The sequence below is a fragment of the Shewanella acanthi genome (assembly GCF_019457475.1).
GTDB lineage: Bacteria > Pseudomonadota > Gammaproteobacteria > Enterobacterales > Shewanellaceae > Shewanella > Shewanella acanthi.
The window spans coordinates 3,921,662-3,979,332 of record NZ_CP080413.1 but is presented as its reverse complement, the minus strand read 5'-3'; the positions used below and the strand labels follow the sequence as shown (position 1 = coordinate 3,979,332).

Sequence of the window (57,671 nt, the reverse complement as noted above, 5' to 3'; positions counted from 1 at the left end):
CTTATCGACAGTTATTGGATCGTCACGGTTATGAAATTGAAGTCCATAAGCAGCTACAGGTTTCGGCCTCGGTGGCTATGCGCCGGATGACTGTCGTATCACCTTATCCCCACTGGCATTATTTCGATGCCTACGCACCGGGTAAGTTAAAGGCGGTGTACCGTGGCAATGGTATTCCACTGCCGTGGGGCAATATGCGCTTAGTGGAAGACCCCTGCCAGCATTGGGCGGTATTTAGGATGATAAGCGAGCCGACGGTCGGCACTTCGGCGCAAATTTCTATCCTTAATGTTGGTAACGAGCCGCGAATTTACTGCTGCGAGTCGATTAAGGTCGAAGATTCGGCGGGTAACCCCCATGTACTTTGTGCTGGCATCGACTTGAATCCGGCCATGGAGGCGCAGGGTAAGGATGCCTTAAGTATTGCCAACGATCTTAAGGCGGCTTGCGTGTCAGCGGGCGGCTCAGTCGCGATCCCTAAGCATGTGAAAAATGACTTAGTCAGTGTGGCTAAGATATTGAATATAAATTGGATTGAGCGAGGGATTAAAAACGATGCCCGGTTGATTTGCTCCCGCGGCGCCGTGTGCCCACGCCAGCCAAGCTGTTATAAATCGGGGAAATCACAATGTGATGCTGAGTAGTTGATGCATCGCTGCCGAGATTAAGTGCTTGCATGTAAGTAACCGTTGGCTATATGGATGTCGCTGTCAAGTCTACAGGCAGCGTCTCGCAGCGAGTCACAGGTAAGTAAGTGCTTAATTATTTCACTGAAGCTAACAAAAAGCCCCAAGGTTATACGCCTTGGGGCTTTTGTTTTCTAGCGTTCGATAAGCGGATTACAGCTGGTAGTTAAATTCGATTCTATGGTCGCCGTCCATAAAGTCGACGTTCTCGTTGAAGTTGGCGAAGTAACGAAGGTTCATCCGTGGATTGATTTGGTAACTCAGGGCTAGCTCATGGGTCAGGATATGACTGTTGCCAAAACCATAGTAGTTGTCGGTGTAAGTGTCTGAGCCTGCTATGGTTGTGAGCCAAAAGGGATTATAGTTAATCCAGATTTTGTCAGTAATGGTGAACTTACTGTACATGCCGATAAGGCCATAAACCCCCATGGTGGAATAACCGCTATCGATAGTGCCGTCGTCTTCGAGGGCATCCTTACCAATCGACACCCCAACACCCGCCAATGGATAAAGACTAAAACGGCCAAAGGCGGGCAGGGCTTGGATAAAGCTGTAGGATAGGTCGGCGCTATCTTGGGCGACTACATTCGGATTCATGTTGTAACTGAAATCAATTTGCGCAGCGCGGCCATTGGTCAGATTGGCGGTGAAGTTACGGAAGCGGAACGAATCGATGGAGTTAGAGGCGCCGTTTTCCCCACGCCACCCTAACGTTTCACCGAAAATTCCTTTCATTTCGAACACATTCATCCCTGCGGTGGTTGGCTCACCTGTATCGTAGGCCTGACCCATTTTTAAGTTAAGCCCCTTGTCAGTGACCCCAAAGCCCACTTGAGTGTAGATGGCTAAGGGATCCGACATATCCTTGGGTCCATCTTTGGCATTTTCGCTGGCCTGCGCAATAGCTGCCTCTTCAGCGAATACGGCGGAAAGGGGCAAAAGCGCAAGACTGGCGGCAATTAGGTAATGTGACTTCATAAAAACCTCATCGATTAATGAGTAGGCATTAACTCGGGTGGTGATTCCGGTTCTACAATCCATTAGCGGATGAATTGAGCATAACGCTTTGCAAGGGGTGTTAAATCCATCCTGGGTTGTATACATCAATCCACTGGCGGTATTTATATTCGCCAAGGCCTAGCTTTGCCTAAGTATGGACAGAATTTGGGGAGTGGCTAATCGGAGTGGAAAATAAAAAGGCCAGATAATTCTGGCCTTTAGATATGACTTGAGGATTGAAGCTTGCGCTTAGCGCATAGTCACAAACTCTTCGGCGCCCGTTGGATGAATAGCAACAACGGCATCGAAATCAGCCTTAGTTGCGCCCATCTTCATTGCCACACCGAAACCTTGGAGGATTTCATCCATACCAAAACCAATGCCATGAATACCCACGACTTTCTCGTCTTTGCCTGCGCAAACGAGTTTCATCTTACAGGCTTGGCGATGGCTAGTGACAGCCGTATACATTGAGGTGAAGGTTGAGGTGTAAATCTTCACATTGTCGTCGCCAAATTGCTCGCGGGCTTCTGGCTCAGTTAATCCCATAGTACCGATAGGTGGATGGCTGAAAACCACGGTTGGGATTTGGCTGTAGTCCATCTTAGCTTCGCTCATGCCATTGAACAGACGTTCAGACAATAAACGACCAGCCTTAACTGCAACAGGAGTCAGTTCAACGCCGCCCGCCATAATATCGCCTACGCAATAAATGCCCTTGTGGGTAGTATTTTGCTGCGCATCTGTGATGACATAACCTTTGCTGTCGAGCTTCACATCAGTGTTTTCTAAACCGATATTGCCAGTTGCGGGTGAGCGGCCAATGGCCCAAATCAGGCAATCAACCGTCACGCGCTCGCCGTTTTCGAGGTTAAGCGTCAGGCTGTCGTCGGCATTTTTCACTACAGATTGAGGAATGCTGTTGGTATGCAGCGTTGGGCCTTCGGTTTTCATCGCGTCGACTAGCGCATCGATAAGCATTGGATCGAAGTTACGCAGCGGCGCATGTTTACGGACAAATAAGTGGGTTTCGCTGCCTAGTGCATGCAGTACGCCTGCCACTTCAACCGCGATATAACCCGCGCCGACCACGGCAACGCGTTTTGGCTGTTCGCGCAGGGCAAAGAACCCGTCAGAGTCGATACCATATTCAGCACCTGGAATATCAGGAATGGTCGGTGCGCCGCCGGTGGCGATAAGAATATGATCGGCGGTGTAATGCTCGCCATTCACTTCGATGGTGTTGCCATCGACGAAGCGGCCATAACCATTGAGCAGAGTGACATTATTATTGGTAAAACCACGACCATAGGCTTCGTGGATGCGGCCGATATAGGCTTCACGGCTGGCGACTAAGGTGTTCCAGTCGAACTTGTTAATGCTCACGTCGAAACCATAATCTTTAGCGTATAGGTTCATGGCTTCAGCGATGTGCGCGCCGTACCACATTACTTTTTTGGGAACACAACCCACGTTCACACAAGTACCGCCAACCTGTTTAGCTTCAATGAGGAGTACCTTAGCACCGCGAATAGCCGCTCGGTTTGCGGAAGCGATACCACCACTGCCTGCGCCAAGGCAGATATAGTCATAATGTTGAGCCATGAATTTCTCCGTCTAACTCTAAGAATGGGGTGCTTTTCAGCAGAAGGCCATTGTAGGTTGGATTGAGGTCGCAAACCAGTCAATTACATCGATAGGGCTAATGGGATAATGACATGCAAAATAACACATTAGTTAGCGTCGATACTGGCAGCGGTAATAATCATCCCTTTCTGGCCCTTCGGCGCCGCATTTGAGGCAGCGCCATTCCTGCTGCCTGACATTAAGTTCGTCGCTTTGATATTGAGCGGCTGCGCTCGCCTTAGTGCTTATTTGTCCTTCTAGCTGATCCATTCTAGCGTCGAGCCAGCGACAACTTGGGTCGTTCGCTATATGCTCGCGACTGGCTAATTGCTGCTTGCGGCTAGGCTTTTTGGCTTTCTTCTTGGGCGATTTTGTTGAGGTGTTGTCTTTGGCTTTTTTCGTCGTGGCTTCAGGGGTATCGACGGTTAGGGAAGAATAATTCAGTGCACTGCGTTCTTCTGGCATGCCAATGGGATTGCCGTCGCTATCGAGCAGGGTGCCGAGTGGCAGTGCTTTCGCTTTGGACTGAGAATCTGTGGTTTGGGAGGCTGAGCGTTGAACGTTTGAGGATTGGGTCAGGGATTCAAGCTTTGGCTGATTCGCTAATGATTGAACGCTAAAAACGGCTAACCAAATAAAGGTGAATAATATGATTGCTAGGCGTTGCCGCCACAGATGTAAGGTTAACATTCCCTGTTCCTTATCCCATCGAACACTAATTGCTATCACGCCGCTCCAGCAGCCTATTGAGTCTAGTCAGCGCCGCCGCATTTAACAAACAGACTTTCAAACCAACTCGTTAGAAGCCCAAATTGATATTAATCCCTGCAAAGCTTTGATTTTGATTGCGCCTATCGCCATTGGCCTCGGCCTCGAGTTCGATATCCCGCAGGGCAACGCTATGGCTGATATGGCCTGTGAGGTTGATGCTGTCACTGAAGGCGTAGCTGGCTTCGAGGCCAAACTGCAAATGGTCACGACCATCATGCTCTTTGGTGCGGTATTTAAAATCAAACCCTTGGGAAATATATGGTGCAACACTTAGTTTTTCACTGAGTTCCCAATCGCTGTGTAGGCTTAACTCCACAAAGTAACCCGCCATTTCGGTGGAATAGACATAGCTGACCGAGGGCACGAGCCAAGGTGTTGTGGTATAAGCTAACTCTGCAAAAATCTCATTATCCCAACAGCGATAATCTCCTGTCACTTCAATACGTTGATATCCCACTGTGGTTTCTAGGTTTTCCGTTAGATTAAATCCAAATTCCAAGCCTAGATTCCACTCTGTGTAGTTTTGATTATCGCCGCGACCAACGAGTGCATAGGCCGTCAGATTGCCGAACTCCACTGCCGTGTTCATCCAATAAATGCCGCCATCGTCAAGATTATTGCGCCCCTGCGATACGTATTTACTGTCCCAGCCTAGCTCCCAGTCGATGGCCCAAGCAGCATCATTAAGCTGTTCCTGCTGCGAAGGCAGAGTGTTTGAGGCGCCTTCGGTTGGGGACAAGTTCTCACTTGCAGGTAATGCTTGATTGCAGAAGAGAAGGGCAAAAAGGCTTAAGCCGAGAACCGATGAATGAAGCGTGTTAGTTGCCATAGATGTTGTACTGTTGAGCCACTGCCTTACATGCTGAAATATTAAGCTATGCGCGATAAATCCTTAATGAGAATTACTTCGATTTGCGATCGGCGCGGCAACAATAACAGCGGCTTAATGTGATTGATTTGAATTGCGATCGGTTTCACTTTTTTCTCTACTGAATGCCAATAGGAAAGGTGTCGAAGAGTGCAATCGGTTTTCCCGCCTTGATAAATCGCCCTTGAGCCCTTATTTATTAGCTACACAGATTGAAGAGGAATCATTATGAGCAACCCTTTGCTAAACGGCGCAAAATTACCCCCTTTTTCCCAGATAAAACCTGAACATATTCAAGTTGCCGTTGAGCATGGTATTGCTCAGTGCCGCGCTAAAATCGACGAAGTGCTGCAAAACAAAGGCCCGTTTACGTGGGCAAATTTAGTGGCACCGCTAGAGCAAGTCGATGACGAGCTAAGCCAGATTTGGTCGCCTGTTTCCCATATGAATTCGGTGACGAGCACCGATGAATGGCGCGCGGCCCACGATGCCTGCTTACCTTTATTGTCTGAATACGGCACCTATGTAGGGCAACACGAAGGTTTGTATCAAGCCTATAAATCCCTTAGAGCATCGAGCGAGTACGACACATTAAGCCAAGCGCAACAGAAGGTTATCGATAACAGCCTGCGCGACTTTGAGCTGTCTGGCATCGGTCTTAATGCCGAGCAAAAAGTGCGTTATGGCGAAATCGTCAAACGCCTATCTGAGTTAACCAGTGGGTTCTCGAACCAGTTACTCGATGCGACTCAAGCGTGGACTAAGTTAATTACCGACGAAGCGGAACTTGCGGGTTTACCGGATTCTGCCAAGGCGGCAGCAAAAGCAATGGCACAGGCCCGTGAATTAGAAGGTTGGTTATTTACGCTTGATTTCCCATCCTATTTACCTGTGATGACCTACAGCGAAAACCGCAGCCTGCGTGAAGAATGCTACCGCGCGTTCGTGACTCGCGCGTCGGATCAAGGCCCAAATGCGGGTGAGTTCGATAACAGCCCTCTGATGGATGAAATCCTAGCCCTGCGCCACGAGCTGGCACAGTTACTTGGTTTCGACAGCTTTGCCGATAAATCGCTGGCGACCAAGATGGCTGAGACTCCCGCTCAAGTCATCTCCTTCTTAAACGAGTTAGCCCTGCGCTCCAAAGAGCAAGCTAAGGCTGAGCTTGCCGAACTCAAGGCCTTTGCGAAGGAGCATTTTGGCGTGAGCGAAATGGCGTCCTGGGACTTAAGTTTTTATGCCGAGAAGTTGCAGCAACATAAATATGAGATTTCACAGGAAATTCTGCGTCCGTACTTCCCTGAAGATAAAGTGCTTTCGGGTCTGTTCTACACAGTATCGCGCCTGTTTGGCCTCAAGATTGTTGAGCAAACCGAATTTGACCGTTGGCATAAAGACGTGCGTTTTTTCGATATTTTCGATGAAACTGGCGAGCACCGTGGCAGCTTCTATTTAGATCTCTATGCCCGCACGGGTAAACGTGGCGGCGCTTGGATGGATGATTGCCGTGTGCGCCGCCACACGCCTGATGGCTTACAAAAACCCGTTGCTTATCTCACCTGTAACTTCAATGGTCCTGTCGATGGCAAGCCCGCACTTTTTACACACGATGAAGTGACGACTCTATTCCACGAGTTTGGCCACGGTATCCACCATATGCTGACTCAAATTGATGTGGCTGGCGTGTCGGGTATCAATGGCGTGCCTTGGGATGCGGTGGAATTACCGAGTCAATTTATGGAAAACTGGTGCTGGCAAGAGGAGGCATTAGCCGAAATCTCCGGTCACTATGAAACCGGTGAACCACTGCCTAAGGCGCTGTTAGATAAGATATTAGCGGCGAAAAATTTCCAATCTGGCATGATGATGCTGCGCCAATTAGAGTTCTCACTGTTCGACTTTAGAATGCACCACGAGTATGACCCAGCATTGGGTGGCCGTATTCAAGAAACCTTGGATGAAGTGCGTCGTCAGGTAGCAGTGTTAACTCCGCCTGCCTTTAACCGGTTCCAACACGGTTTTGCCCATATCTTCGCGGGTGGCTATGCCGCGGGTTACTACAGTTATAAGTGGGCCGAAGTATTGTCTGCTGATGCGTTCTCACGCTTTGAAGAGGAAGGCATCTTTAATCCGGAAACTGGCCGTAGTTTCTTAAACAACATTCTAGAGATGGGCGGCAGCGCCGAACCTATGGAACTGTTTAAGCAATTTATGGGTCGTGAGCCGAGTATCGATGCCTTGCTGCGTCACTCGGGTATTGCTGCTTAAGCCCATACACGAGAGCAAATCATTAAACAATAAAGGGCGCCTTAGGCGCCTTTTTTGTGAGCCAGTTCTCGCTTGCCCTCTGGTCTGACCTTTGTTAGCCTGTTGCCCTCATTTTAAGGACGACTCGCTATGAATCTGTATTTCCGTTTGTTTTGGTTGTTATTTTGGCGTGCTCGCCACTGTCGCGATATCGGCTTTTTAGATACTAGCCGCATCGATTACCGCGTACTGCCCTTTGATTGCGATATCAATTTTCACCTCACAAACTCCCGTTATCCCGCCTTTATGGACTTGGCTCGCACCTATATGCTCGCCGAAATGGGATTGCTCAAGCGTTTCGTTAAACTCAAATGGATGCCGATTGTTAATGCCGCCGAGTTTACCTATATCCGCGATATTAAGCCGCTCAAAAAGTTTGAAATCGAAAGCAAAATTGTCGGTTGGGATGAAAAGTATTTCTACATAGAGCAGCGTTTTATCAGTGAGCGCGGCCTACACTGCATTGTCCATGTCCGCGGGGTGTTTGTATGTAAGGGTAAGCAAGTGCCGCTTGATGTATTAGTGAAAGAGGCGGGACATGTGGGGGAATCTCCCGAGTTGCCGCCAGAAGTCGAGAAGTGGAAGGCGTTTTTACAGTTAAAGAAAGAACGAAATATGTAATGACACACTTAAGTACAGCATCCCAGACTAGGGGATGCTCCTTATTCCTGTATCTTCTTCCATTTTAGAGAGCAGGACCTCTTCGAGTACCAACATCCATGCGCCACGGATTTGTGCCTGCTGCCAATAGCGTAGCAGCTGGTCCAAGTCCAGCAGTTTCATCTGCTCAAAACCGTAGTATAAACAAGGGATAAGCGCACAATCTGCTAGGGTAAAACTGTCACCACAGAGCCAGTAATTACGGCTTAAATGAGTATCTAAATGCTGAAATTGCGTTAGGATTTGCTTCTCAAGCTGCTTGATCTCAAACTCGTGTCCAACGGGAACCTGTTTTAGTTTTTCTAATTGAAATAAGGGATTATTGATCTCATTATCAATAACCCTGTCCAGCAGACGCACCTCTAGGTTGCGTTCGGGCAAACTTGGTAGTAGCTCCGTGCCTAAGTGAAATTGGGTATCTAAGTATTCGATAATAATGCTGGATTCGGGGATCAAGTTGCCATCATGGGTTTTGAGTAATGGTAATTTGGCTGGGGGGTAAAACTCTTGGAATGACGCCCGAGCCACAGGGTCACGCAGATCAACGATCCGCGGATAGAAATTGGCTTGTTTTTCGTAGAGGGCGAGTAATACCTTCTGCGAATATCGGGACAAAGGATGGTAAAAAAGCTCCATAACAGGGGATTTCAACCTCGGTCATTTCAATGATACGCCTTAACTTTAGACCCTATCGTGGCCCTTGATATCCCAATTTTAGTAAAGGGGGTAAGAAATACCGAAATCCCCACAACATCAGCATCCATGCGGTTTAAACTGTTATGGGTTCAGCGAAGTTCAGCAAATGTATCAGTGCTAAATCATAAAAACGAAAAGGTAAAAATATGAGTCAGTTAGAGAGCTTTTCATCCATTTATGAAAGGGCTAGCGAGCGCAAGGGTGGCGATAAGGGTCTTGAGGCATTACTGCCAGGGTGTTTAAGCGCTGCCGAAATTCGCAAATACGATGATGCCGAGCTGCTCTCGCTGATGAGTCGAAGAGTGTTTCAATGTGGCTTTGTATGGCGGGTTGTTGATAACAAATGGCCTGAATACGAAAAGGCGTTCTTTAACTTCGCGCCGCACAAGGTGTTGATGCTATCGCCTGAGCAAATTCAAGCGCGGGCGAGTGACACTAAGCTCATTCGTCACCTAAAGAAAACCCAAGCGATTTATGATAATGCCCTGATGATCCACGATATTGCGAGGGAGCATGGCAGTTTAGCCCAGTTAATTGCTGACTGGCCTACGAGCGATATTATTGGTCTTTGGAGTCTTCTCAAGAAACGCGGTGCGCGCTTGGGCGGCAATACTGGGCCTTATTTTCTGCGCGGTTTAGGCAAAGACACCTTTTTGCTTACCGATGATCTACAGGGTTACTTTAAGGCACATAAGTTGGTCGATAGTGGATTTACCTCCCAGAGCGCTTTGAAGCAAGTGCAGGCGGTGTTCAATCAGTGGCAGCAGGAGTCGGGCCGTTGCCTTGCTGATATTAGTCGAATTTTGGCCTGTAGTGTTGGCGATAATCGTCTGTAATTTTGCTATCAATTCTGAAGCAGTATTGCCGAAAACTGATCAGCATCGGTATCTTGCTGCTTCTTCATCGAATATTAATTCTCAATGGGTCGATCTGTCAGTCAATTTCATATTGCCTAGACTAAGCTCTGGAAGACTAAATAAAGGCTCGCATGGTGATTGTTGTTTGATGTTCCTTTTTACAAGAAGTCCATAATCTGCTTATTTCATTTCGACAGATGAAATAACGAAATTGTGATTTGTGGGAAGCTGAGTTTCATAAAATGGGGTGTAAAAGACGATTTCTGATTTGCCCTTAAATTTCCCAGAACATAAAATAGCCTGCTCAAAGGTTGTTGTTTTTGTTGAGAGTACCTATTGCCACGGATTGGTTCCAAATCCTTTCGCGTTGAGAGATGTTAGGTAATCAATCTGACTTTTACATTATCAGTTTAAGTCTTTAGGGTTCACATGACCTAGTTGAATATCGAATGACATTAAGGGAAATTGCCTTAGCGTTTTTCGGTGGTTTTGGCTTAGTAGCTTAAAAGTATATTTGGAATTACTTTTGGGTTTAGTCAATAAATTCGAGTCGTCATCCTGTTTATTTTTGCTCCTAGTGAACCTCTGCGATTTTAAATCGTTTGGCAATAGCACTAATTTGCAACATGAGAGATATAGATTAGGCTGATTAGTGGCTTGAATTTATCTTTCTTACGCAACCTTATCCATAATTAACATATTTCCAATTAACGTAACAATCCGGTGACGTTAGCAGCAACAGTTAATGTTAAATTTTCATTAGCTTACACTTTAGTCTATTAAGCTTGATTGTTGTTCGTATTGGCGTATGCGATAAATGACCGATTCGATTTAAGTTTTTTACGGCCGTACTGCCCAAATTAGGAGCATTACGGGGATGTTAATATTTAAAGGAGTTCTCATGCGGCAGACAATTAAACTTGCCTCAATTATTAGCGTGGCGTTGTGGATGACAGCGTGTAGCCCCGGTGAGGAAAAGTCCGCTTCGGCTGGAGCCGCAGCGGGTCCGCAGAGCATGGAAGTTGGCATCATTAATGTTGTTGCTAAACCTCAGGTTATCCAAGTGGAATTACCTGGTCGCAGCAAAGCTTATCTAGAAGCTGAGGTACGCCCACAGGTGAGCGGTATTGTGACTAAGCGTAGCTTTGTTGAAGGCGGTAACGTGAAAAAGGGCGATTCGCTCTATCAAATCGATTCTGCTACCTATAAGGCTGCTTTGGTGAGTGCAAATGCTGACTTAGCGAGAGCAAACGCGATCTTAGCGTCTGCTAAGGCAAAAGCTGCGCGTTATCAGCAACTGGTAACCACTAACGCTATCAGTAAACAGGATTTCGACGAAGCCGAAGCTGCTTATAAAGAGGCGTTGGCGAGTGTAACTGTAGCTGAAGCTGCGATTAACACTGCTAAAATCAATCTCGAATATACTGAAGTATTAGCGCCAATCTCCGGTCGTATCGGCAAATCGAGTGTTACAGCTGGTGCACTAGTCACAGCTAACCAAAGCCAAACATTGGCGACTATCCAACAGCTTGACCCTATCAATGTGGATATCGCCCAATCGAGTGCACAGTTATTGCGCCTCAAGGCCAGTTTGCAGCAAGGACAACTCAAGGCCGCAGAAAATGCTGATGTTCAACTAGTGTTAGAAGATGGCAGCATTTACAGCAAGACGGGTAAATTACAGTTTGCTGAAGTGAGCGTTGATGAAAACACAGGTTCAGTGATTTTGCGTGCTGAATTCCCTAACCCCGATGGCATTCTGCTACCTGGCATGTATGTTCGTGCGGTCTTAAATACGGGTACAGATCCTCAAGCGATTTTGGTTCCACAAAAGGCCATCAGCCGTAACGCTAAAGGACAAGCGGTAGCGATGGTGGTGAATGACCAAGGCTTAGTGGAAGCGAAAATCGTCACCACGGCAGAAGTGATTGACCATCAATGGCGTGTGACTTCAGGCCTGCAAGCTGGTGACAAGCTGATTGTGGAAGGACTACAGAAAATCCGTCCAGGAGCCCCCGTCACTCCAAAAGTAATTTCAGAAACCCCAGCACAATAGGGCAGAGCTATGGCACGTTTTTTTATTGATCGCCCCATCTTTGCGTGGGTGATCGCCTTAATTATTATGTTGGCGGGGGTGCTTTCTATTCGCACCCTGCCAGTATCACAATACCCGATGATTGCGCCGCCAACCGTGGTGATCAGTGCTAACTATCCGGGAGCATCGGCTAAGATCGTTGAAGACTCGGTTACCCAGGTCATTGAACAGCGCATGAAGGGGATTGACCACCTGCGTTATATCTCTTCAACCTCTGACAGCTTTGGTAACGCGTCTATTACGCTGACCTTTAACGCCGAAGCCGATCCGGATATCGCCCAGGTTCAGGTACAAAACAAGTTACAGGGTGCAATGACGTTATTGCCGCAAGAGGTTCAATCTCAAGGGGTTAACGTTAACAAATCGAGTTCGGGCTTCTTGATGGTCATCGGTTTCGTCTCGACCGACGGCAGCTTAGATAAGGGCGATATCGCTGATTATGTAGGCGCTAACGTTCAAGACCCCATGAGCCGTGTGCCGGGTGTGGGTGAGATCCAAGTATTCGGTGCTCAATATGCGATGCGTATATGGTTAGATCCGTTAAAGCTGACCCAATACAACTTAACCAGCATTGATGTCGTTACTGCGATTAAAGCGCAAAACGCGCAGGTCTCTGCCGGTCAGTTAGGTGGTACGCCTTCCATCCAAGGTCAGGAACTCAACGCGACAGTTTCGGCGCAGAGCCGTCTGCAAACACCGGAAGAATTCCGTAAGATTATCCTTAAATCTGATACGTCGGGTGCCAAGGTGCTACTGAGCGATGTGGCTCGTGTCGAACTGGGCTCCGAAAGCTATGCCATTGAATCTTTCTACAATGGTAAAGCTGCTTCGGGTATTGCCATTAAGTTAGCGACAGGTGCCAATGCGCTGGAAACCGCTGAATTAGTGCGTGCCAAAATTGAAGAGTTACGACCTTACTTCCCGCAGGGTCTCGATGTCGTTTACCCATACGACACCACACCATTTGTCGAAAAATCGATTGAGGGTGTAGTGCATACGCTGATTGAAGCGATCGTACTGGTATTCCTTATCATGTATCTCTTCTTGCAGAACTTCCGTGCGACATTGATTCCAACTATCGCTGTGCCTGTAGTGTTACTCGGTACATTTGCGATTCTGTCAGCGATTGGGTTCTCGATTAACACTCTTACTATGTTTGCTATGGTGCTTGCCATCGGTCTATTGGTGGACGACGCGATCGTGGTGGTTGAGAACGTTGAGCGGGTAATGGCTGAGGAGGGGTTAAGTCCACTCGAAGCAACCCGTAAATCAATGGATCAAATCACTGGCGCGCTGGTGGGTATCGGTTTGACCCTGTCTGCTGTATTCGTCCCTATGGCATTTATGTCGGGGTCTACTGGGGTTATCTATCGTCAGTTCTCGGTCACCATCGTATCGGCTATGGCGCTGTCAGTATTGGTTGCGTTGATCCTAACGCCCGCCCTGTGTGCGACTATGCTAAAGCCGCTGAAAAAAGGTCATGGCCATATTGAGACAGGCTTTTTCGGATGGTTTAACCGTAATTTTGACCGTTTGACTCAGCGTTATGAATCCTCTGTTGCTAGCATCATCAAACGTAGCTTTAGGGTGATGATGATTTATGTTGCGCTGGTGGTGGCCGTAGGCTTCTTGTTCATGCGTATGCCGACGGCATTCTTACCCGACGAAGACCAAGGTATTTTATTTACCCAAGCTATTTTGCCGACTAACTCTACCCAAGAAAGTACCATGAAGGTATTAGATAAGGTCTCTGATCATTTCTTGGCTGAAGAAGGGGTTAACTCGGTATTTAGCGTGGCGGGTTTCAGTTTTGCCGGTCAAGGCCAGAACATGGGTATTGCCTTCGTGGGTCTTAAGGATTGGTCATTACGTGAAGCGCCGGGTATGGATGTGCAATCCATCGCGGGCCGTGCAATGGGTGCCTTTAGCCAACTGAAAGAAGCTTTCGTATTTGCCTTCGTACCACCTGCGGTAATCGAGTTAGGCACTGCTAACGGTTTTGACATGTACCTGCAGGATAAAAACGGTCAAGGTCATGCCAAACTGTTAGAAGCACGTAACCAACTGTTGGGAATGGCAGCGCAAAATCCAAGCTTAGTGGGCGTGCGCCCTAACGGCCAAGAAGATGCGCCTATGTACCAACTGCATATCGATCACGCAAAACTAAGTGCCCTTGGCATTGAAATCGCGAACGTGAACAGTGTGTTGGCTACGGCGTGGGGTGGGTCCTACGTGAACGACTTTATCGACCGAGGCCGGGTGAAGAAAGTGTACGTGCAGGGTGATGCCCAGTACCGTATGCAGCCTGAAGACTTAGACACTTGGTATGTTCGTAACAACAATGGCGACATGGTGCCGTTCTCCGCCTTTGCAACCGGTGCTTGGGAATATGGTTCACCGCGTTTAGAGCGTTTTAATGGTCTTTCGGCGATGAACATCCAAGGTGCGACTGCGCCAGGTTTTAGTACCGGTGCGGCGATGGATACCCTGCAGGAGATGGTGGAGCAATTACCGCCTGGTTTTGGTATCGAATGGAACGGTCTGTCGTACGAAGAGCGTCTGTCGGGTAACCAAGCACCCGCACTCTATGCGCTATCGATTCTGGTAGTATTCCTCGTGTTGGCGGCATTGTACGAAAGTTGGTCTGTTCCCTTCGCGGTTATCCTAGTCGTACCGCTGGGTATTATCGGTGCCTTGCTTGCTATGGGTGCGCGCGATCTGTCAAATGACGTGTTCTTCCAAGTTGGTCTGCTCACCACGGTAGGCTTGGCGACTAAGAACGCCATCTTGATTGTGGAATTCGCCAAGGAATACTACGAGAAAGGTTCAGGCTTGGTTGAAGCGACACTGCATGCAGTCCGTGTGCGTTTGCGTCCAATTCTGATGACCTCACTCGCCTTCGGTCTAGGTGTTGTGCCGTTGGCGATCAGCACCGGTGTTGGCTCTGGTAGCCAAAACGCCATCGGTACTGGGGTTCTGGGCGGTATGATGAGCTCGACCTTCCTCGGTATCTTCTTTGTGCCGCTGTTCTTCGTGATTGTTGAGCGTATTTTCAGTAAGCGCGAGAAATCCGGTGAAGTGCAAAAACCTACCTCAGCCGAATAATTGATTCGTGCTAAAAAGCCCTGCATTGCAGGGCTTTTTTATTATCTGTGGTTTGACGTTGGCACGGTAAAGTTGCCTTGGCCTGAAGGGCAGATAAGGCAATTGGCTTCTATTATTAGCCCTAGATGCAGTTTTAATAATTAAGCGCTAAACTGCGCGCCCTACAGCAAGATTTATTTGCTTTTTCCAACAACTTAGGAGTGGGTCGTGCAGTTAAAATTAGACCTTAAGACTAAAAGGTTGCTAGCAGAAATGATCTGCTATTGTGGAACGCTATTGCTTTTGGGTTATGGGATTTATCATTTCTACTGGTTGGCATTAGTACCGCCAGAACTGACCCGCTGTATTGCTCTGGCGATTCTTAGCTTGGGATTAGGGTTAGAGGCTAAGGCGTTTTTTAGCTCATTGGAACAGACCATCAAAACATTAAACGCCAATACAACAAGGGCAAAATGGTTAGCCTTCATTTTTAATTTTGGGGTATTTCTGCTGATTTGCAGTGTGTTGATGGAATGGTTGTACAACTAATTTTGGACAAAAAAATTGGACCCTCGGAGAGTCCAGTATTCACGAGCAATGGTTGCTCCAAAGGTTTACTCATCCAATATAGTGCAGCATTACTGTACAATTGCTGAATAAAAAATATGCACCAGCGTTGCAGTGACTCGGCTGACAGCGCAGTACTAAAATGCTCTGACCAGCGAAGGCTTAGCCATATATTCATTGCGTTAGGGTGCACTTTAGGTGAAATTTTTGTGCATTTGTGATTAGCTGTAGCAAACTAGAATAAGAATTCACCCTAAGGATGGAAGATGGACAAACTGTTACTCGGCCTCACGCTGATTTTTATCGTTGCCTACCTTTGGTACGTCAGCTTGGTTAAAAAGCGTAATACCGCCCTCGAAGCTCTAGCGGGTATTGATGTTCAGTTGGCGAAACGCGCCGATCTTGTGCCTAATATCCTTAAAATCGCCAAACGATTTATGGAGCACGAAAAGTCCCTGCTTACTGAAATCACTGAACTTCGAAGCCAACTCACCCGTAGCTATAACAAAATAGACCCCAGTGCGGTGAAGGACCATATTGCTCAAGCAGAGCAACTCAATGAGAAGATGGCGACTCTTATGCTCAGCGTTGAGAATTATCCCGAGCTCAAGTCTGACAACACTATGCTGGAGGCGATGCAGACCTATAACGAGGTTGAAGCCCACATCAGTGCCGCCCGTCGTTTTTATAATTCAGCGGTGTCCGAGTTAAATACTGCCGTTGAAATCTTCCCTGGTTCCATCATCGCATCGATAGCCAAAATCAAGGTAATGCCTTTCTACGAAGTCAGTGAAGCCTCAAAGGCACCTGTCGATGCTGGCGAATACTTATAATCGCCCATTTAGTTAAGAATGGTTGGCGATAAACACGATGAATTTCCTGACTTTTATCTTAGGTAGTCCAATTCGCGCCATCCGCGAAGGGGCAAAGCTGTCGGTAGAGTCATCGGAGCGAGCGGCATTTCAGGGATTTTACGATACTGAACTCGCACCCTTAGCCAACCGCTTTGAATCTCAGCGTGTTGCCAGCCTAAAGGCAGCCCGTAAGCGTTTGTATTTATGTCTGACGATTGTGCTGGGTCTCACGTTGTTGGCCGTGCTTGCCCACGGGCGCGATCTACCGCTGTTTATACTGCCAATTGTGGCGTTTATCGGTCTGGGCGTTTGGAGTTATTCCCCTGTTAAGCAATTTAAACATGCAGTGCAGCGCGAGATTTATCCCATCATGTTTAAGTACTTTGGTGAGGATTTTATCTATAACCGCGAGATGCGTCTTGATATGAATCGACTGGTTGCGGCAAAAGTGCTGCCCAGTTACGACAAAGCCAAATTTGGCGATTACATACAAGGTAAATACAAAGGGGTCGAGCTGATTGTAAATGAAATCACCCTTACCAAGGATGTGACCTCTGAGGAATGGCAGGGCAATAAGCGAAGGACAGTGAAGCGCACCGAAACCCGCTTTCGCGGCACTGTGGTGGAGCTAAGTAGCCATAAAACCTTTAACGGCCATACGGTTGTACTAAAAGACAGGGGTGGGCTGGCAAACTTTTTTTCGGACTCCCACGCAGGGCTTGAAAGGGTAAAGCTTGAAGATCCCCTGTTTGAAAAGGAGTTTGATGTCTTTTCAACGGATCAAATCGAGTCGCGCTACTTGCTTAATACCGCCTTTATGGATCGCCTGCAGCAGCTTGCGAAATATTTTGAGGGTAATATTCAATGTGCCTTTTTTCGTAATCGCTTAATTATCTTTTTACCTAATCGTCGCAGTCGTTTTCAGGCGCAGTCGATTTTTAATGGGGCGAGTTTTGCTTCCGAATTCAGCCAGCTCAATCGTGAGATGAAGCAACTCTTTGCTATTATTGAAGTACTTAAACTAAACGAATACACGGGATTGTAATGATAGGGGCAATGTTAGGGACGATACCTCAGTTAAATCGCACAATGCTTTGGCTCGTATTTGGCCTAGTTGTGCTGCTCTGGGGGAGTATGACTCTAGCCGTTGCCGAAGAGGTCAAGACCAAGCCTAAGATCGTGGCCCGTTATTCCGAAACCGGCATTGTCAGCAGTGAAGGACAGGAAAAATATAAAGTTTATCAATACCAAGCCAACGGTGTGACCGTATTTACCGATAAGGCACCTAGTACCCACGATTATCAAATCCTGCTCTACGAATGCTTTGCCTGCCGCCCCGATTCTAAAATTGACTGGAATGGTATTCGCCTCTTTACCCGTAACTACGAATCTGTGATCAGCCGCGCCGCCCATAAACACAAGCTCGATCCTGCGCTTATCCGCGCCGTGATCCACGCCGAATCGGCCTTCAATGCCAGAGCCGTATCGCGCACAGGCGCCATGGGGTTGATGCAATTGATGCCCGAAACCGCTAAGGAGATGGGGGTTTCTAACGCTTTTATTCCCGAAGAAAATATCCTTGGTGGCAGTAAGTATTTGGCGCAAATGCTCAAGCAGTTTAATGGCAATATCGCCTTGGCCTGCGCCGCCTATAATGCGGGTCCGACAACGGTCACCCAATACAAAGGCATTCCGCCCTATCCTGAAACAAAAGCCTATGTAGAGCGGGTGCAAATTCTGCTAAAGCGCTACCGCAGTGCTAAGGTCTAGCTCTTGGAGCAGGTGCAAAAGCCCTAAAACAAAAAAGCAGCTAACCATAGGTTGCTGCTTTTCAATCGATTGGGTTGAGCCGAAGAGCCTATTCGCCCACTTCCCATTTAACCGTGACATTACCGCCGGCTTCGCCTAGGGTTTTACCAAGGTAATTCATCATCTCGGTGGCGATTTCATCTAATTGCCAAGGCGGGTTGATGACCCATAATCCCGCTGCAGTCATACCAAATTCATTGGAGTCTGGCTTAATTGCCTGCTCGATACGTAGCTGACGCTTAATGCCGCTATTTGCTAGGCGTAACAGCATATCCTCTGTCTGGGCGCGGTTAACAACCGGATACCAAAGCATATATACACCGGTGGCGAAGCGTTTATGGGCCTTGATAATGGTTTCAGCTACGGTTTGGTAGTCGGTTTTAATCTCATAACTTGGGTCGATTAATACCAGTGCACGGCGCTCTAATGGCGGCACGGCGGCAATCAGTCCCTTTAAGCCATCACCCTTGATGACTTTGACCTGTTTGTCCTGCTCGAAATATTCGTCCAGCAGCAGATGATCTGTACCGTGCAGTTCGTGCAGCAGCATACGATCCTTTAGTCCTAATTCCATATCGATAATGGCGGGGGAGCCTGGGTAGAAGTGCAATTCTTCTGGATTGTCTTCATTGAAGTGGCGCACCGCATCCACATAATCCTGCAGGGATTTAGGCAGGTCGGTTTTGTCCCACAGCTTAGCGACACCCTCTAAGTACTCACCGGTTTTTTGTGCAAATTCATCGGTTAATGCGTAGCCACCCGCACCCGCGTGGGTGTCGATATAGACGAGTGGCTTGTCCTTCTTGTGCATTAATTGCAGGGTTTGCAGCAAAATAGCGTGTTTTAACACGTCGGCATAATTGCCTGCGTGGTAACCATGGCGGTAACTTAACATGGGGTCTTCCAAGGTGAGCTTGAGCGGGTGAAATACCCGCATTCGATGGGGCAATTATAGGGGCAATCCCCCTTGGGGTAAATTGCTGCAGCCAGTGCCTCGTTTAAGACGGTATTCAGCCAAGGTGGCTTTTGGCATAATGAGCGTAATTTCCACCTGTTAAGCAGTGATCCCTTTGTCTATTCCAGTCTTTTTCAATCAACAATCTCCAACACTCGTGGAAATTTGCGAGCGCTGGCAATTAATCTTTGATAGCCAAGCCGCATTTGAATTACGTTTTGAATCAGACACGTTGACCCTGCATAAGCGCGATGAGCCCAAGCTCGACGGCATTCTGGTCGATTTTGTTACCGGCGCTGTGGCCCATAGACGCAAGTTTGGTGGTGGTCGTGGGCAGCATATTGCAAAGGCCGTGGGGTTAAAGCAGGGAGTCAATCCGAGCGTGGTCGATGGCACCGCGGGCCTTGGCCGCGATGCCTTTGTGCTGGCAAGTTTGGGCTGCACTGTCACTATGGTGGAGCGGCACCCTGTGGTGGCGGCACTACTTGAAGATGGCCTGCGGCGCGCCTATCAGGACGCTGAAATTGGCGATTGGATGCGCGAGCGGATGAAGCTATTCCACGGCTCAAGCCTTGAGGCCTTAGCCAAGCTTGAGCAGGACGTCGATGTAGTTTACTTAGACCCTATGTATCCCCACCGCGATAAGTCGGCTTTAGTGAAAAAAGAGATGCGTGTATTTCAAACCTTAGTGGGCGCCGATCTCGATGCCGACGGCTTGCTCGCTCCAGCGATGCTACTTGCCAGTAAGCGTGTGGTGGTAAAACGCCCCGATTACGCCGAAGATCTCGCGGGTGTGAAGCCCAGCATGGTTATCGAAACCAAGAAAAACCGCTTCGATGTCTATGTAAAATCGGCAATGAAATAGGCTAATTTGTATTTATTTGTTCGCTGTGCGATCTGTATGCGGCTAGTTTTCTTCGTAACTCTTGGGCATTACGTAAAGTGTTGGAGTTTAGATGGCGCCCTGGACACAGATCTTTTAGTAATTGCGTTATAAATCGAGCATTATCAAAACGTAACTCTTCGAAATACTCTTTTCCAGTATAAGTATTATCAATCATTTCTCTGCCCCTTAAGTATGTACATATGAGATGGCAAAGTTGGTGAATTTGTTCATCTGTTGCTTGGATTTCTTGCTGTTCCCTTGCTTGCATTAGAAGTTGAATCGGGGTTTCCCAGTATTCTCTTGCTAAATGATTAAGTTTTTTCAGGTATATAGAACTTGCATTTTGAAACACTAGCTTATTGCAGGATATGGTTGATATTGCACTATAAAGTGAATTCGTCTCAGTAAATTTGAATTCCTCAAGAATATAGGCAATAAATTTTTCAAGCCCACTGTGGCTCGTTAAGTTTTTCCACCATTTCAATGTGAGAGCTTGATCAAATGCTCTCGTCGTCAGGGCAACTAAAATATCCTCTTTCGTTTTGAAAATACTATAAAAAAGAGTTGTTGATATTCCCAATCCTATTGTGAAATCTGATATTTTTAAAGAGGTGACCCCATTTTCCGCTATTATGGATTCAGCTTTGTTCAAAATAGCTTCTCTAATATCGTTATGTTCTACTTTGTCCATACCCATACAGCCTTTATTTAAATATTACACCATATACTTTTCTGTCCTTCATTTCTCTTGATGAGCTATAAACTGTGAGCATACGCACAGTAAAATAAAATTTTATTTTAAGGATGCCGAGTGCTAACTGTTCAATAAAAATATTTAGGGTAAATGTTTGTGTGACCCTCATCAATAAAGTCATCTCCCTGTCATGAATAATTGTTCATGTTGAAGAGGGAGTTAAATATGAAAAAGATTTTATTTTGTTCTTTGCTTTTCCCTGTCTTTATATCTGTTCCTGCGCAATCAGCAATGTTAGCGGTTGAAGCGGGTGTAATGGATTGGCAATCGAAAGCCTCAGATTATTTTGGTGAGGCAAAAGATAATAATCCATTTTTAAAATTGAAAGGGTTTACAGCAAATGAGTATGGTGACTTATATGGTCACGTAACACTTGAAGATCCTGATAATAGTTCTATGTACGGAACCGAAATTAATCTTGTTGGACAGATTAATATTGGTGATAGTGATTGGAATTTATATGGGCAAGTTTTTGATAAAAGTAAACCAAAATGGGGGGAAACAAATACTCTTCTAGGTATTAGTTGGGATAAAAATATTGCTAATACTTATTTTCAAGTTGCTTTAGCAGGCCATATTGTTGATGCCACATATCAAATTTTTGATAAAGATTTTGATGGTGGATTTAATGGTGGATACGTTTATTTAATGGCAAGCAGGGATGTAAGTGTTTTTGATCAAAACTTAACATTAACTTGGTGGCAAGAGCATTATTTTGCACGAAATGATGATTATTTAATTTTAAGTGGTGATGAAAAAGACTTTGGTTTTAATGGTCAATTTAATATCAATTGGGCATTAAGTGAAAGTACAAGTATTAACTTAAGTTACAGATACTCAGAAAACAACCTTGGGAAACAAGGTTACCACGATGCAATTTTCTATTCATTTCAATACAAACTTTAATTAATGGTGACTGGCATGAAAATGAAAAAATTATGTTATGTGATGCTTGCTGCATCTAGTCTTACGTTAACCGGTGTATCTACACATGTTTTTGCCGGTGGGGATCTACCGGGTACAAGTTCAACTGCAGTAAAACAAGGGCAATTAGGTTTTACTTTTGTAGATCCATATAAATTTAGCCCATTAGTTGCTGTGATCGATCTTGGTGGCCAAACAATAAGTGACGTTAAAGTTACTGTTAAAGGTAAAGGTAATAAAGGGATTGATATTAAGTATGATGTAGGTCAAACACAATTAAATACCCATAATGGTATTCCAGTGTTTGGCATGTACCCTGATTATCTAAACCGTATTGAAGTTAGCTACAATCTAGCGGGTAAAAAAGTTGTAGAAGAATACAAAATTCGCACCAGTGCGTTACCACACTTACATATTGATGGTGCAGATCGTTCTCAATATGAATATGAGCCATTAAAGGTCGCTAAAGGTTTTGAAGATCGTTTTTATTTGGTCGATGGTCAAGTTATCCCTCCTAATATCCGTGACCACTGGGATTGGATCCCAACTCAAAACATTATTGATACCAACGGTGATGTTCGTTGGCATATGAATAGTGAAGTCATTTATGACCGCCCAGGTGGTTCAATGGGATTCAAACAAACCCGCGATGGTAAATTAATTTTTGGCCAAGGTCTCATGTTTGAAATGCATGAAGGTTTCTTAACGCCCTACTACGCAAAATTTGATTTCATTGGCAAACCAATTTTTAAACGTGAGTTGCCCCGTGGTTACAACGGTTTTTCGCATGAAGTGACAGAAATGCCAAATGGCCATCTTTTATTACGAGTCGGTAAACGCGATTACGTAACACCGGATGGACTGAAGGTGGATACGGTGCGTGACCATGTGATTGAAGTTGATCATAACGGCGATGTAGTCAAAGTCTGGGACTTTAACAAAATCTTAGATCCAATGCGTGACACTGTCCTGAAATCGTTAGATATGGGTGCTGTATGTCTAAACGTTGACATGTCTAAAAATGGCCAAACGATGACATCTGAGCAATTGGCGAATGAGCCATATGGCGATGTTGCGGGTGTCGGAACAGGTCGTAACTGGTTGCATGTCAACTCTATTGGTTATGACCCTGAAGATGACTCAATCATTATTAGTTCTCGTCATCAATCGGCGGTAATTAAAATTGGTCGAGACGATCAAGTTAAATGGATTCTAGGCACACCCGAAGGCTGGAATGAAAAGCTAGCAAGTAAAGTTCTCACACCTGTTAATGCAAAAGGTAAGGCTCTTAAATGCGACGGCAAAGGTTGTGAAGGCGACTTTGATTGGTCTTGGACGCAACATACAGCTTGGCCTGTAGTCGATCGCGGTACCGTTACCGTATTTGACAATGGTGATGGCCGTGGCCTCGAGCAACCCGCTATGCCATCAATGAAGTATTCACGTGGTGTCGAATACAAAGTCGATATGAAAAAGATGACTGTTCAACAAACTTGGGAATATGGCAAAGAGCGCGGCTACGAATGGTATAGCCCAATCACTTCAATTGTTGAATGGCAACCAGATCATAAGACGATGTTTATTGCTTCTGCTTCAGCTGGCTTATTAGAAAGTGATAAGGCGCCAGAGCACTGGATTACTGAAGTGGATCCTAAGACCAATGATATCAAGGTTGAAATTAAGGTTAAAACCCTGACCAAGCATGAGCCAGGTTACCGTTCAACTGTTGTTCACCCAGCCAAAATGTTCAATCGTTAATTTGTTTAAGGCGGTGGCTTATTTGTCACCGCCAAAGGAGTACATATTATGAAAAAAAGTTTATTAGCCTTAGGCGCACTCTTAATCTCTTGTTCTGTTTCTGCGGCTCAATTTAAAGAGGGAGAGCATTATCAATTATTGGGTGATGCGAGTTTTAACGCCCCAAATCAAGTCGTGAAGGTATTCTCTGTTAACTGTCCATTTTGCTACAAGTACGATAAGTCAGTGACTCCTGGCATGGTGAAAAACTTGCCAGAAGGTGTCACTTTTGATGCCTACCATATCACCACTAAACCACCGTTGGGTAAAGAGAAAGCTCTAGTGTTGGCCTATGCAAAAACCCAATCAGAAGAGGCATATCAAGCAGCCAAAATGGCTTTTTATAAGCACTACCATGATGACAAAATTCATTTTGCATCAGGTGAAGAAGCGATTGATTTTGGTTTAAAAGCTGCAGGTTTAGACAAAGCAGGTTTTGAAGCAGCAAAAAATAGCGATGAGATTAAAAAGACAATTGAAAAATGGGATCAAGGTTTAGCTGTCGCTAAGATCCAAGGTATTCCTGCAATTGTGGTGAATGGTAAGTATCTCATCAATACAAAATCTATTCGCAGTATGCCAATGCTTGATGAATTAGTTGCTGAGTTAGCGGCGAAATAAGGGGGAATTAATGACGATATTTAATTCACTCATTAAGGATTTCACCCAAGCTCCAGTGCCAACGTTAGCTCGTTGGCAGGAAGGTCGAGTGCTGTGGGCTGTGATGCTCTTCGCCGCAGTATTCTTGCTCGGTTCGGCAATGGGGTATTTCCAGATATTCCTCGGCATGGCCCCCTGTGAATTATGCGTTTATATCAGATTCAGCCAATGTTGTATTGTAATTGCTGGCGCGATTATCTTAATCAACCCTAAAAACCATATTCTCAAAGCGATTGGTGTTGTGCTAGCCGTGTATGCGGTCGCTCAAGGTATGGATTGGTCAATCAAGCTGATGCATATCCACGAGGCGGCACACTTAGTGGTTGATGAGTCAATGGACTTCTTTGCAGAAGCCGGTTCGGCTGCGGGCTCAGCCTGTTCTACAGAACCCCGCTTCCCACTAGGACTGCCATTAGATCAGTGGTTGCCCTTCGAATTCGCACCAACTGGTGGATGTGGAGAGGATGACTGGTCACTATTTGGTATGAATATGGCGCACTACTGCATTATGGCTTACGCCGTATTTGCTATTGGTCTGACGGCTGCCATTGTTGGTTGGGTTTCAGTGTTACTGGGTAAAAAGCCCTCGAACAGTCGAATTTAAGTGAGTTACTTAATTCTCTGTTGCTGAGTAAGTAGTCATTACGTGATGCTAGAAAAAGCGCTAACCTCGGTTAGCGCTTTTGTTTTAGAAAAAGATTTATTGTTTAACGTCTAGGGCGATGCTTAATATTACGAATATTAGCATTAGTGAGCATGGTGCAACATGCCTGCTGCGACCATAGCCTTGGTGGCGACGGACTGATAACGGCGGCTATGCAGCTACTGGTATCGGCGCTTGCCTGTTCATCCCTTTGATACAAGGTTCCCTTCTTTGATGCTCTATTGTATTTCGGCTTAGTAAAGCGGCCACTTAACTCCCTAGCCACAGCAGCAATAACGCTAAGATCACAAGGCTTTGCAGCCCGCAGAGCAGTTTAAAAAAACGCAGCGGTTCACGCTGAATAAAGGGAACAAATTGCCCCGTGCTGGCACTGCGCGCAGGGGTGGAGAGTTCATGGAAGAACTCATGGGTATCGGTTTGCCGCGCCTGTGGGTCTATGCTCAGCGCGCGGCGCAGGGCATTGTCGACCCAGGAGGAGAGCTGCGGCGCGAGCTCGATGGCGGATTGATATTTAAGAGAGGCAAAGTCCTTAGCATTGCGACAGTTGCCGAGTTTGCCATAGAAGGGCAATTTGCCCGTCAGCATTTCAAAGGTTATGACGGCGAGGGAAAATAGGTCACTCTGCACATTTCCGGTTTTGCCGAGCAGCAGTTCGGGCGCCGAATAATCGGCGGTACCTAGGATATGATCCCGTTCCAGTGGTGAGGCAATTTCGGCCAAGCCTTTAACGTAGCAGGAGCCAAAGTCGAGCAGCTTAATATGTTTATCCGCCGTCACCATAATATTGCCGGGCTTAAGGTCGCGGTGGATCATTTCGCGGCGGTGCATAGCGCGAAGTCCCGCCTCCATTTGCGATACCAACAATAAGACGGTGTCGATATCGCAGGGTTTACCCCCTAGCCATTCATCCAGCGGTTTGCCACTGAGGTATTCGGTTAAGTAATAGAGCGCCGATTTAGGCTCGGGTTTATCAATCAGCGCGACCACATTGGGGTGGCGAATCCGTTTGCCAATCCAGCTTTCCTGCATAAAGCGTTCGATGTAGGCAGCATCGTCTAGGTAGTTGACCGAGGGGGTTTTCATGCACGCCAGTTTGCCCTCGACATCCTGCACTAAATACACCTGGCTGCGTTCACTTTCGTGGAGGATTTGTTTAACCCTATAGCCATCGAGCTGCTGACCAACGGCGAGCGGTGGGGGAAAGGGTTTACTGGCAAGACTTAGATAGAGATCGGCCTTATCCATCGAAGGCAGGCTTTTTACCTGCAAATACTGGCAGCTAAGGTTATCGTCACTGCCCGCTGCGAGCGCCAGCAGCACCAGTGCGCGGCATAGGTTATCGCTATCATCATCGTCGTGAACGGGGTGATTACGCAGATGTTCTGCAATTACCGTATCGGGCACATTGGCATAAATCCCATCTGTCATCAGCAGCACGCCGTCACCGACTTCGAGTGACAGACTGCTGTAATCGATGTCGAGTTTAGGTTCCAGCCCCAGCGCGCGGGTGAGGAATACGCCTTTGCCCGTACCGCCCTTGCCGCAGGCATGGTCGCGGGTAAGCCGCGATAACTCACCTTTGCGCCACAGGTAAACGCGTGCATCACCCACATGCAGTAAATGCAGACTGCAGGATTTAAAAATCACCGCACTAAAGGTACAGACAAAGCCGCGGCTGGCATCGCGGTAATCGCGACCCAGCCCCAACAACCATTGATTTATCGCCGATAGCACCTTAAGGCTGGCGGTTTCGACCGACCAGCTTTGGGGCGTAGAGTAGTAGTCACAGAGAAAACTGCTCACCGCCACCCGCGCCGCCTGTTGTCCTTCTTCGGCGGCACTCACGCCATCGCAAATCACCGCGGCCACCCCTTTGCTTTGTAGCAGTTCATCCTGCGGTAAGCGCACTCCAATGGCATCCTCATTGCGGGGTTTTAGCCCCGCTTCGGTGCATTGGCCGACGAGCAGTTGCAGCCCCCGAGCGACGGGCAAGGCTTCATCGGATTGAGGTTTCACATTGGCTTGCTGAGCGGTGGCTTGGTTCATTGCATTTTCTCAATAGATAGACGTTCCACTATAGCTGTGATGATTCGCTTAACCCACGCTAATCAGCGTGACTTGGCCATGCTCATCAACTTCGGCCATATGGCCCTTAGGCTCGCGCATAAACATCAAGCAGCCCACGCCAAACAGTGCCGACGCCGCTATGGTGTAGAAGAAGGCCTGCACTGATACGAGCGAGTACACAGTTAAAAAGAATACTGCACCCACGTTACCGTAAGCTCCTGTCATGCCTGCGATTTGACCTGTCAGGCGGCGTTTAATTAACGGCACAGCAGCAAATACAGCACCTTCACCCGCCTGCACAAAGAAGGAGCAGGCCATCACAGCGACGACGGCGAGTGGCAAGCTCCAGCTGGCATCGATTTGTGCGACGGTGAAGTAACCCAAGGCGAGGCCAATGGTGAGGATGATCAAGGTGGATTTACGGCCACAGCGATCGGAAATCCAGCCACCGCCTGGACGCGACATTAAATTCATAAAGGCATAGGACGATGCCACCATGCCCGCCTGAGCTAAGCCAAGGCTAAAGGTTTCGGCAAAGAACATCGGCAACATAGAAACCACAGCAAGCTCGGATCCAAAGGTCGAGAAATAAAGCACATTCAGCACGGCAACTTGCTTAAACTGATAACGCTCAAACTCAGGCACCTCTTGCGTGAATACATGGCTGTTAACCTGCCAGGTTTTGTAAAAATCCAGCAGCAGGAGCAACACCAACAGGGCTGCAATCGACCAGACCATAGTGCTTGAGAGCATGTTGACGCCCGCAGGGGATAGCTTCCAGCAGAGTAAACCTAGGGTGGCGTACATGGGCACTTTCATCACTAGCAGCAGCCAAAAGTCTCCTGTGCTGGTCACTTCCATGGCGCCGGATTTTTTCGGTTTAAAGTAGGTTGAACCTTTGGGGGTATCGCTTGCGCCCCAGTAGTAAATCACCCCAATCACTATGCTCATCACCCCAGTGAGGGCGATGGCTACGCGCCAGCCGTAGGGCTCACCAATGGCTAAGGCCAGTACTGGCAGGGTGAAGGCGGCGGCCGCAGAGCCGAAGTTACCCCAACCGCCATAGATGCCTTCTGCGGTACCAAGCTCCTTAGCGGGGAACCATTCACTGATCATCCGGATACCAATCACAAAGCCTGCGCCAATAAAGCCCAGCAGGAAGCGTGCAATCGCTAATTGGGTAAAGCTTTCGGCGAAGGCAAACAGGAAGCAGGGAAGGGAGCAGATAATCATCAGCGCCGAGTAGACTTTGCGCGGGCCGAACTTGTCGGTCACCATGCCGATGATAACGCGAGCAGGAATGGTCAGTGCCACGTTGAGGATCAACAGGGTTTTCACCTGATCCTTGGTTAAGCCTAGGCTTTCGCTAATTAAACTCATCAAGGGCGCCGCGTTAAACCACACCACAAACGAGACGAAGAAGGCCATCCAACTGAGGTGCATGATCTTCATTTTTCCCTTGAATGAAAACAGATTGAATTTTTCTACCTGACTCATGATTATGCTCCCGCCAGCCAAACGCCGGCCTCATCGATACGGATATCCACTTTTTGAGCGCGCAGTTGCGGCTCTTCCAGACACGCCCCGGTTGTCAGGCGATAGTGTTGTTTGTACAGGGGTGAACAGACATACAACTCGCCATCCAGTTCACACACTTGCCCACGCGCCAACAGGCTTACGCCACTGGCGGGGTCGCGGTTATCGAGGGCGTAAATGCCCTGATTTCCGAGGTTGAATATCGCGACGGCTCGCCCGGCTACCCAGGCCGCGATCCCTTTACCCACCGGCAATGCGGAGGTATCACACACTCTTTCCCAGCTCATAGGGTCTCCTCCTCTGTTGCTGTAGGAACGATAGTCACCGGGATGCGTTGTTCCCGGATGCGTTGGTACATAAGCTGGCCATTGGCAGGCGCAGCTTGGGGGTTAACAAACTCATTGAAGCGAGCACGAAGCTCAGGATTTTCGACGCTGGTTTTCCATTCGCATTGGTAGCTGTCGACCACGGCTTGCATCTGGGTCAGCAGCTCGTCACCAATACCGAGTGAATCTTGCAGAATGACTTGCTTGAGGTAGTCCAAGCCGCCTTCGAGGCTCTCAAGCCAGACTGAGGTGCGTTGCAGCTTGTCGGCGGTGCGCACATAGAACATCAACACTTTGTCGATAAGCTCGACCAATTGGCTGTCGCTCAAATCGCTGGCAAACAGATCCGCATGGCGGGGTTTCATGCCGCCATTGCCGCACACATAGAGGTTCCAACCTTTGTCGGTGGCGATAACACCTATGTCTTTGCCTTGGGCTTCGGCGCATTCGCGGGTACAACCCGACACCGCCATCTTCAATTTGTGGGGTGAGCGCAGCCCCTTGTAGCGATTCTCCAATTCAATCGCCATACCGACGGAGTTTTGCACCCCGTAGCGGCACCAAGTGCTGCCGACGCAGGACTTCACCGTGCGCAGCGACTTACCGTAGGCGTGGCCTGTTTCAAAACCTGCGGCGATTAATGCTTCCCAAATATTGGGTAAGTCCGAAAGCTGGGCGCCGAACAGGTCGATGCGTTGGCCGCCGGTGATCTTGGTGTAGAGGTCATAACGCTTAGCCACTTCACCGATGGCGATTAACTTATCTGGGGTGATTTCACCACCTGCGATTCGGGGCACAACTGAATAGGTGCCGTCCTTTTGCAGGTTGCCGAGGAAGGCATCGTTGGTGTCCTGCAGTTGGTCGCGTTTATCCGCCAGCACATGGCCGTTATAGAGCGAAGCAAAAATGGAGGCGGCAGCCGGCTGGCAGGTATTACAGCCCACACCGTGTACATTGCCTTTGCCGTGTTTTTCGAGCAGGGTGGTAAAGTCTTGAATGCCTTCCACTTTGCAGAGATGATAAAGCTCTTGGCGGCTGTAATCGAAGTGGCTACAGAGCGCCTTGCTCACTTCAACGCCTTGGGCTGCAAGACCTTCGTTAATCATCTTTTGCACGCTGACCGAGCAGCCGCCACAGCCAGAGGCGGCCTTAGTACAACGCTTGATTTCACCTAGGTTATGGGCGCCAGCTTTAACAGCCTTAAGGATGCTGCCGCGACTGACTTGATGGCAGGAGCAGATAAGATCATTGTCTGATTTAGGCAGTGTTGGCGCATCGACAGACAGCAGTAGCGCGGCCACGCTGCCGTCAATTTTGTGGCCGGATAAATACAGATTCAGCAGGTTGCCATAGTCGCTGGTATCACCCACTAACAAGGCGCCGGTGATGACATTGCCGTCGTCATTAAGCCAGAGTTTTTTGTAGATGCCCGCAGGTTCATCCATCAATTCGACAAAGCGGCTAGTGTCGCTGCCACGGCTGTTACCTATTGCGGCCACATCCACACCCATTAATTTAAGCTTAGTGCTCATGTCAGCGCCGCTGAAGCTGCCGCTTGCATCACTATTGAGGCCTAAGGAGTGGACGATATGTCCCAGTGTCACCTTCGCCATTTGATAACCGGGGGCAACAAGGCCGAAGATGCGATCATTCCAGCTGGCACACTCTCCGATAGCGTAGATATCGCTTACCGAGGTTTGGCAGTAATCATCTACTGCAAAGCCACCGCGCGCCCCTTTGCTTAGGCCTGCACTCGCCGCCAGATTGTCATAGGGACGAATACCCGCCGAAAACACTAGCATGTCGGTATCGAGCTGTTCGCCGTCGGCGAACTTAAGGCGTAGACGGCCAGTTTCGCCATCGACAATTTCTTCGGTTGCCTTGCCGGTATGGATGACCACACCTAGGTCAGCAATTTTCGACTTTAAGAGCTCACCTGCCTTAGCGTCGAGTTGTACCGGCATCAGTTGGGGGGCGAACTCGACCACATGGGTTTTTAAACCTAGCAATTTAAGCGCATGGGCTGCTTCGAGGCCGAGCAAACCGCCACCGATCACCACTCCGGTTTTGGCATTTTTAGCTGCAGTTTCAATGGCTAATAGATCATCAGTGGTGCGATAGACCAAACATTCTGGGCGCTCACGACCCGGAACCGGTGGCACAAAGCCGTAGGAGCCAGTGGCTAGGACTAATTTGTCGTAGGCTTCGCTGCTGCCATCGGCCAATAGCACGCGTTTAGCTTGGCTATCAATGCCGACCACGGCGACGCCAAGTTTCACTCCAAGTCCCCAGTCCTGATATTGCTCGCGGGTGCTTAGGGCTAAATCATCGAGGCTTGCGCCCTTAAAATAAGATGAAAGTTGTACTCGATCGTAGGCAAGCCGCTTTTCTTGACCTATGACCAGCACGTCCAGTTGTCGTTGAATTCCCTGCTCGCACAGTTGCTCAACAAAGTTGTGGCCTACCATGCCGTTGCCGACGACCACCAATTTGGGTTTGAGGTTTGACATAGGATCTCCTGTGCTTTCGCTTGTATTCCTGATTCTGAAAAAACAAATGGCGCCACGCTCCTCTGCTGGGAGCGTGGCGCCATTGCCATGTTTAATTACCAAATTGTGTTGGGACTAATTCGCCGTCCCAGATGCTGAGCCCGTAGGCGTGTTCAGCATTAAGCCGCCGCGACTTGCGCCAGCAGTTGTCTTGCTAATTGCTCCATCCCCATTCCTGTTCGCATCGATTGGGCGCGCAGTAATTGGAAGGCTTCGGATTCGTTGCGACAGCCCTGTTTAACCAGCAGTTGGCACAGGGTGTCGATGGCAGGATTGGCGAGTGCTTTACCGCTGCGACAGCGATTAAGTGCTCTGCTAACGTCCTCTTCCTGCTTAAGTAACAACAGCATCACAGCTAAAGTTGAGTTCACTGTGGCCGCCTGTAGGCTCATATCTTCGGCGCCTGGGCGGGCGCAATGGGCGAAGCGTGTGAGCACTTCATCATCACCGCCAAATTGCTGTAACTGGGCCTGAGTGCCCTCAGGCGCGCAGATGGGTAGCACCATAGTGTTGACTGCACCGCAACGCCAAAATAGCAGCTCGTTTTCAACCCGTGGATTGATTTCGGCTTCACCCTGATGGCCGCGAAATATCACTAATTCCTGCTCCGGACAGTGTGGCGCCATCGCCGCTAATACCGCTTGGTAATGCACATCTAAACCGTGGTGGAAGTAAGTGCGCACCCCGTAGTGGCAGTTAGCGGGATTAAAGAAACGTACTGCTTGGGTGAGCAAAGTGCGAAGCGATAATGTGCGGTGCAGGGCGCGAATACGTGGCCATAGCGGTAACATGCTATCGAGGCTCATATAGACCACGCCCTTAGCGTCTAGTGCTTTGGCGGCACCCATGGCATCGATAGCGACAGGAATGCCGACCTGCTTCACAAAGGCACCGACATGGTTACGCTTAGGTGAAGCCAGTTCATCCCCATGGAGCACAATGCGTTGGCCTTTTTTGCCGAGGCGCAGCGCAGCGAAGAGTAACCAAGGGAACTGCTCGCGCTTACCCGCATAACAGGGCCAGTCGAGTGTGGCATTGAGTTCGGGTACTGTGGCAAAGACGCTGAAATCCCGGAGCGCTAATGCCACACCAGCGACCTCTTCGGCGGTTTCGCCGCGATGGCGCATGATGAGTAATAGTGAACCAAATTGCACATCATCCATTTCACCCTTGGCCCACAGGTGTACCATGGCGCGGGCTTCATTCACGCTCAAGCTGCGGGCTTTTCTGGGGCCTGCGGCCAGCGCATGCAGCAGCTCGCGGGGGCTGATATTGATGTTAACCTGCGACAGCATGGCGCAGCCCTCCGTTGTCAATCTCTGCGAGTAATTGTTGTAACTCGCTGCCAACGGCCACGACTTCACCGAGGATCATCAGCGTTGGGCCTTGGGTTTGGATAAGTTTCGCGGTCAATGCCATGGTCGCGATAGTGGCAGGGTGCAGCTGCTGCGCTTCACGGCAACCTGCGCTGATAAACACCATCGGCAGATCTGGATTTGCACCCGACAGCAGTAACGATGCGGCGATTTTTGGCGCCTGATCCTTACCCATGTAGAACACTAAGGTGCTACCGAGAGACAGCAAGGTGCGCCAGTGGTGGGTCGTATCGCCGTCCTGCTGGTGGCCAGTGACTAAGGTGACGGAACGGGAAACGCCGCGATGGGTTAAGGGGATTGCCGCCGAGGCTGCGCAGCCAAGCGCCGCAGTTACGCCCGCCACAAACTGACTTTTCACCCCGTGACGGGCTAAAAATAACGCCTCTTCGCCACCGCGACCAAATACGCTGGGATCGCCGCCCTTTAATCGCAGTACTTTTAATCCACACTGCGCCAGTTCAAGTAATTTATGATTGATAGCATCTTGGCTGGCCGAGGGATTACCGCCACGTTTGCCCATGTCGTAGCGTTCGCAGGTTTCTGGCAGTAGGGCCAAAATCTCGTTATCGACTAGAGCATCAAACACCACGGCATCGCAGTTGGCGATAAGGGTTAATGCCGCGAGAGTCAGATTGCCCAAACTGCCACAGCCTGCGCCAACGAGGGCTACGCTGCCCGCATCGAGAGTAGGTAAGGCACTGTTTTGTAAGAATGCTTGCAGTGAGGTGTGCATATTAGTCGGCATCTTGAACGCCTCCCATGGTGACGGCTGAATGTGAAGGCGTTAGGCCCTGTTCCAGAATCGACAGCAACTCACCGCGGCAACTACCACAACCTGTACCGCAGCCTGTAAGTTGCTGAACGGCCTCAAAGCGTTTGGCTGGGGCAAAACTTTGCGCCACGGTAATGATTTGATCGCGGCTCACACCCTTGCAGACGCAGACCAAGGGGCTATCACCCGCGCGCACTAATTGCTCAAGCTTGCCAATGGATTGGGCGCTTGCAATGTCGTCGATAAGGGCAAAAACCGCGGTTTTATCAATGGCGATGCGAAGGGGGGATAACAGGCGAATAGCATGGATGCGACCCGCTTTGAGCTCGCAGTGAATTTCCACGTTTTCTACCGTCCATTTAAGTCCGTTTCGGGCTTCGGGTGAGTCACAGGCTGGCAGGGCGAAATGATGGCACGCGCCTTTTGCGAGCACCTGCTCGAATCGATATAGGGTGTTTTCAATCGCGGTTGGATTTCCCCACTCAATGCCCTGTAGCAAATCTTTACGGCTTGAAATCGCAACCCTTTGCCCCTTGAAGGCGGGCTGTTTAGATATGGTATCGATGCGGCTATCGAGCAGGAGATTCACGCTGGCGACAGCTGTCTCGCGGCCCGTCCAGTGCATTGACATAAACAGCTGGTCAACGGGCACAGTATCGTCGGCAATCACTTGTACTAGTAGCTCGTTGTTAGCCTCAGCAGTCTGTTGGCCTTGAAGCGTCACTAACTGCCCTGAGACAAGTTCCCTCACTACTAAGGTGTCAGGGTGGGCGTAGACGCAGGGTTGTTGCTCGTGGGCAACTAACTGCGCTACATGGCCAGTGCGGCTGCGGGTATGCCATTGATCGCGGCTACGACCCGATAACAGGATTAACGTATCAGTGTGAGTCGCCTCAGGCTGCATTGGCGCAGCCGATGGCACTACAAAACGGGCGCGACCATCGGCGAAGGAAAACACCCCATCGCTATACAGGCGGTTATGGGCATGGCTTGATGTCACTGGCCATTGTATGGGACTGAGCGCCTCATAAGCGTCATCGGTAATGTGCTGCAGGGCTGATAAATCGAATAGTTTATGGGGGAATGCCTGTTTCACCTTTGCAGAGAGCGCTGCGTACTCACGAAAGATATCCGCGGCACTGGCATAATCGAATCCTTGATAGCCAATAGCTTTGGCAACATCACACACCATTTGCCAATCGGCGCGCGCCTCTCCAAGTGCAGGTTTGAAGGCGCGTTGACGGCTAATGCGGCGCTCGCTGTTGGTGGTGGTGCCGGACTTTTCCGACCAACCTTGGGCGGGCAGCAACACATCGGCAAATTGGGCGGTATCTGTGTCGCTAGTGATGTCGGATACCACAACGAAGGGGCAGGTTTGCAGCGCGCGGCGCACTAAGGCTGAGTCGGGTAAGGATGCCAATGGATTGGTTGCCATAATCCACACCGCATTGATTTTTCCATCCGCCATGGCTTGGAACAGCTCAGTTGCAGTTAAACCTGCATGGGGGGCGATATTGCTGCGGGGCCAAAAATCGGCGAGTAACTGACGTTCTTCACAACTAAACCCCATGTGATTGGCGAGCTGAGTTGCAAGGCCGCCGACTTCTCTGCCACCCATGGCATTGGGCTGGCCCGTCAGCGAAAAGAAGCCACAACCGGGCTGACCAATATGCCCCTTGAGCAGGTGGCAGTTGATGATAGCGTTAGTGGTATCTGTGCCCGTCACTGACTGATTTACGCCCATGCAGCTTGCGGTCACTACCGCTTCATTGTCGCAGTATAGCGCGAGTAATTGCTGGAATTGTGTGGCTGAAACGCCGCTTTGCTGCAAAGCATTTTCATCCGTGCCCAGCCAGTTTGCTAACTGGGTTAGCGCATCTTCACTGCCGCTGGTGTGATTGGCGATATAGCCATGATCAACAGCATTAGTTTGCGAAAGATGTTTAAACAGCAAGGAAAACAGCCAGAGATCCTGACCTGGCTTAATGGCAATATGCAGATCGGCCTGACGGGCAGTCGCGGTGCGGCGCGGATCGATAACCACTAATTTAGTGCCGCGACTTTCGCGGGCACGCAGAATGCGCTGAAACAACACTGGATGGGTCCAAGCGGTATTCGCGCCGACTAACACAATCACATCGGCAAGATCGAAATCTTGATAGCAGCCGGGGACGACATCTTCACCAAAGGCGCGCAAATGCGCGCTTACCGCAGACGACATACAAAGGCGTGAGTTGGTATCCACATTCGCCGTGCCCCAAAAGCCCTTGGCGAGCTTATTGGCAACGTAATAGTCTTCGGTCAGCAGTTGACCCGAAAGATAGAAGGCAACTGAGTCACTACCATGTTCTGCAATCGCCTCACTGAATTTACTGGCAACAAGGGATGTGGCTTGATCCCAAGTGAGTTGTTTGCCGTTAGCACCTAAGCGGGGATAACGCAGCGCTTGGGGTAAGGGCAGGGTATCTAATAAACGCTCACCCTTTTGGCATAGACGACCATGGTTAGCTGGGTGCTCAGCATCGCCCTTTAATGCGAATTGCTGGTCACTTTGCATCACCTCGATCCCACACCCTACACCGCAGTAGGCACAGTTTGTTTGAGTTAACTTCACTGGCAGTCCCCCTCTATTGAGTGAAACTGTATAAGCAACAGCCAGGCCAAATATAAAACAGTGATGATTTATAAGCACTTTTCAAAAATAGTGCCGATTTTGCGGAGTGATTTTTGCGCAACTACGGGGCAATTTTAACAATTCATGAACAAGTTTGGTGCAAAAATCCCTTTAAAATCATATACCTAAAAAGAGGTAGACGAGTTATTGAATACCTATAAAGGAGTGGTGTTTACCGCTACGACTAGGAATGCTTTTGCGTCTTAAAAGAGGAGTAATATTTAGATTGCGGGAAATAAAAAAGCGCTAACAAGTTAGCGCTTTTCGTGAATGAATACCTTGCGGGTTTATTTGCTAAATGTCAGCAAAGGCTCTGCGACGACCTGAAAATCCAGCGCCATCGCGATGCTTAGGGCTGTGATAGTGATAATCGAAAATCCAAATACCTGACGCGCCCAACGGGTTAAATCCACGTCTTGACGATACCCCTTTAATGCCATTGCTAACCACCAGAGGCTAGTCGCACAGGTGACGCCCATAAAGGCGATGCCAGTGTAACCTGCCAGCGGCAGCAAAGTGCTGACGAGGGCGAATACGGCGATATAGAGCACTATATGCAGTTTCGCCTTCGCCATACCCTCTGCTACAGGAAGTACAGGAATCTTCGCTGCGGCATAGTCATTAAAGCGGAAAATCGCGATGGCGTAGGAATGCGGCATCTGCCAAAGGCTGAACATCAACAATAAAATTGCTGCGCCCACATCCATTTGACCCGTTACGCTGCAGTAGCCAACCACGGGCGGTACTGCGCCCGAAAAGCTGCCCACTAAAGTGCCGTAGACTGAGTTACGTTTCATATAGAGGCTATATACCCCAACATAAACGATGTAACCAATCGCGGCGAACAGCACGGCTAATGCATTGGTAAACAAGGCTAAGATGCCAAAGCCAAGCACGCCTAAGGTAATACCAAACGCTAACACTCGGCCTAATGGGATTTCGCCCGTGACGGTGACGCGTTTGCAGGTGCGCTGCATTTTGGCGTCGATGTCACGGTCGATACAGTTATTGATAGCGCAGCCAGAGGCCACGACTAACGATAATCCCACTAAACTTGCCAGCATCAAGACCAGATCTACATCGCCCTTGGCCGCTAATAAGAAGCCGCCGGCAACGGAAATCAGATTCCCGAAAATGATGCCAGGCTTAGTAACCTGCACATACCCTTTGAATCGTGCTTTCCATTGCGGTGATGTAAATCTAGCTTGTGTATTCATTTACTGTGTCTCGTTACATCATCAAAGCGTTAGCTTCGAGAATGATCCATACCGACAGACCTACGACCATGACGATGATGAGCGCGGTGAACAGGAATGAGAATGTGTTGATCTTGCCTTCTTTAGAGAAGTCTAAGTGCAGGAAGTACTTAAGGTGTACGATGATCTGCACCAGCGCAGTCGCAATCACAATCGCTAACGTGGTTGATTTTTCGAAGCTGTGGGTCATTACCGCCCAGAATGGGATGGCAGTTAACACGACAGACAGCACGAAACCAACTAAGTAGGATTTGATGCTAGAGGCCAGATCTTCTGTGCCGTGGCCATGATCGTGAGAATGAGTTTGTGCGCCCATTACATTGCTCCTAATAAGTACACTACGGTGAATACGCAGATCCACACGATGTCCAGGAAGTGCCAGAATAAGCTTAAGCAGCCCAGACGGGTGATGCTGCGATTACCCAGTCCAGTCTTAGCCACTTCAATCATCAAGATCGCCATCCAAATCAGACCCGCGGTCACGTGCAAGCCGTGCATACCGACAAGGGCAAAGAAAGATGACAGGAAGGCACTACGTTGTGGGCCGTTACCTTGCTCAATCAGGTGATGGAATTCATAGACTTCCATACCGATAAATACAGCACCCAGTACGAAGGTCACCGCCAACCACGACAGAGTCGCAGCTTTGTTATGGCGCTTAGCGTAAATAAACGCGAAGCCGAAAGTGATACTACTCAGCAGCAGGGCTGCGGTTTCGACCAGTACGAAGTTCAGTTCGAAAATGTCTTTACCAGATACGCCACCGTCGGTGTTCATATAGAGCACCGCGTAGGTTGCGAATACCGACGCGAACAAAATACAGTCGGTCATCAGGTATAACCAGAAACCAAACAGGGTGTTTTCACCCGTGTCGTGGTGTTCGTGGTGCATTTCGCTATGCGCGACTTCTAAATCAGCTGGAATTGCTACACTCATATCAGCCCCTTGCTACTTGACTTAAGTGGGCATTCTCAATGCGAGCCACTTCTTCGGGTTGAACGTAATAGTCGACGTCATTGTCGTACGCACGGTAAATGAAAATGGCGATCGTACCTACAAGACCAGCAATCGCAAGCCACCAGATGTGCCAAATTGCTGCAAAACCAAACAGAGTGATACACAGTGCCATCATGACACCTGTACCAGTGTTTTTCGGCATGTGGATTGGTTGATAGTGCACAGGACGTTGGTAAGCAGTGCCTTTTTCTTTGGCATCGGTGAAGGCATCGATGTCAGACACTTGAGGCAGCTTAGCGAAGTTGTAGTACTGTGGTGGAGAGGCGGTTGCCCATTCCAGCGTGTGGCCGTTCCATGGGTCACCAGTGGTGTCACGGTTTTGGTCACGGTCACGGATACTCACGTATAGCTGAACGAATTGCAACACGATACCCACTAGGATGATACAAGCACCAACCGCAGCGATGTAGATCCAAATGTTCCAATCTGGGTTATCAACTTGGTTCAGACGACGGGTCATACCGAGGAAGCCCAGTACGTACAGTGGCATAAAGGCGATGTAGAAACCAATTTGCCAGCACCAGAAAGAGGCTTTACCTAAACGCTCATTTAAGTGGAAGCCAGTTGCTTTAGGGAACCAGAACGCGAAGCCCGCTAAGTAACCGAATACCGCACCACCAATAATAGTGTTATGGAAGTGAGCAATCAGGAACAAGCTGTTGTGCAGAACGTAGTCAGCACCTGGAACGGCCAGTAGAACACCCGTCATACCGCCGATGGTGAAAGTCACCATGAAACCAAGAGTCCACAGTACAGGCACAGTTAAGCGCAGACGACCGCGGTAAATGGTAAATAACCAGTTGAACAGCTTAACACCCGTTGGTACAGCGATGATCATCGTCATCACACCAAAGAAGGCGTTAACGTTAGCGCTTGAACCCATGGTAAAGAAGTGGTGTAACCACACGATAAAACCAAGGATAGAGATAGCGCCACTCGCATAAACCATTGAGTTGTAGCCGAACAGACGCTTAGAGGTAAAGGTAGAGATAACTTCTGAGAAGATACCAAACGCAGGTAAAATCAGAATGTAAACTTCAGGGTGACCCCATGCCCAGAACAGGTTGATGTACATCATGGCATTACCACCACCATCATTGGTGAAGAAGTGGAAGTCCATGTAACGATCAAGCGTCAGCATACCTAAAACAGCGGTCAGGATTGGGAACGAAGCAACAATCAGGATGTTGGCCCAAGTACAGGTCCAAGTGAAGATTGGCATTTGCATCAGCTTCATGCCTGGAGCACGCATCTTAATTACGGTGGCGATAAAGTTCACACCGGTTAGGGTCGTCCCGATACCGGATATCTGCAGTGCCCAGATGTAGTAGTCAACGCCGACCCCCGGACTGTACGCCAGTTCAGATAATGGCGGGTATGCTACCCAACCAGTACGCGCAAACTCACCTAAACCTAAAGAAATGTTGATCAGCACGGCACCAGAAGCGGTTAACCAGAAGCTGAGGTTGTTTAGGAATGGGAAGGCAACGTCGCGAGCACCGATTTGCAGTGGCAACACTAAGTTCATCAGACCGATCATAAATGGCATTGCCATAAAGATAATCATGATCACGCCATGGGCGGTGAAGATTTGGTCATAATGATCAGGAGGCAGGTAACCAGCACCACCATTGGTGGCTAGCGCCTGCTGGGTACGCATCATAATGGCATCCGCGAAACCACGGATAAGCATCACGAATGCGAGGATGATGTACATGATACCGAGACGTTTGTGGTCAACTGAAGTGATCCAGTCGCGCCATAATACGCCCCATTTTTTGTGTTTAGTGATCAAGGCTGCGATACACAAGCCTATCAAGGCGACGGCCGTGAGGGTCACCATGATGATAGGGTCGTGATACGGCACCGCATCTATGCTTAATTTACCAAGAAAAGACATGATTACTCCGCTTCCACTTTGAGAGTGGATGAGTGTTCTGTTGATGAATGGTCAGAATGGGTTGAGCTTTCCATGTCGGCCATGTTGTGAGCCTGTTCGCCCGCTTCATGGTGCATTTCCGTCATAGCTTGTTCAGCAGCGTGGTGATCCATACCTTCGTGACCAGCCATTTCGCCCTTTGCATCCATATGCATGTATTGCATAACGATTTGGTTGAACATGCCATCACTGACTGTGCTGAAGTACTCAACAGGGTTGTTTTTGCTCTTTTCAGCTAGAGCTGCGTAAGCAGCAGAATCTAAGGTATTACCCTGTTGTTTGGCTTTGGCAATCCATGCGTCAAACTCTTCATGAGTTGCAGTTGCGATTGCATTGAACTTCATACCTGCGAAGCCCGCGCCACTGTAGTTAGCCGAAATACCTCTGAAGGTGCCTGGCTCGTTAGCGATCAAATGCAACTTAGTCGTCATACCCGCCATTGAGTAGATTTGGCTACCTAATTGAGGGATGAAGAATGAGTTCATTGCCGTATCAGATGTGATCTTAAAGTTCACTGGCACGTCAACTGGGAAGGCTAATTCGTTTACCGAAGCCACACCTTGCTCTGGATAGATAAATAACCATTTCCAATCCATAGAAACTACTTCAACCGTGATTGGGGTTGCTTCGTGCTCTAGTGGTTTGTAAGGGTCTAATCTTTGTGTCGATTCCCAAGTAATAACGCCCAAAATGGCGACGATCACAAGCGGTACAATCCAAACTACAGCTTCGATTGCAGTCGAGTGAGCCCATTTAGGTGCGAACACTTCATTTTCACGTCCTTCGCGGAATTTCCAAGCGAAGTACAAGGTCATGAAGATCACAGGAATTACTACGATCAACATTAGTAGGGTTGATATGATGATCAGGTTCTTCTCATCAACACCGATTTGGCCCTTCGGGTCTAAAACGCCACCCTCACAGCCTGCGAGCATCAGGGCTATCGCCGCAAATGCCGCCTTACTTATTTTTTTAATTAACAAAGGACGATTCCTCTAACCCTAATCTTTACAACTCCTGCCAAGCAGAGATTGGCAGTAACACTAAGCGGCGTTATCCGAAAGAAGACCAAAGGGTTGGCTCGAGCAAGGCACATGAGTACCAGCCACCCCCAATACGGGTATTGAGGATCTACTTTCAGCGCGAAATGCTAAATGTGAATTTTAAATCAAAGAGTTAAATTGGTGGGGCGCGACAACCGTGCGCAAGGTGCTCGAGGGATTTTAGCCTTGGAGGTACTAAAAACTGGGCAGCGTTAGACTTATCTAAGCTGTTGGAAAACTTGAAGCCACTGTCGAGAAAACTCCACAATTGCTTGATAATTTGGGAATCGATCAGCAGTAAACTGAGTAGGCTGGCGCACACAAACTCAAAGAAGAAACCATTACTCAGAGTCAGAATTTCGCCTATGTTGAACCCGCCGCCCAAAAACACCAACACTAAGAGGTCGGCGAAAGGCAGCACAAACAGCAACCCGCAAAACAGGGTTAAGTTGGTCTTGCTGAAATCACAGAATCGAACCAGTTGGTCAATACTGTCAGCAATGATTTGGCTTAGCGCTATTTTCAATTAACTGATCCGACTTGAACGAGAGAGGAAAAGCAGGCTGATTATTATTTGCACAGCGACAACTTTTTACGCGGGCGGAGGATATCAAGAAGGGGATTTTGATGAAAGCGGATACCCAGCCCAAAAGGGCAATATCTTCAAAAAAATCTGAAAAATAACTGAATAAATGCTCTAAATTAACAAATTTAACATTATTACAACCGACTGCGTTCGCAATATTAGCTGAAAATGTGAGCTGTGCCTTAACCGCTATGCTGTAAAAGTGAGCGGAATTACCTTGACTGTTGCTTGAGATTTCAGCCGATTTAACAGCGTCAATTAGGTACGAGAAGGGGACTGGGAAAAAGCGCGTGGATGTTAACGCTGGAGAGCTTTAACGACAACACCTAAACTTAGGTGGCAATAAAATAAGCAAACTTTTGTCTATTTTAGATCTTGGATCACAAGTACTAGACTTGAGTGTAATTCCATCAATAGGGCATGATGTTCGCTAACCTGTGATACATAACCGTGTGAAAGGATTCAAAATTAAATCACTCACCGATTACCTTAAGGTCAATCTGCTCGTTGCGATAACTTATTTTGTTATTGGCAAACTGGCGCTAATGCTGGCTTTATCTCCCGGTTACTCCGCAGCGATATGGCCGCCAGCGGGCATTGCTATTGCGGCTTGTTTATTGTGGCGAGATTCAGCACCTTGGATTGGGGTTTTTGTAGGCGCTGCGTTGATCAACCTAAATGTCGGTGGATACATTCATTGGGGTTGGTTACCTTTTGCGATTGCCCTAGGGAGTAGCCTACAGGCGAAGATTTCAGCTCAGGTTATTCAACGTAGGGATCATTTGGTCACCTTCGATAATCCACGCAGCGTGGTGAAATCCAGTTTTCTGCTCGGTGGTACCTGTTTTATTGCAGGGATGGTCGGCAATACTGCACTCTTTATGTCGGGCACGATAACCTCAAACGAGCTGCTCGGTAGCTTAGTACATTGGTGGATAGGTGATTGGTTAGGCGCCATGATCTTCATTCCTTTAACATTGCTCGTGATCGATCCACGACCTATTTGGCACAGTAGACGTTTGCATACTGGATTGCCCTTGATCGTTGGTTTTCTATTCTGTGTGGGTATTTATTACTATTCCGATTTGAATCAACGCCAGCAATTGCGTGATAAATTTGAGGTGCAAGCGAATGCCATTATTAGCAATATTGAAGGGTTTCAAGAGGCAAATTTAAGGCAAATTATCTCGTTGGCGAGTTTTTTCGATAGCAGTGAGAAAGTGACCGAGCAGGAGTTTATTCAGTTTGGTCAGCGGAATAAATTGCGAACCGATGGATTTAGAGCGTGGTCGTGGGCCCCCTTAGTTTCCGTTGCCGATATGGCTCGATTTGAAGCAGCGACTCAGGCTGAAATTAGTGAGCCCTTTAAGCTGAAATTTATTGGCAATGGCAAACCTAATGACGACGGTTGGCTGGTGCCAGTGACTTACATTCAACCCCTTGCGGGTAACGAAGCTGCGTTAGGATTGGATCTCAATAGTGAGGCTATCCGCGCTGCAGCCATTGCTAAGGCTAGAACCACCTTGGCTCCAGTCATGACGGCCAAAATTACCTTAGCTCAGGATCCCCAAGGCCCGGGCGGCACACTAATTATTGCGCCAGTCTTTGACCCCCAAGGAATGATTTCCGGTTTTTGTACTGCAGTGATTGATTTACAAGAGATCATTAGCACTGTGAATCGGATACCGGGGCTACATTGGCAACTTGTGGATTTGAGTGACAATGGTTCTCTCATCTATACCAACAGTAATAAGCAATTTCCGACATTCTCAGAAAAAATCCTCAACGATGATAGTGGACTCTTTTTTAAGACGAATCTGCTACTTGCTGATCGCCATTGGCAGATTGTGATTTTCCAGTCCTATCGAGACCTGATGGGGGATACCTTAAGCCTTCCGCTGTTCATGTTATTACTCGCCTTTATTACCTGCGCAGTGATTGGCGGCATGACGCTGATTTCCACTGGTGAACGTCATCGAATTGCTGAAAAGGTTAGTGAGAAAACCATGGCGCTGTCGAAGGAGATTGCCCGTAATCAAGCTTTCCAAGCAACCTTGGTTGAGAGTGAGCAAAAATACCGAGATCTATTCGATAAAGCCCCTGTGGGACATGTGTTGAAACGTTTAGACGATGGTAGCTATGTCGCCATTAACCAAGCTTTTAGCGATATCACAGGTTATACGCTCGAAGAACTACAGGCACTCGACCCTTGGGATTTAACTCCGCTGCGTTATCAGCGGATTGAGGCCGAGCAGTTGGAGTGTTTCAAGCGCACCCAAAAATATGGTCCTTATCAAAAACACTATCGGCATAAGCAAGGTCAACTGGTTGCGGTGAGGCTCAATGGCAGCCTATTTACCAGTGCTACAGGTGAGCGCTTAATGTTGCTTATCGTTGAAGATATCACCGAACAGGAGCGCACCATTGCCAGAGCCAATCTGCTAGCACAAGTGTTTCAGCAAAGTGGTGAAGGCATTACTATCATCGACGCTAAAGATAAGATAGTCGATGTGAATAATGCCTTCACCAAAATTACTGGTTATTCCCGAGAGGAAGCAATTGGTCAGGATTGCCGATTCCTCGAAGGCGATCGCACTGATGACAGTATCGATGCCGAAATACGCTTAGCACTTGAACAAACAGGTTTCTGGCAAGGTGAAGTTTGGGATCGGCACAAAGAGGGATACGAATTTCCAAAATGGCTAATGATGTCCGCGGTGAAGGATGATACGGGGACGGTGAGCCATTATATTGCCAGTTTTACCGATATCAGTGAGCGCAAGATAAACGAGGAGCGGATCCATTTTCTCGCCCACCATGATTCGCTGACATTGCTGCCTAATCGCCATAGTTTGCAATCGCGCTTAGAAGACGTGTTTGAGGAAGCCTCTATCTCGCATAAGCAAATAGCGGTGATGTTTATTGACATGGACCATTTTAAAAACATCAACGATACCCTTGGGCACCATGTGGGGGATATGTTGTTACTTGAGGTTGCTAATCGTCTAAAAACAATTGTGGGAGATGATGAAATAGTTGCGCGCCTTGGGGGGGATGAGTTTGTGGTCGTACTCTCTGATACCGAACACGACAAGGTGACTGCGGTAGCAGAGGCACTTTGTAGTGGTTTGAACCAAGTCTATTTGATTGATAATAAGCCGCTACATTCATCGCCAAGTATTGGCATTAGCTTGTTCCCCATTGATGGTGATAGTGTTGAAGCATTAATGAAAAATGCTGACATGGCAATGTACCGCGCCAAAGCCGCAGGAAGAAACAACTATCAATTTTTTACCTCGGCGATGAACACCTTTGTCACCGAGCGTCAAAAAATAGAGATGGGGCTAAGGCAGGCAATCTCACGCAACGAGCTGAGGTTACATTATCAACCGCAGATAGATATTTACACTGGGCAGGTAGTGTGTGTTGAGGCCTTGGTGCGTTGGCATCACTCTGAATTAGGGTTAGTGTCACCGGATAGATTTATTCCTATTGCGGAAGAAATCGACATGATTATTCCTATCGGACAATGGGTGCTCGAACATGCCTTGGCACAGTTGGCGCAGTGGCGCCAATCGGGTGCTCATACTCTTCGGATGGCGGTGAATTTGTCGGCTCATCAGCTGAGGAAAGAGAGCATAGTGGCTGATATTATCGATGTGCTTGCGAAGCATCAGCTCGGCAAGGGGGCGCTCGAATTGGAAGTGACTGAAAGTGTTGCCATGTTATACCCAGAGCAAAATGCCAAACTGTTAGCCGAACTGCGCAGTCATGGAATTGAATTGGCAATCGATGACTTTGGTACGGGTTACTCTTCGCTGTCCTATTTAAAGTTATTACCTCTGGACAGGCTTAAGCTCGATCGTTCCTTCGTCAAAGAAATCGACAGCGATCCCAACGATGCCGCCATTAGCGCTGCAACTATTTTGATGTCCCACGAACTAGGATTGACTGTGGTGGCAGAAGGGGTCGAAAACGAGGAACAGTTGAAACTGTTAACGGCGATGGGTTGCGACCTTGTGCAGGGGTATTACTATAGCAAACCGTTAATTGCCGAAGAATGTTTTGCGTTTATTCAGCAGCATAGAGCGCAATTAACCTAAAAAAGAGCGCGATAATCGCGCTCTTTTGCGACTTATTCCCTATGGTGGCGCACTTGACCTTGAGCAGGGCGGCTAGAACGGTGCTCCCCACCACGCGCTGCCTGTATCTGTTGGCGAGGCTCTTGTCTTACACGAGTTTCCTGATGTTTTTGAACCGGCTGACGTTGCTCCTGTTGTCTTGGAGCGATTTGACGGTGTTCCATGCGTTGTGGTTCTGCACGCTTAACCTCTGGGCGAGGGCTAACCTGTTTTGGAGGTTGCTGAGCACGGATCTCCTGTGTACGAGGTTGGACATGACGCTGAGCATTATCCCTAGGTTGCTCCCTCGAATTTTTCAGCTGCGGCTGAGATGCTTTATTGTCGGGTCGAGCGTTATCCACGCGGCCTTGGTCTTTGTTATCTCTGGTTAGCTGCGCTTTATTATCTCGGTTTGGTAGAGCATGATTAGTCTGCGCATCGCGACGTTCTTTTAATGCCGCCTGAGTGTTTTTAAAGTTAGGTGCATGGTCGCGATCACGGCTGTAGCTATGACTACCTTTGTCGTTGCCAATCCCTTTATTACCCAAATTATGACGTGGATCATGCTGATCCTTGGGCTTTGCATATTGGCTATTATGGCGTGGGCCACCATTGGAATGCGCATCACGTGGCGAAAATTTGCCATGACTTGGATAGCGTTGTTTCACAACCGGATTATGGTAGACAACGCCTCGTCTATGCTCAGGTTTATGTTTCCAAGGTTGGGCTCCATAGCTCGCTGAATATCGATTCAGTGGACGGTAGCGATGTGAATGATGGTGGTCTATCACAACAACTCTGTGGTCATGCCAACGGAATGAGCTAAAGAAGAAGTTAAAGGAAATATTGATACCAGGTGACCAGTAAATGCTCACGCCTGGACGATGTGAGTAATAGTGGCCAAAGTCCCAATAAACTGGCGGATAAGCCACACCCCAACGCCAAGGCCCATAAACCACACGTGGGTCATAGTAAGGCACGTAGATCACTTCGGGTCTTGCGGGTTCAATAATGATTTGGTTATTGGCACGAGTAACGGCCACGTTGTCCATATCCGACAAGTTGTCCGCTTTATCTGCTTGCTGTCTTAATGACTGGATAGCATCCATGACTTGGCCCTCATCGGCCAAAAAGGCTTCTCCCAGATTCTGAGTCCAGTCTAAGTTATCCCCCATTTTCTCCAGCACAGTTGGGAAACCCATGAGTGCTTTAACACTAGGGTCCCAGTCCTTGTCTTCGGTACGAGACATCACTTGGTCGACCGATAAATTAGGATTGTCCTCTAAGTAGCGCTGCGCCTGAACCACCTCAAGCGGGTAGGTCGAGGCAATTAGAATATGGGTCAGGAGAGTATCTGGATAGAGTGCGATAGGCGCGAGCATTTGCTCAAGCTCGGCTTGGCTCATCGATGCACTCGAGCCTTGGCTAGTGGATACGCCAGCTGCTTGGGTTGGTGCAGTGAAAGGTAAAGCAATTAATGCCACCGTTAACACTAGCCATTTCCAACGAAGTAATTTGTTCATGGTTCGCTCCAATAATCCTATTTAAGGATGTTAGGGGCATAATAGGGGGGTGAACATGAACATAAGCTGAAAGTTAATCAGGGCTAATCAGGTAAATGATGTAGAAATAAACGGAGGCAATTGAACTTAAATCATTAAATTACAATTGGTTAAGCCGAATGGGTAAAGTTAACCGAAAACTTTGCTCCGCCTAAGGTTTCTGAACGTGATACTGAAATTCGGCCATTATAACTATCCACCAGATCGCTCACGATTGCTAAACCAATACCATTGCCTTGGCGATAGGAATCGGCGCGAATACCCCGTTCAAATATCTGATTTTGCATTGCTTCACTAATGCCTGGGCCATCATCTTCGATGCTGAGTTGTAATTTGTAGGCATCCCCGGTGACAGTGAGTTTGACCTTAGACTTCGCAGCCTTGCAGGCGTTGTCGAGTAAATTGCCCATGATTTCAGTGAGGTCGGCTTCATCACCCTTAAATACGGCCTTAGGTGACAGCTCGCCCTGCAGGTCTAATTGAGGGTCTCGATATATTTTCGCTAAGGTTCTTAGCAATTTGGCTGCGACATTATCGACCCTGATACCCAAATGCCAAGAAGCGGCGGCAGCGGTTTGGGCGCGTTTGAGCTGATGACTGATAATACGGTTGATGGCAGAGACTTGCTCGCTTGAGGCCTCGCTCAAATCGGCTTGGCTTTTGATCACAGCCAGAGGGGTTTTTAGGCTGTGGGCGAGATCTGATAAGGCATTGCGATAGCGTTTTCGCTGCGCCTGCTCGGTATTCAGTAAGATATTGAGCTGGCGAGCGACCGCCTGTAATTCGCTAGGATATTGGCTGCTTAACTGGGTCGATTTACCCTGCTCGACATCGCGTAGCTCCTGGGTAAAACGCGCTAAAGGTCTAATGGTCCACGCCAGCCAGCTTAATTGGAACACTAACATCACCGCAATCAAGATCAGTAACCAAGTCCACAAGAGTTGGTTGAATTCGTGGATCTGCTCCTTAAATTCCTGCTCATCCTTAATGATGTGAATAGTGACGGGCACGTTGTCGTTTTGTGTCGCAAAACTCACGCTAAAGCTGTAAATCAAATGGGATTCCCCTTCGAGCTTTATTTGCGAAAACGCACTTTGGCCTGTGGGGGGGGCGTTAAATTTGCTTAAGGGGGTAATCCCCATAAAGGATTGTGAATGCCAGACGATACTCTGATTGTGCTCAGCGTCTTCGGTCGTGGCGATAGCATAAAGTCCTGATTGAATAAGGTTAAAACGATTTTCAAGCACTAGTTCGGGAATGAATATCTGCTGATTTTCGACCTCGGTAACAGCCAAAACTGAATAGACATAGGCACTTAGCTCATTTTTAGCTGAGCTACGTACTTGTTCGGTAAAGGCATCATTGAGGGCGACGCCAATCAGCGGTAAAAGCACCAAAATGAACAACAGCACGCTGAGGACGAGCCGAGTTTTAAGCGAATTGAGCAGTTGCCAACGAAACACTCGCTTAGTCATTGGCGCCTTGCTCAGAAGAAATCACTCTCAAGCGATAGCCTTGTCCACGCAGGGTTTCAATCAGATTGTATTGATTGTCTGGGTCGAGCTTTTTGCGCAAACGGCGAATAAAGACTTCGATGACATTGGAATCGAGGTCAAAATCCTGATCGTAAATATGTTCGGTTAATACTGTTTTCGATTTTACTTCACCTGGGTGGAGCATAAAAATTTCAAACAATTTGTATTCTGAGCCACTTAAGGTTATCAACTCCTCCCCCTTACGGACCTCTAGGCTACTGGTATTGAGGCTAAAGGGGCCATTAGTGATAACTGGGCTAGCTTTTCCCGCAGAGCGGCGAATGAGCGCCTTTAAACGGGCGATCAGTTCTTGGGGATGGAAGGGTTTGGTGAGGTAGTCATCGGCGCCAGCGTCTAAGCCTTCAACTTTATCTTGCCAGCTATCTCGAGCCGTTAAGATTAAAATTGGAAAGTCACGTTCCTTTTGGCGCACCTGTTGAATCAAGCTAATTCCATCAAGCTTTGGCAGACCAACATCGATAATGGCAGCATCGTAATTGTATTCAAGGGCTTGAAAAAGGCCTTCTTCGCCATCGCTGGAAGCATCTACGCTGTAATGGGCATCGAGTAAATGCTGTTTTAAATTGCTTTGCAGTTCTAAATCGTCTTCAACCAACAGCAGTCGCATAATTATTTCCTCGACACGCGCCCAGAAGCAGCGTCAACCGATACTGAAAACACTTGGCCATCATTATTGAGGATTTTGACCCTATAACCTGCGCCGCTCGATTGGACGCTTAATACTTTACCGCGGTATTGCCGCTGAGCAATAGCAACAGCTTGATCTGGACCGTTCACAGCAAGACGACGCTGTTCAGTCTTCGCCCCCTGCTCACGGGATTGATGACGATCCTGATGTTTATCATTGCCCGCCTTGGCGCCAAAGGAGAGGCATAGGCAAGCGACTAGGGTCAGTGTCAAACCAAGTTTCATATCTGTTACCCGCGAATGTATCGGCGATCCTGAATGAGTAGTCTGAGGGATACTTATCGAGATGATAATTTTCCTATCACCTTAACAAACATAAAGAGATCAGCCAATTGGTAAACACAATTCAGTTAAATATCATTGTAAATTGATGTGATCAGCACCGTGACTACGTCAAATTCGGTGACTCATCTTAACCTCCACACTCTTTTTATCTGAGACGAGAGTGGCATTTTCTACAAAGTGGTTCGAGTATTAATCACCCTAGATGAATTGTCGCTGAACGCATTTTTAAACCAAATTTACTTGGTGTTTTGATGTTCAGCGTGCGTTCACTTTACTTGCTCTTTAATGTGGCCAATTTAGAAAGGATTTTCGTGGGGTTTTACAAATGAACACATTTAAAAAATTAACCGTAAAAGACAAAACCAATTCGCTATTGGTGACCTCTACAGCCATCGCAGCATTGTTGGTCGGTGCCTTTTCGGTCAGTGCTGAACCTCTTGAAGCTTCAAGCCAAGCACCAACATCTATTGATCCCTTTAGTGTCGGTAGCGTGGGTATAGTAAAAAAGGCCGATGAAGGCGAAAATGCACTACAACAGCAGCAAGCGATGGAGTTACTTAAGCAATCTGCGCCTGCTCAAAGTGTGGGGGATGCAGCCGTCGCAGCGGTAAAATCCTTTGCACCTTCATTATCACCACGAACTTCCGGTACCAAAGTACAGCTAGTGGGTGCCACACCTAAGACCCGAGACCAAGTGATTGCCGAGCATCTGAGTCAGCCAATTCCAACGTCTAGCGCCAGCACTGCCGATCCCTATCGTTCGCCGGTTTATCACGATTTTGCTATCTATGAAGCCTATAGCCGCTTATTTGAAGACTTTGATTACGATGGTTTTTATCAAACTTTTAGTGTCACCTTCGATGTAGACGTATTCGGTGCTTACCTCAACGAGCGTGCCGACCTTTATGCCGAACTCTATTTGAGCCGTAATGGCGGCCCTTGGGTACACTATTACACCACAGATGTGTTCACTATTTATGGTGATTCGACAACGGATGATTACGAAGTACTGACGACCCTTTATTCGGGTTATAGCACTGACTATTACGATGTGTTGATTGATGTTTACGAGGTTGGTTATAGCGATATAGTCGCAACCATCAGCGCGGATGAAACCGATGGTCTCTATGCCTTGCCGCTAGAGAGCAGCGATCGCGACCAGGGCAGTGAAGTCATTATCGTTGAAGAAAGCGGCGGTGCCTTGTCATCTATCGGCTTGTTATTCCTTGGCTTATTCGGAGCAACTCGTCTGAAACGGGCAAAGGCATAATTTCTCTCCGTGTTTCTGGGAGGAGTTTCGAGCTAGTATGGATAGGTTAATTTAACTAAAGGAAGAGAGACATGATTGCTCAAGGTCAAACATTACCCGCTGCAACGTTAAGCCAACTGACTAAAGATGGCATGGTGAATCATCAAGTTACCGAGCTATTTGCGGGTAAAAAAGTGGTGTTGTTCGCTGTTCCTGGCGCGTTTACCCCAACCTGTTCAGAAGCCCATTTACCAGGTTATGTGGTATTGGCCGACCAACTGAAGTCTAAAGGTGTTGATTTAATTGCCTGCGTATCAGTCAACGATGCCTTCGTAATGAAAGCCTGGGGCGAAGCGCAAAATGCCTCTGAACTGATGATGTTAGCCGATGGCGATGCGAGTTTTACTAAGGCGTTAGGTCTGGAAATGGACACCGCAGGTTTTGGTGGTGTTCGCTCACAGCGTTATGCCATGATCATCGACAATGGCGTCGTCACTACGCTAAATGTTGAAGCGCCAAAGTCATTCGAAGTGAGCAAAGCTGAAGCGATTCTCGCTGCGCTGTAATAAGCACTTCAAGCGATAGAATTAAATGGGAGCATAAGCTCCCATTTTTATTATGGTTTTCTTAAGCGGCTTTTAAAGCCTGTGACTTATCGCGAATCCCTAAGCTTAACTCAATATCTTCAACACTTTGCTGAACTTCTTGGGCAATCAATTCGCTTTGCTGCGAGTTGCTATGAGCTTGGCTTTTAAGATTATTCATACTACGAACAAACTCGTTGAGGTGATCAACCTGTTTCTTAGCATTCATCGTCCCCTGTTTGGCCGTCGCGGCCATCTCGCTCGCCTGTTGCCGCACGTTTTGTGCGACTTGCCATAGGCTCTGAGCTCGTCGTTTTTGGCTCTCGGTTGCCTTGGCGATACCGTTGACACTCTCACCCAAAGCGAAGTTAGAATGGGTTAATTGCTGCAGGATGTTTACTATCTCGTTTAAGGATACCTGTGTGCGCTGGCTTAAGTTACGCACCTCATCGGCCACTACAGCAAAGCCGCGCCCTTGTTCGCCAGCTCTGGCGGCTTCTATGGCGGCATTGAGTGCCAGTAAATTAGTCTGCTCGGCAATATTACTAATCACATCAATGATTTTTTCCACATCGGTAACTGAGCTATTCAGGCATTCGAGAGAGCTATGGCACAGGCCCACGGCGCTCTGGGTTTGCTCTGTTGCCGAAAGAACTGCCTCCGCTTCGGTTTGGCTAGACTGCATTTGGCGCATGGTTTCTGCGGCGCTTTGCTCGACTAACCCAGAGGAATGACTGACCTCATGGGCAAGATGGCGAATATATTCCGTCTGAGTTTGTGTATCGGTCACAATGGCTTGGGTGTGCTCAGTGTATTGGGAGAGCTGCGAAATTCTCGATACCAATTGGCTTAAGGATTGGGAAACCTTAGTCATCTGTTGGCGCTGCGTTTCATCTTCCTGCTCGAATCTGTGTAGCAGTTGATTAAAATGGCCGGCAATTTGTCCTGTCTCGCAGCGACGGTTGATGTCTAGTCGTTCACGGCGATCAGATTCACTCAAATTCATAAAGGCTTGATTCAGGCGTTTAAGCGGTTTGACCACTCGGCGCTGCTGCAGAATCAAATAGCCGATTGCAAATGTCGCCATAATTGAAACCATAGTATAAAGAATGACTTGCAACTCCTGTTTTAGCGCTTGGTTTTTATCTGCCTGTGCTTGACCTAACTCGAACAGTTGCTGTTCTACTTGGGACATGGCTTGTAGTAGTGCTGCTTGCATCTGTTGGTTGGCTTCCAGCAGTTGATGGGTGTTAGCAACTTCTTTGTTATAGCGACTGGCAAGACTGAGCAATTCGCTGCGGTCATTTTCGCCCACTTCTATCTGTTCTGGTTCACTTTTGCCGAGGGCAAACTCGTCCACCGATTGTTGCTCATAAATGCCAATCAAGGGCAGGGCATCAAGCTTTTCGCGCCAACGATCTAACTCGCCGCTCATACTGGTAAGTATATTTTTAAGCTGCTGATTTCTATCGATGAGGTAGCCGTCGGTGAGTTGGGATAACTGATAGACAATAGCGGGTAACTCGCGGCTCAATTGTAAATACTGCTCGGCCACGCTGGGATTGGTGGTAAGTCCTTTGTCGGCGTAAATACTGAGGCGACGGTTAAAGTCGAGCATTTCCGATTCCGCGTGGGCTAATAACTGCCTTGGATTGCCAGCCAGTTTGCCAGCTGCGCGATATTTAGTGTCTAACTCATTGATAAACTGCGTAAGGGCGTTCTTGAGTTCAGCATCTTTTTCGGCGTTTACAGTTAACTCGAGTTCACCTAATTGGGCATTGATTTTGCTCAGCTTGGCCTTAGCCTGTTCGAGTTGGCTGGCGTTACCACTGGCAAGGTAGTCATTTAATGCTTGGCGCACGTCCAAGAGGAAATGTTGTTGAATACTCTGCAATTCATGGGTTTGCTGCTCAATCTCTTGCCTTTGTTCGCTACTCCAAAGTACGACTGCGGCGAGTGCTCCTGCGAGCAACAACAACAGCGCCGAAGCGGAAAGTGATAGGGTTGATATTTTCATCTGTGTACTTCATTAGACTCGTGAGTGAACGGCTGAGAGTTTATGAAGCTGCTGTGACACTAATATGACATAGTGACGTCCCATGCGGTAAAGGGGATTGAATCTTGGTGGGTGTTACTCGAGCGGTAGCCAAACCTGTGCTTTCAGGCCGCCTTCGGGGCGATTTGAGAGAGTGACTTTGCCTTGATGGCGGTCGACAATCCGTTTGATAATCGCAAGTCCTAAACCTGAACCGACACTTCCCCTTGCGGTATCGCCTTGGGTAAAGGGTTGAAACAGTTTTGGAATTTGTGATTCGTTTATGCCAGGTCCATTATCTTCGACACTAAAACCGATACGCTTGCCGTCGAATTGCGAGCTAATTCGCACCCAACCTGAACCATAGCGGAAGGCGTTCTCAACTAAGTTAGTGAGTACTCGCTTAATAGCCAGTGCTTGGAACATTGTCTCAGGGCAATCGGCGAGCGCCAGCTCGATTTCGCCATCTCTGTTCGTCTCGGCCTGTGCTAGGTCTTGGATAAGTTTATTGATTTGCCCCAATTCACGGCTGGCCTCCTGATCCTGACGGATATAGGCAATAAATTGGCTGATAATGGCGTCCATATCTTCGATATCGTTGACTATGCCGTCCCTGAGATATTCATCTTCCTCCACCATCATTTCGGACGCGAGGCGAATGCGGGTTAATGGGGTGCGCAGATCATGGGAAATCCCCGCCATCAGCAGGGCTCTGTCTTGCTCTAACTGCTTCATACTATGGGACATTTGGTTAAAGGCATTGGTTACCTCAACCAGTTCTGAGGAGCCCTTTAGAGGAAGAGGATCTGGGAATTCACCGCGAGAAACTGAGATTGCTGCCTTCTGTAAACGCCTCAATGGCCTATTTTGTTGCCGAGCAAACCACCAACCGCCGGCGACACTAAGCGCACCGATGACCATTAAGTACAAGGTGAGTGGGGAGAGATCTGAGACGTTTTGACCTATGAGTGGCACCCGAATCCAGACCGAGGGCGCTTGGGGTGGGCGGATCCAAATTTGTAAAACGGCGCCGTGGGTGACGCGAACTTCAGCCTCGCCACCTAAATATTCCGACATTTGCGAAGACCAGAAACCGTAGTAGGTGGCCTGTTCTATGCCTGCTTCACGTGCCTGCTGCAAATTGTAGATTTGCATACCATCATCGTGCACTTTGGCGTTGAGGGCATCGACTATGGTTAAGTGCTCGCGACCAATGTCGACGCCATCGACAAACAGCAGTTTGACCTGGCGAGCGATGAGTTGGTTGATTTGCTGGTAGCTTGGTTTGAGGACATACACTGCCACCGTGAGGTAGGACACCAGCTGATTGATGAGAAGTAAACAACCAATCAGCATCACGGTTTGACTAAAGGCGCTGCGGGGGATAAATCGCTGCCAAAACTTCAGTTTCATAGGAACCTATTAACCGCAACCAAGGGTATGCCGAATCAATATCATCGACGGGCTGCACCGTCGGGCACGAAGACATAACCAAGGCCCCAGACGGTTTGAATATACCTTGGGTTGGCGGGATCTTTTTCGATCAGGCGGCGCAGACGCGATACCTGCACGTCGATTGAACGCTCAAGCGCTGAATAATCACGGCCACGGGCGAGGTTCATCAATTTATCCCTTGATAAAGGCTCACGTGGGTGGGTAACTAACACTTTTAATACCGCAAATTCTCCGCTGGTGAGGGCGATAGCTTCATCGCCGTGGTACATCTCGCGGGTGGCTAAATCGAGGGAAAATTCGCCGAAGCGGATCTCGGCCTCTTGCTGCGCTGGTGCGCCGGGCACATCTTGGGTTTGGCGACGCATTACGGCCTTGATACGCGCCAGTAATTCGCGTGGATTAAATGGTTTAGGCAAGTAATCATCAGCGCCTAATTCTAGGCCAATGATTCGGTCGACCTCATCGCCTTTGGCGGTGAGCATTACAATGGGAATTGAGTTGCCTTGCTGGCGCAAACGGCGACAAATCGACAGGCCATCTTCACCTGGCAGCATCAGGTCGAGCACAATTAAGTGAAAATTTTCACGTTCGAGTAAGCGGTCCATCTGCTCAGCATTCGCCGCACTGCGAACCTGGTAGCCTTGTTCCATCAGATAGCGCTCGAGCAGAGCCCGTAGGCGCATATCGTCATCGACAACGAGGATTTTCGAGGTTTCTTGTCCCATGGGATGTCCTTAAATTGCTCGGATTGCTGCTTTTTTAAAGCTGTTATACAACAGAGATTAACTGGCTGAAATTGAATATGAATCTGCTAAAGTGCGCTTAATATAGCCCGATTCGACCTAAGCGACTAGCCGTTCATCTAAGCCTATAGTTGATTATTGCAGCTAATTTCTGACCAATGTTAATACTAAGCAGATGAAATTGCATGGGAATCGTTGTTATTTGCTGGTATCTAATTGAAATTGTAACTAAATTGTATTGAGTGACTGATACGGGAAAATTATTTCGTATCATTCGTTTAGGATTTTGGCAAAAGCCTTTGTAATCATCCAGAATCATCAAAGTAAGTTAACAATAATTAGGTGCTTATGACACTGTCTATCAGTTACATGCGAGCTTCGAAATGGGGGATGTTGGTATTTGTTTTTGGGCTTTTCCTCAGCATGCTGTTTGCATGGCAGGTTGATAATACAAATACCCATGTGATTGAACAGGAGCTCTCTAAACATGCAAAGGTAACCGCTGACAGCATCATTAAGCGAATCGAACTTTACCAATACGGTTTACGGGGGGCTCGTGGGACCATTCTCACGGCGGGTGAACAAACCTTAAATCGTGAAGTTTTTCACGCGTACAGTCTTACTCGGGATGTGGATGAGGAGTTTCCGGGGGCGCGTGGTTTTGGGTTTATCCGTCGAGTGTCTCCAGCGCCTGACGCCTTAGCCGCCTACCTCGAGCGTGTGCGTGAGCAGAGTTGGCCAGAGTTTCAAATCCGCGAACTTAGCCCAAATCCAGGCGAAAAGTATCTTATCGAATACATTGAGCCCTACTATCGGAACAAGGCCGCTGTCGGTCTCGATATCGCCTCCGAGGCCAACCGAAAACAGGCTGCGGATAACGCCTTACGAACGGGTAAGGTAAGATTGACTGGCCCCATTACTTTAGTGCAAGCCTCAGGAAAGCCGCTTCAATCATTTTTAATTTTAATGCCAATTTACCGTAGTGTGACAGTGCCAGCCACAGAGGCAGAGCGCTTAGTTGAAGGCTTTGGTTGGAGTTATGCTCCCCTCGTGACCAACGAGGTGCTAGCGGACTTAAATTTAAGTGCAAATTCGGCCAAGCTGATTTTGCGTGATGTGAGTAAAACGGATGAACCTGCTCAATTCTATGAAACCCACACCGATGTCGATGAAAGGCTAACCCGATATCAATCCACATTGACTCAAACCATATTTGGCCGCCAATGGCAATTTGAAGTGATAGCGCTTCCCGAATTTGTCAGTGCCTTGAATTTGTTTCGTCCAAGCTTAGTGCTGTTAAGTGGTGCACTATTTAGTTTGCTGATTGCGGCCTTAATGGTGTTAGGGTCGTTAAACTGGCAACGTAGGCAACAATTTCTAGCAGAGCAATCGAGACGTGCCAGCATGTTAGAGCACTCCCTTGATGGCATTATCAGTTTTGATTTGGCTGGTAAGATTACTAGCTGGAACCAAGGCGCTGAGCAACTATTTGGGTTCTCCGAAGATCAAGTTTTAGGGTTAACCAGTCATGGGCTGATCATTCCAAGCGATGTTGTCAACGACGAGCAGGCACTTTTCGCTGAGGTGCTCAGTGGGAAAACCGTGCTTAATCGTGTATCTATACATCAATGTGCCGATGGCAGTCAGCTAGCTACATCGACGACCGCGATTCCCATCTTCGATGCAAATGGTGAGATTGTGGGCCTAAGTCAAACCATCCGTGATATTACTGCC

General features: G+C 48.2%; 46 protein-coding genes (2 of these 46 running past the window's edge). 19 read left to right on the top strand and 27 right to left on the bottom strand.

Going from position 1 to position 57,671, the window contains the following annotated elements:
- Positions 1-644, top strand: the 3' end of a protein-coding gene (locus K0H61_RS17045) for a DUF3612 domain-containing protein (protein WP_220050643.1). 886 nt of this gene lie to the left of the window's left edge; the window shows 644 of its 1,530 coding nt (coding positions 887-1,530); the start codon falls outside the window, past its left edge; its stop codon occupies positions 642-644.
- A 195-nt stretch (positions 645-839) separates the two neighbouring features.
- Here K0H61_RS17045 and K0H61_RS17040 read toward each other — a convergent pair whose 3' ends face one another.
- From K0H61_RS17040 to K0H61_RS17025, 4 genes are all read right to left on the bottom strand, one after another.
- Positions 840-1,664, bottom strand: coding sequence for a hypothetical protein (locus tag K0H61_RS17040; RefSeq protein WP_220050642.1), 825 nt, complete (start codon positions 1,662-1,664; stop codon positions 840-842).
- A 270-nt stretch (positions 1,665-1,934) separates the two neighbouring features.
- On the bottom strand, positions 1,935-3,290 hold the full coding sequence (gene gorA, locus K0H61_RS17035) for a glutathione-disulfide reductase (protein WP_220050641.1): 1,356 nt from the start codon (positions 3,288-3,290) through the stop codon (positions 1,935-1,937).
- Between the two features lie 132 nt (positions 3,291-3,422).
- Positions 3,423-4,001: a hypothetical protein gene (locus K0H61_RS17030; protein WP_220050640.1), complete on the bottom strand. Its 579-nt coding sequence runs from the start codon at positions 3,999-4,001 to the stop codon at positions 3,423-3,425.
- 109 nt (positions 4,002-4,110) lie between these two features.
- A complete protein-coding gene (locus K0H61_RS17025) occupies positions 4,111-4,911 on the bottom strand; it encodes a hypothetical protein (protein ID WP_220050639.1) in 801 nt (266 codons plus the stop codon).
- A 267-nt stretch (positions 4,912-5,178) separates the two neighbouring features.
- Here K0H61_RS17025 and prlC point away from each other — a divergent pair, with 267 nt between their 5' ends.
- Both prlC and K0H61_RS17015 read left to right on the top strand, forming a co-directional pair.
- A complete protein-coding gene (gene prlC, locus K0H61_RS17020; protein WP_220050638.1) occupies positions 5,179-7,218 on the top strand; it encodes an oligopeptidase A in 2,040 nt (679 codons plus the stop codon).
- A 129-nt stretch (positions 7,219-7,347) separates the two neighbouring features.
- Positions 7,348-7,878: a thioesterase family protein gene (locus K0H61_RS17015; protein WP_220050637.1), complete on the top strand. Its 531-nt coding sequence runs from the start codon at positions 7,348-7,350 to the stop codon at positions 7,876-7,878.
- Positions 7,879-7,905: 27 nt separating this feature from the next.
- Here K0H61_RS17015 and K0H61_RS17010 read toward each other — a convergent pair whose 3' ends face one another.
- Positions 7,906-8,553 carry a glutathione S-transferase family protein gene (locus K0H61_RS17010; RefSeq protein ID WP_220052800.1) on the bottom strand — a complete coding sequence of 216 codons (648 nt, stop codon included), beginning with the start codon at positions 8,551-8,553 and terminating at the stop codon, positions 7,906-7,908.
- 206 nt (positions 8,554-8,759) lie between these two features.
- On the opposite strand from K0H61_RS17010, the gene K0H61_RS17005 reads away from it, so the two are divergent.
- From K0H61_RS17005 to K0H61_RS16975, 7 genes are all read left to right on the top strand, one after another.
- A complete protein-coding gene (locus K0H61_RS17005) occupies positions 8,760-9,449 on the top strand; it encodes a DNA-3-methyladenine glycosylase I (RefSeq protein ID WP_220050636.1) in 690 nt (229 codons plus the stop codon).
- 922 nt (positions 9,450-10,371) lie between these two features.
- Positions 10,372-11,526: an efflux RND transporter periplasmic adaptor subunit gene (locus K0H61_RS17000; protein ID WP_220050635.1), complete on the top strand. Its 1,155-nt coding sequence runs from the start codon at positions 10,372-10,374 to the stop codon at positions 11,524-11,526.
- Positions 11,527-11,535: 9 nt separating this feature from the next.
- The gene (locus K0H61_RS16995) at positions 11,536-14,670 is read left to right on the top strand and encodes an efflux RND transporter permease subunit (protein ID WP_220050634.1); all 3,135 of its coding nucleotides are present in this window, start codon (positions 11,536-11,538) and stop codon (positions 14,668-14,670) included.
- A 207-nt stretch (positions 14,671-14,877) separates the two neighbouring features.
- Positions 14,878-15,198: a hypothetical protein gene (locus tag K0H61_RS16990; RefSeq protein ID WP_258405976.1), complete on the top strand. Its 321-nt coding sequence runs from the start codon at positions 14,878-14,880 to the stop codon at positions 15,196-15,198.
- Between the two features lie 284 nt (positions 15,199-15,482).
- Positions 15,483-16,049: a LemA family protein gene (locus K0H61_RS16985; RefSeq protein WP_220050633.1), complete on the top strand. Its 567-nt coding sequence runs from the start codon at positions 15,483-15,485 to the stop codon at positions 16,047-16,049.
- Between the two features lie 37 nt (positions 16,050-16,086).
- On the top strand, positions 16,087-17,115 hold the full coding sequence (locus K0H61_RS16980) for a DUF3137 domain-containing protein (RefSeq protein WP_220050632.1): 1,029 nt from the start codon (positions 16,087-16,089) through the stop codon (positions 17,113-17,115).
- Positions 17,116-17,204: 89 nt separating this feature from the next.
- Complete coding sequence (locus K0H61_RS16975; RefSeq protein WP_434086594.1) at positions 17,205-17,840, top strand: lytic transglycosylase domain-containing protein; 636 nt, start codon at positions 17,205-17,207, stop codon at positions 17,838-17,840.
- Between the two features lie 88 nt (positions 17,841-17,928).
- Here K0H61_RS16975 and K0H61_RS16970 read toward each other — a convergent pair whose 3' ends face one another.
- The gene (locus K0H61_RS16970) at positions 17,929-18,774 is read right to left on the bottom strand and encodes a 23S rRNA (adenine(2030)-N(6))-methyltransferase RlmJ (RefSeq protein ID WP_220050630.1); all 846 of its coding nucleotides are present in this window, start codon (positions 18,772-18,774) and stop codon (positions 17,929-17,931) included.
- A 181-nt stretch (positions 18,775-18,955) separates the two neighbouring features.
- On the opposite strand from K0H61_RS16970, the gene K0H61_RS16965 reads away from it, so the two are divergent.
- Positions 18,956-19,699, top strand: coding sequence for a class I SAM-dependent methyltransferase (locus K0H61_RS16965; RefSeq protein WP_434086624.1), 744 nt, complete (start codon positions 18,956-18,958; stop codon positions 19,697-19,699).
- A gap of 1 nt (position 19,700) precedes the next feature.
- Here the strand turns inward: K0H61_RS16965 and K0H61_RS16960 are convergent, their stop codons facing one another.
- Positions 19,701-20,411, bottom strand: a complete 711-nt coding sequence (locus K0H61_RS16960) for a TetR/AcrR family transcriptional regulator (RefSeq protein WP_220050629.1) — start codon at positions 20,409-20,411, stop codon at positions 19,701-19,703.
- Positions 20,412-20,639: 228 nt separating this feature from the next.
- Between K0H61_RS16960 and K0H61_RS16955 the strand changes: the two genes are divergently transcribed.
- The 4 genes from K0H61_RS16955 to K0H61_RS16940 are packed head-to-tail and all read left to right on the top strand — an operon-like array spanning position 20,640 to position 24,459.
- Positions 20,640-21,380, top strand: a complete 741-nt coding sequence (locus K0H61_RS16955) for an outer membrane protein OmpK (RefSeq protein WP_220050628.1) — start codon at positions 20,640-20,642, stop codon at positions 21,378-21,380.
- 15 nt (positions 21,381-21,395) lie between these two features.
- A complete protein-coding gene (locus tag K0H61_RS16950) occupies positions 21,396-23,156 on the top strand; it encodes an aryl-sulfate sulfotransferase (protein WP_220050627.1) in 1,761 nt (586 codons plus the stop codon).
- A gap of 48 nt (positions 23,157-23,204) precedes the next feature.
- A complete protein-coding gene (locus tag K0H61_RS16945) occupies positions 23,205-23,816 on the top strand; it encodes a thiol:disulfide interchange protein DsbA/DsbL (RefSeq protein WP_220050626.1) in 612 nt (203 codons plus the stop codon).
- A gap of 10 nt (positions 23,817-23,826) precedes the next feature.
- On the top strand, positions 23,827-24,459 hold the full coding sequence (locus K0H61_RS16940) for a disulfide bond formation protein B (RefSeq protein WP_220050625.1): 633 nt from the start codon (positions 23,827-23,829) through the stop codon (positions 24,457-24,459).
- Positions 24,460-24,768: 309 nt separating this feature from the next.
- On the opposite strand, the gene K0H61_RS16935 is transcribed toward K0H61_RS16940, so the two are convergent.
- The 13 genes from K0H61_RS16935 to K0H61_RS16875 all read right to left on the bottom strand — a co-directional run bounded on the left by K0H61_RS16935 (position 24,769) and on the right by K0H61_RS16875 (position 41,600).
- A complete protein-coding gene (locus tag K0H61_RS16935) occupies positions 24,769-26,565 on the bottom strand; it encodes a bifunctional protein-serine/threonine kinase/phosphatase (protein WP_220050624.1) in 1,797 nt (598 codons plus the stop codon).
- 48 nt (positions 26,566-26,613) lie between these two features.
- A complete protein-coding gene (locus K0H61_RS16930) occupies positions 26,614-28,083 on the bottom strand; it encodes a NarK family nitrate/nitrite MFS transporter (protein WP_220050623.1) in 1,470 nt (489 codons plus the stop codon).
- Positions 28,084-28,085: 2 nt separating this feature from the next.
- A complete protein-coding gene (gene nirD / locus K0H61_RS16925; protein ID WP_220050622.1) occupies positions 28,086-28,409 on the bottom strand; it encodes a nitrite reductase small subunit NirD in 324 nt (107 codons plus the stop codon).
- Positions 28,406-30,958 carry a nitrite reductase large subunit NirB gene (nirB, locus tag K0H61_RS16920; protein WP_220050621.1) on the bottom strand — a complete coding sequence of 851 codons (2,553 nt, stop codon included), beginning with the start codon at positions 30,956-30,958 and terminating at the stop codon, positions 28,406-28,408. The genes nirD and nirB overlap by 4 nt, the downstream gene beginning before the upstream one ends.
- 158 nt (positions 30,959-31,116) lie before the next feature.
- Complete coding sequence (locus tag K0H61_RS16915; RefSeq protein ID WP_220050620.1) at positions 31,117-32,292, bottom strand: ANTAR domain-containing protein; 1,176 nt, start codon at positions 32,290-32,292, stop codon at positions 31,117-31,119.
- Complete coding sequence (gene cobA / locus K0H61_RS16910; RefSeq protein ID WP_220050619.1) at positions 32,276-33,118, bottom strand: uroporphyrinogen-III C-methyltransferase; 843 nt, start codon at positions 33,116-33,118, stop codon at positions 32,276-32,278. The genes K0H61_RS16915 and cobA overlap by 17 nt, the downstream gene beginning before the upstream one ends.
- Positions 33,108-35,759 carry a nitrate reductase gene (locus tag K0H61_RS16905; RefSeq protein ID WP_220050618.1) on the bottom strand — a complete coding sequence of 884 codons (2,652 nt, stop codon included), beginning with the start codon at positions 35,757-35,759 and terminating at the stop codon, positions 33,108-33,110. The genes cobA and K0H61_RS16905 overlap by 11 nt, the downstream gene beginning before the upstream one ends.
- A gap of 347 nt (positions 35,760-36,106) precedes the next feature.
- A complete protein-coding gene (gene cyoE, locus K0H61_RS16900) occupies positions 36,107-37,036 on the bottom strand; it encodes a heme o synthase (protein WP_220050617.1) in 930 nt (309 codons plus the stop codon).
- A gap of 13 nt (positions 37,037-37,049) precedes the next feature.
- Positions 37,050-37,391, bottom strand: a complete 342-nt coding sequence (gene cyoD / locus K0H61_RS16895) for a cytochrome o ubiquinol oxidase subunit IV (RefSeq protein WP_220050616.1) — start codon at positions 37,389-37,391, stop codon at positions 37,050-37,052.
- On the bottom strand, positions 37,391-38,011 hold the full coding sequence (gene cyoC / locus K0H61_RS16890; RefSeq protein WP_220050615.1) for a cytochrome o ubiquinol oxidase subunit III: 621 nt from the start codon (positions 38,009-38,011) through the stop codon (positions 37,391-37,393). Before cyoC ends, cyoD begins: the two co-directional genes overlap by 1 nt.
- A 1-nt stretch (position 38,012) precedes the next feature.
- Positions 38,013-39,992: a cytochrome o ubiquinol oxidase subunit I gene (gene cyoB, locus K0H61_RS16885; protein WP_220050614.1), complete on the bottom strand. Its 1,980-nt coding sequence runs from the start codon at positions 39,990-39,992 to the stop codon at positions 38,013-38,015.
- A gap of 2 nt (positions 39,993-39,994) precedes the next feature.
- On the bottom strand, positions 39,995-41,014 hold the full coding sequence (gene cyoA, locus K0H61_RS16880) for a ubiquinol oxidase subunit II (protein WP_220050613.1): 1,020 nt from the start codon (positions 41,012-41,014) through the stop codon (positions 39,995-39,997).
- 193 nt (positions 41,015-41,207) lie between these two features.
- Positions 41,208-41,600 (bottom strand): hypothetical protein, encoded by a 393-nt coding sequence (locus tag K0H61_RS16875; RefSeq protein ID WP_258405975.1) that lies wholly within the window; start codon positions 41,598-41,600, stop codon positions 41,208-41,210.
- 500 nt (positions 41,601-42,100) lie between these two features.
- On the opposite strand from K0H61_RS16875, the gene K0H61_RS16870 reads away from it, so the two are divergent.
- Positions 42,101-45,763: an EAL domain-containing protein gene (locus K0H61_RS16870; protein WP_220052790.1), complete on the top strand. Its 3,663-nt coding sequence runs from the start codon at positions 42,101-42,103 to the stop codon at positions 45,761-45,763.
- A gap of 32 nt (positions 45,764-45,795) precedes the next feature.
- On the opposite strand, the gene K0H61_RS16865 is transcribed toward K0H61_RS16870, so the two are convergent.
- The 4 genes from K0H61_RS16865 to K0H61_RS16850 form a co-directional block, all read right to left on the bottom strand.
- Positions 45,796-47,304, bottom strand: a complete 1,509-nt coding sequence (locus K0H61_RS16865) for a DUF3300 domain-containing protein (RefSeq protein ID WP_220050612.1) — start codon at positions 47,302-47,304, stop codon at positions 45,796-45,798.
- A gap of 149 nt (positions 47,305-47,453) precedes the next feature.
- Positions 47,454-48,818 carry an ATP-binding protein gene (locus K0H61_RS16860; RefSeq protein WP_220050611.1) on the bottom strand — a complete coding sequence of 455 codons (1,365 nt, stop codon included), beginning with the start codon at positions 48,816-48,818 and terminating at the stop codon, positions 47,454-47,456.
- On the bottom strand, positions 48,811-49,506 hold the full coding sequence (locus K0H61_RS16855) for a response regulator transcription factor (RefSeq protein WP_220050610.1): 696 nt from the start codon (positions 49,504-49,506) through the stop codon (positions 48,811-48,813). The genes K0H61_RS16860 and K0H61_RS16855 overlap by 8 nt, the downstream gene beginning before the upstream one ends.
- Positions 49,507-49,508: 2 nt before the next feature.
- The gene (locus tag K0H61_RS16850) at positions 49,509-49,811 is read right to left on the bottom strand and encodes a PepSY domain-containing protein (RefSeq protein ID WP_220050609.1); all 303 of its coding nucleotides are present in this window, start codon (positions 49,809-49,811) and stop codon (positions 49,509-49,511) included.
- Positions 49,812-50,196: 385 nt separating this feature from the next.
- Here K0H61_RS16850 and K0H61_RS16845 point away from each other — a divergent pair, with 385 nt between their 5' ends.
- Entirely contained in the window at positions 50,197-51,141 is a 945-nt protein-coding gene (locus K0H61_RS16845; protein ID WP_220050608.1) for a choice-of-anchor H family protein, read from the top strand.
- A 71-nt stretch (positions 51,142-51,212) separates the two neighbouring features.
- Positions 51,213-51,686 (top strand): peroxiredoxin, encoded by a 474-nt coding sequence (locus tag K0H61_RS16840; RefSeq protein ID WP_220050607.1) that lies wholly within the window; start codon positions 51,213-51,215, stop codon positions 51,684-51,686.
- 61 nt (positions 51,687-51,747) lie between these two features.
- On the opposite strand, the gene K0H61_RS16835 is transcribed toward K0H61_RS16840, so the two are convergent.
- The 3 genes from K0H61_RS16835 to ompR form a co-directional block, all read right to left on the bottom strand.
- Positions 51,748-53,721: a methyl-accepting chemotaxis protein gene (locus tag K0H61_RS16835; RefSeq protein ID WP_220050606.1), complete on the bottom strand. Its 1,974-nt coding sequence runs from the start codon at positions 53,719-53,721 to the stop codon at positions 51,748-51,750.
- A 114-nt stretch (positions 53,722-53,835) separates the two neighbouring features.
- On the bottom strand, positions 53,836-55,152 hold the full coding sequence (gene envZ / locus K0H61_RS16830; protein WP_220050605.1) for a two-component system sensor histidine kinase EnvZ: 1,317 nt from the start codon (positions 55,150-55,152) through the stop codon (positions 53,836-53,838).
- Between the two features lie 41 nt (positions 55,153-55,193).
- Positions 55,194-55,919, bottom strand: a complete 726-nt coding sequence (gene ompR, locus K0H61_RS16825; RefSeq protein WP_220050604.1) for an osmolarity response regulator transcription factor OmpR — start codon at positions 55,917-55,919, stop codon at positions 55,194-55,196.
- A gap of 366 nt (positions 55,920-56,285) precedes the next feature.
- Here ompR and K0H61_RS16820 point away from each other — a divergent pair, with 366 nt between their 5' ends.
- Positions 56,286-57,671: the start of a PAS domain S-box protein gene (locus K0H61_RS16820; RefSeq protein ID WP_220050603.1), read on the top strand. It continues 3,501 nt past the right edge of the window; the window shows 1,386 of its 4,887 coding nt (coding positions 1-1,386); the start codon lies at positions 56,286-56,288; the stop codon falls past the right edge of the window.

Coding starts and splice junctions, on each gene's coding strand:
- K0H61_RS17040 (WP_220050642.1), bottom strand. CDS start 1,664: ATGAAGTCACATTACCTAATTGCCGCCAGTCTTGCGCTTTTGCCCCTT.
- gorA (WP_220050641.1), bottom strand. CDS start 3,290: ATGGCTCAACATTATGACTATATCTGCCTTGGCGCAGGCAGTGGTGGT.
- K0H61_RS17030 (WP_220050640.1), bottom strand. CDS start 4,001: ATGTTAACCTTACATCTGTGGCGGCAACGCCTAGCAATCATATTATTC.
- K0H61_RS17025 (WP_220050639.1), bottom strand. CDS start 4,911: ATGGCAACTAACACGCTTCATTCATCGGTTCTCGGCTTAAGCCTTTTT.
- prlC (WP_220050638.1), top strand. CDS start 5,179: ATGAGCAACCCTTTGCTAAACGGCGCAAAATTACCCCCTTTTTCCCAG.
- K0H61_RS17015 (WP_220050637.1), top strand. CDS start 7,348: ATGAATCTGTATTTCCGTTTGTTTTGGTTGTTATTTTGGCGTGCTCGC.
- K0H61_RS17010 (WP_220052800.1), bottom strand. CDS start 8,553: ATGGAGCTTTTTTACCATCCTTTGTCCCGATATTCGCAGAAGGTATTA.
- K0H61_RS17005 (WP_220050636.1), top strand. CDS start 8,760: ATGAGTCAGTTAGAGAGCTTTTCATCCATTTATGAAAGGGCTAGCGAG.
- K0H61_RS17000 (WP_220050635.1), top strand. CDS start 10,372: ATGCGGCAGACAATTAAACTTGCCTCAATTATTAGCGTGGCGTTGTGG.
- K0H61_RS16995 (WP_220050634.1), top strand. CDS start 11,536: ATGGCACGTTTTTTTATTGATCGCCCCATCTTTGCGTGGGTGATCGCC.
- K0H61_RS16985 (WP_220050633.1), top strand. CDS start 15,483: ATGGACAAACTGTTACTCGGCCTCACGCTGATTTTTATCGTTGCCTAC.
- K0H61_RS16980 (WP_220050632.1), top strand. CDS start 16,087: ATGAATTTCCTGACTTTTATCTTAGGTAGTCCAATTCGCGCCATCCGC.
- K0H61_RS16975 (WP_434086594.1), top strand. CDS start 17,205: ATGACTCTAGCCGTTGCCGAAGAGGTCAAGACCAAGCCTAAGATCGTG.
- K0H61_RS16970 (WP_220050630.1), bottom strand. CDS start 18,774: ATGTTAAGTTACCGCCATGGTTACCACGCAGGCAATTATGCCGACGTG.
- K0H61_RS16960 (WP_220050629.1), bottom strand. CDS start 20,411: ATGGACAAAGTAGAACATAACGATATTAGAGAAGCTATTTTGAACAAA.
- K0H61_RS16955 (WP_220050628.1), top strand. CDS start 20,640: ATGAAAAAGATTTTATTTTGTTCTTTGCTTTTCCCTGTCTTTATATCT.
- K0H61_RS16950 (WP_220050627.1), top strand. CDS start 21,396: ATGAAAATGAAAAAATTATGTTATGTGATGCTTGCTGCATCTAGTCTT.
- K0H61_RS16945 (WP_220050626.1), top strand. CDS start 23,205: ATGAAAAAAAGTTTATTAGCCTTAGGCGCACTCTTAATCTCTTGTTCT.
- K0H61_RS16940 (WP_220050625.1), top strand. CDS start 23,827: ATGACGATATTTAATTCACTCATTAAGGATTTCACCCAAGCTCCAGTG.
- K0H61_RS16935 (WP_220050624.1), bottom strand. CDS start 26,565: ATGAACCAAGCCACCGCTCAGCAAGCCAATGTGAAACCTCAATCCGAT.
- K0H61_RS16930 (WP_220050623.1), bottom strand. CDS start 28,083: ATGAGTCAGGTAGAAAAATTCAATCTGTTTTCATTCAAGGGAAAAATG.
- nirD (WP_220050622.1), bottom strand. CDS start 28,409: ATGAGCTGGGAAAGAGTGTGTGATACCTCCGCATTGCCGGTGGGTAAA.
- nirB (WP_220050621.1), bottom strand. CDS start 30,958: ATGTCAAACCTCAAACCCAAATTGGTGGTCGTCGGCAACGGCATGGTA.
- K0H61_RS16915 (WP_220050620.1), bottom strand. CDS start 32,292: ATGCTGTCGCAGGTTAACATCAATATCAGCCCCCGCGAGCTGCTGCAT.
- cobA (WP_220050619.1), bottom strand. CDS start 33,118: ATGCCGACTAATATGCACACCTCACTGCAAGCATTCTTACAAAACAGT.
- cyoE (WP_220050617.1), bottom strand. CDS start 37,036: ATGAATACACAAGCTAGATTTACATCACCGCAATGGAAAGCACGATTC.
- cyoD (WP_220050616.1), bottom strand. CDS start 37,391: ATGGGCGCACAAACTCATTCTCACGATCATGGCCACGGCACAGAAGAT.
- cyoC (WP_220050615.1), bottom strand. CDS start 38,011: ATGAGTGTAGCAATTCCAGCTGATTTAGAAGTCGCGCATAGCGAAATG.
- cyoB (WP_220050614.1), bottom strand. CDS start 39,992: ATGTCTTTTCTTGGTAAATTAAGCATAGATGCGGTGCCGTATCACGAC.
- K0H61_RS16865 (WP_220050612.1), bottom strand. CDS start 47,304: ATGAACAAATTACTTCGTTGGAAATGGCTAGTGTTAACGGTGGCATTA.
- K0H61_RS16860 (WP_220050611.1), bottom strand. CDS start 48,818: ATGACTAAGCGAGTGTTTCGTTGGCAACTGCTCAATTCGCTTAAAACT.
- K0H61_RS16855 (WP_220050610.1), bottom strand. CDS start 49,506: ATGCGACTGCTGTTGGTTGAAGACGATTTAGAACTGCAAAGCAATTTA.
- K0H61_RS16850 (WP_220050609.1), bottom strand. CDS start 49,811: ATGAAACTTGGTTTGACACTGACCCTAGTCGCTTGCCTATGCCTCTCC.
- K0H61_RS16845 (WP_220050608.1), top strand. CDS start 50,197: ATGAACACATTTAAAAAATTAACCGTAAAAGACAAAACCAATTCGCTA.
- K0H61_RS16840 (WP_220050607.1), top strand. CDS start 51,213: ATGATTGCTCAAGGTCAAACATTACCCGCTGCAACGTTAAGCCAACTG.
- K0H61_RS16835 (WP_220050606.1), bottom strand. CDS start 53,721: ATGAAAATATCAACCCTATCACTTTCCGCTTCGGCGCTGTTGTTGTTG.
- envZ (WP_220050605.1), bottom strand. CDS start 55,152: ATGAAACTGAAGTTTTGGCAGCGATTTATCCCCCGCAGCGCCTTTAGT.
- ompR (WP_220050604.1), bottom strand. CDS start 55,919: ATGGGACAAGAAACCTCGAAAATCCTCGTTGTCGATGACGATATGCGC.